We start from the raw sequence: 57,671 nt of genomic DNA on the forward strand, positions 1-57,671 counted from the left end.
CAAGATTGGTACAATAAGCAAAATAAGGGCGTATGGGGAATGCCTAGGCTCTCAGAGGCGATGAAGGACGTGATAAGCTGCGAAAAGCTGCGGGGACTGGCACACACAGATTGATCCGCAGATATCCGAATGGGGCAACCCGCTATATTGAAGATATAGCACACCGATAGGTGGGCAAACCCGCTGAACTGAAACATCTAAGTAGGCGGAGGAGAAGAAAACAAAAGTGATTCCGTAAGTAGTGGCGAGCGAACGCGGATTAGCCCAAACCAGTGCTGTTACGGCAGTGCTGGGGTTGTAGGACCACGACATTTTATGCATGCAGAACCGGAAGTTACTGGAAAGTGACGCCATAGAGGGTGATAGCCCCGTATGGGTAATAAATGTAATAGATAGTGGTATCCTGAGTAGGGCGGGGCACGTGAAACCCTGTCTGAATTTGGCGGGACCATCCGCTAAGGCTAAATACTCCTGAGAGACCGATAGTGAACCAGTACCGTGAGGGAAAGGTGAAAAGAACCGTGAATAACGGAGTGAAATAGATCCTGAAACCATACGCTTACAAGCGGTCGGAGCCCTTTCGTGGGGTGACGGCGTGCCTTTTGCATAATGAGCCTACGAGTTAACGCTGCTGGCAAGGATAAGTACTTCAGGTATGGATCCGCAGCGAAAGCGAGTCTGAATAGGGCGCTTTAGTCAGTAGTGTTAGACGCGAAACCGTGTGATCTACCCATGGGCAGGTTGAAGCTGTGGTAACACACAGTGGAGGACCGAACCGGTTGACGTTGAAAAGTCTTCGGATGACCTGTGGGTAGGGGTGAAAGGCCAATCAAACTCGGAAATAGCTCGTACTCCCCGAAATGCATTTAGGTGCAGCGTTAGTTATAAAGTTATACAGAGGTAGAGCTACTGATTGGATGCGGGGGCTTCACCGCCTACCAATTCCTGACAAACTCCGAATGCTGTATAATGTTCACTAACAGTGAGGGCTTGGGTGCTAAGGTCCAAGTCCGAGAGGGAAAGAACCCAGACCATCAGCTAAGGTCCCCAAATATATGCTAAGTTGAAAGAACGAGGTTTGTCTGCCCAGACAGCTAGGATGTTGGCTTGGAAGCAGCCATTCATTTAAAGAGTGCGTAACAGCTCACTAGTCGAGCGGACGAGCATGGATAATAATCGGGCATAAGCATATTACCGAAGCTATGGATTTGCAAGTAATTGCAAGTGGTAGGGGAGCATTCTAACAGGGTTGAAGGTTTTTCGTAAGGAGGGCTGGACTGGTTAGAAAAGAAAATGTAGGCATAAGTAACGATAATGCGGGCGAGAAACCCGCACACCGAAAAACTAAGGTTTCCACAGCTATGCTAATCAGCTGTGGGTTAGTCTGGTCCTAAGGCGAACCCGAAAGGGACAGTCGATGGCTAACGGGTTAATATTCCCGTACTACTAATTACTGTGATGGGGTGACGGAGTGATGAAAGCGCCGCGAACTGACGGAATAGTTCGTTGAAGTACCTAGCTATAGGTCCTGTAGTAAAATGCGCAGGAACTGGTGAAATACGATAGTACTCGGAGTCTTCGGACAAAGAGATAGTGCGCCTAAGGGCTTCCAAGAAAAACCTCTAAACTTCAGGTAATTAGTACCAGTACCGTAAACCGACACAGGTAGTTGAGGAGAGAATCCTAAGGTGCTCGAGAGATTCATGGCTAAGGAATTAGGCAAAATAGACCTGTAACTTCGGGAGAAAGGTCGCCCCCAGCAATGGGGGCCGCAGTGAAGAGGTCCAGGCGACTGTTTATCAAAAACACAGGGCTCTGCAAAATCGTAAGATGAAGTATAGGGCCTGACACCTGCCCGGTGCTGGAAGGTTAAGAGGAGATGTTATCTTCGGAGAAGCATTGAATTGAAGCCCCAGTAAACGGCGGCCGTAACTATAACGGTCCTAAGGTAGCGAAATTCCTTGTCGGGTAAGTTCCGACCTGCACGAATGGTGTAACGATCTGGACACTGTCTCAGCCATGAGCTCGGTGAAATTGTAGTAACGGTGAAGATGCCGTTTACCCGCAGTGGGACGAAAAGACCCTGTGCACCTTTACTATAGCTTAGTATTGACCTTGGATAAATGATGTGTAGGATAGGTTGGAGACTATGAAGCGGCGTCGCCAGGCGTTGTGGAGTCATTGTTGAAATACAACCCTTTGTTTATCTGAGGCCTAACCCCGCTATGCGGGGGACAGTGCTTGGTGGGTAGTTTGACTGGGGTGGTCGCCTCCAAAAGAGTAACGGAGGCTTCTAAAGGTTCCCTCAGTACGCTTGGTAACCGTGCGTAGAGTGCAATGGCATAAGGGAGCTTGACTGAGAGACATACAGGTCGATCAGGTACGAAAGTAGAGCATAGTGATCCGGTGGTTCCGCATGGAAGGGCCATCGCTCAAAGGATAAAAGGTACGCCGGGGATAACAGGCTGATCTCCCCCAAGAGCTCATATCGACGGGGGGGTTTGGCACCTCGATGTCGGCTCGTCACATCCTGGGGCTGGAGAAGGTCCCAAGGGTTGGGCTGTTCGCCCATTAAAGTGGCACGCGAGCTGGGTTCAGAACGTCGTGAGACAGTTCGGTCTCTATCTACTGCGGGCGTTAGAAATTTGAGTGGATCTGATTCTAGTACGAGAGGACCGAATTGGACTAACCTCTAGTGTATCTGTTGTCCCGCCAGGGGCACCGCAGAGTAGCTACGTTGGGAAGGGATAAGCGCTGAAAGCATATAAGCGCGAAACCCACCACAAGATGAGATTTCTTTTAAGGATCGTGGAAGATGACCACGTTGATAGGCTATAGATGTAAAGGCAGTAATGTCATAGTCGAGTAGTACTAATAATCCGTAAGCTTATGTACACCCTTTTCCCGGGCCGAAAGGCCCGGGAGGAAACTTTCTAAAACAAAAACTTACTTTTCTTTATCTCAGTATGTTAAAATATTGTTTAATTGATAATTAACAATTTATAATTGATAATTAATAATTAAAAGCTGTTCGCAGCGAATGACCTTAAGGTGGTTATTGCGGCGGGGCTCACCTCTTCCCATCCCGAACAGAGAAGTTAAGCCCGCCTGCGCAGATGGTACTGCAGTTTTGTGGGAGAGTATGTCGTCGCCTTTCTTTTAAGAATCCTCATCATTTACTTGATGAGGATTTTTTGCTTTTATTTATGTTTAGATTTTCTTTTTATTCCTTCTGATTTTGTGGTTTATAATCTATTAAACCGTTTTAAAATTTCTATTTCTTCATTTGTTTTCAGTCTGATAATAAATCTGTTTCCAATTTAATATTTGAGAAATGCATTTTTTTGAAGAGATATCAGAATATGCAACTGAAATTGAGTTAAAACATTCTTTTGAAGAAGAATCTGCTTGCAGATATTATTATTATTATTATTATTATTATTATTATCTAGATGTTGAAATCCAATGTCACATATATGGAATTTGTTTTTTGCAATGAATCTTCTAAGGATATTTTGATTCAGTTTATAAGCTAGTTTATTCTAAAAGGATAAAAAACGTAAGGTATTTGATTATCTTTTAAAGAAGGTACATTTCATATAACCAGGAAATTTGAAAAGGAACATATAAAAAGTATATTGCGGAACATTTCATTACAAGAAATAGAACAAAAGATTAATAATAAAATATAAAATTAGAAAAGGATATAACCACTAATCGATGCGTATAATTGATGAATTAGAGAATGCAGTGCAAAAGATGTGAAATAAAAAAAGGACAGTTTAAAACTGTCCTTTTTTACTGTTTTTCAAAATGAGTAATAAATTGAAATTATTATGTGATAGAAAAATTTAGTTTGTTATTCTACCAATTCAAAATCACCTTGATCAATATACTTAAGAATTGCTTTGTAGTTGCTTCCAACGACTTGTGCAGTATTATCTCCATTAGCTAAAGTAATTGGATTAACTTGAGAAACTGCGGTTGTAAATGTCATTGTATAAACAACTCCATTTACAGAATAATCTACTCTAAAAGGTCTGTTTATATCAACAAAATTAGTTTCGATTTTTATTCCATATTTTGTATTTGGACTGATACATTCATTTTCGGATATTTTTGAACCATCAGCATGTACCCTTAAAGGTTTTTAGATGACTATAAGAAAAATTTTATATTTAAGATTTTCAAGCCTTTAGTTCAAAATAATTGATTATTCTCTTAAACTTTTTTTAGTAAAATATTTATTTTTTTATAGTTTAGCAGCCCTAATAAGTCCCCATTCCAAAATGATTTTCTGCACAAAAAAAATTAAATTATTTTTTGTTTTATACGCCTTTGTTTTTTTTTCAAAATTACACGCTCAAAAACTATCATCAGCAGATGTAGAATCTATTACGGGAATAGAATCTATAATAATCAGCGAAAATAATTCAAAAAAAGACACCATAAAACTCAAAAATCGTTTGTCTTTTTTAAAGAAATCTTCCGGCAAAAAATCACAAATTTTATACTACGCCTTACTGGCAAATGGTTTTTCTTCATTCTTCGATAAAATTAACAGCAGAAGCGAGTATAATTATTTAAAATCAATTGAAGAATCTAAAAAGTTAAATGATCCGAGTCTTATGATTTGGACTCAGCTTAATTATTCAAAATATTTATATTTCTATTGCCAGATAGACAAGCTTATTCCCATTGTACTCAATACAATGGATAAATGTGATCAAACTGATCCGTCAGAAATGATTTTACCTGAAGAAACTTTTAAATTTTTTGGCTGGATAATGTCTACTGTTGAAGATAAGTCTGCAATTGGTTACTATAAAAAATCTATGCAGTATATGAAAACTCCTTCTTCAGAATCTGCTGGTGTTTTAAACGCAATTGGTAACTGTTATTTTAGAAACAAAGATTTAGCAAATGCCATGCATTATTTTAATAAATCTGAAACTATGGCTTTAAAAGTTGGCGACAGTATAAGATATGCAAAAATTTTAGGTGATAAAGCACTCATTTACGAAGAAAAAGGAAATCTAAAAGATGCTGTACATTTATTAAAACAAGATATTTTCTACTCTCAAAAATTTAAAATTGATAAGAATGAGATGTATGCTTCTATATTATTGGCTAAAATTCTTTTAAAACTAAAAGATACCGATAAGGTTGAAGAAATATTAGACAGAGCCGGAAATATTGCGAGTTCAAAATCTTACTACAGAAGCTCTTTAAAAGAAGTAATTGAATTAAAACTTAGTATTTTAAAGGGTAGAAATCCAGAAAAAGAGCTTTTGTTAAGACGCCAGCTTAAACAAATTGATGAATATCTTCTTAGTACAAACGGCAATACCGTACTGCAAAGATCGCATTGGCTTATTCAGAAAAAGAAATATGAAAATAATACTAATAAAATCCGGCTGGAATTAGAGCAGGGAGAAAAAATGAAGAAAATCTATATTCTAATTTTAATCTTAACGATTTCATTAAGTATTGTTTTGTACCATTCTTTAAATAAAAAATTAAAAGCAAAAAGAATAAAACTTGAAAATGACAGGCTGCTTTTTGAACAAAAGCTTAACGATGCCAGTTCAGATATAGATGCGTATACAGAATATCTTGAAAATAAAAATAAATAGATTTCTATTTTAGAAAATGAGCTTGAAGTAATTAAAATTACAACTTCCAGACATTTAAATGACGAGAAAAGAAAACTTCAGGAAATGTTAAGCACTCATTTAATGACAGATGAAAATTGGAATGCATTTAAACGAGAGTTTATAAACCAGCATACCGATTTTTATAATGCGATAATGGAAAATTTTCCTGAACTAAAAGAATCCAATCTTAAAATAATAATGCTTCAAAAATTAGACTTTAATAATTATGAAATGTCTAATTTATTGGGTGTTACAATCGATGCTGTCAAAAAAAGCAAACAGCGGTTAAAGAAAAAATTAGGGGATAAGTACGATCTGTTGTTTGAAATTATAGACTATAAATAGACTGCAGTTCATTGCAAATCTTATTTTAATGCACATAGTTTACGAGAAAAATCGTAACTTTTATTTTTAAAAAGATTCTTGATTTTAAATTTTTTATTTTATGATAACATCCATAAATCCCTATACATCTGAGAAAGTTTTCGAAATAAGAGAATTTAATGACGATGAAATTCAAAAAGCACTGGATAAAGCAGACAAACAGTACAAATCATGGAAAGAAACATCTTTTGCCCAGAGAGCAGCCTTGATAAAATCTGTTGGAGATGAACTGAGAAAAAATATAGAAAATTATGCAGCAGTCATTACCTTAGAGATGGGTAAACCAATATCTGAATCTGCTGCAGAAATTGAAAAATGTGCCAAGCTGTGTGATTATTATGCTGAAAATGCAGAAAAACATCTTGCAGATAAAGAAATTGAAACCGAAGCTTACAGGAGTTATGTTAAGTATGAACCAATTGGTGTTGTACTGGCAATTATGCCGTGGAATTATCCATTCTGGCAGGTCTTTCGTTTTGCGGTGCCGGGATTAATGGCAGGTAATACGGCAGTTCTAAAACATGCCAGTAATGTGATGAACAGTGCCCAGAATATTGAAGATATCTTTAAAAAGGCCGGATTTCCACAAGGGTGTTTTACAAATCTGCCTGTTTCAAGCGCAGTAGTAGAGAAAATTATAAAAAATCCTATAGTAAAAGCCGTTACCCTGACTGGAAGTGAAAAAGCAGGCAGATCTGTGGCTGCCGCTGCGGGAAGCGAAATCAAGAAAACAGTATTAGAACTGGGAGGAAGCAATGCCTTGATTGTATTTGCAGACTGCAACCTGAAGGAAACAGTAAAAAGCTGCGTTTTATCACGGTTCCAAAATGCGGGACAAAGCTGTATTGCCGGTAAACGACTTTTGGTAGAAGCTGGTATTGTCAATGAATTTACAGCGGCTTTTATAGAACAGGTAAAACAGCTTAAACAGGGAGATCCTATGGATAAGCAGACTTCGATCGCTACTATGGCAAGAGTTGATCTTGCAGAAGAACTCGAAGGGCAATTAAAAAAATCTGTTGAAATGGGAGCAAAAATACTTTTGGGAGGTAAAAGAGAGAACGCTTCTTTTGAACCGACAGTTTTAGATAACGTAACGCCCGACATGCCTTTATTTCAAGAAGAAACATTTGGTCCGGTTATCGGAATTACTACTTTTGATACAGATCAACAGGCTGTAGATCTTGCCAATGAAAGCTCTTTTGGGTTAGGATTATCTCTTTATACAGAAGATCTTGAGAAAGCTTATAAACTCATTCCAAAATTTGATGACGGGGCAGTATTTGTAAACGAGATTGTTAAAAGTGATCAAAGACTTCCGTTTGGAGGAACAAAAAACTCAGGATATGGACGTGAACTATCAGTTGATGGGATAAAGGAATTTGTAAACAAAAAAACGGTTTATATTAAAAAATATTGATTCATTGTTGCTCAGGCGGTATATGCAGGTTTAAGAAACAGACCAGAAATTCAGTAAAAAAATAATTACAGTTCTTTTATAATTTCCTCAATATTGCAGTGCAGGATATCAAGATTGTCAGCAGTTTCGGCAGTAAATTCTTTTTTGCGGGCCTGATCTTCGATAGAGGTGAGGGTCTGGCTTAAGTTCTCCAGCAGAAAAAGATGCAGCCATACCTGAAGCTGTTCTGCGGTTTGCAGTACTGATCTGAAATCTTTACGATAAACAGCCTGCTGTAATTCTTTTAGTTCTACAGGAGCCTTCTGGATAAACTGGGAGGTTACTTCTTTTTTCCACCCAGGTTTTATAAGGTCGGTTTTTTCAATTGCAGATAAATCTGCTTTAGAAGGAATCAAAGGACGGCGATCTTTTTTCAAAGCTTGTTTGATGGCTTCAAGAAGTTCATGCTGTTTAAAGGGTTTTGGCACATAACCGTCCATTCCGGCATTCAGACAACGATGATGCTCGTCAGCAAGAGAATGGGCTGTCATGGCTATAATAGGAATTTCATTTTTGAGCTCACTGCGAATGTAATGCGTAGTTTGATAACCGTCTCTTACAGGCATCTGAAGATCCATTAATACCAGATCATATTGGTTTTCTGAAAGAAGTTTTATACCCTGATCTCCATTTTCCGCAATATCAATCTCAAATCCAAACCCTTCAATAACGTTTTGTGCCAGTTTCTGATTTAAGCGGTTGTCTTCAAGAAGCAATATTTTAAGTCTGCCCAGATCGTTTACGGGAAGCAGTTTAGGATTTTCTTTTACATTGACTGGTTTTTTATATGTCGCTGTGAAAAAAAATTCCGATCCTGCGCCTTCACGGCTTTTAACTTGTATTTTCGAATCGTGCAGTTTTACCAGCTCTTTAACAATGCTCAGTCCCAGGCCAGTGCCTCCAAATTTTCTTGTAGTGTCTTCCTGACCCTGTGTAAATCGCTCAAATATAGATTCAAGATGTTCCTTTGGAATGCCTATTCCGGTATCTTTAACAGAAAACCGAATGGTATAAGAATCCTCTGTTTCTCCTTTATTTTTCACGGAAATGGTCACTTCACCTTCATTTGTAAATTTAAGAGCATTTCCTGCCAGATTTACCATTATCTGATTCAGTCTTCCCTGATCGCCTGTAATAACATCTGGAAGTTCGGCATCCAAAAACAAGTTAAATTCAACACCGTCGGCAGTTTTTACTTTTAGAAGATCGTAGACATGGCGGAGTGATTTTTTTAAATTAAAGGGCTGCTTTTCCAGAGAAAGTCCTCCAGATTCAATTTTAGACAAATCCAGTATATCATTTACTATGAGTAAAAGATTTTCCCCGGCTGTCTGAACATCCTGTATAAAAGCCTGCTGTTGTTTATCGAGCGGTGTTCCGGACAAAAGTTCAGTAAAACCAATAATAGCATTTAGAGGTGTCCTGATTTCATGGCTCATATTAGCCAAAAAAGATTCTTTTGCCAGTACAGCACTTTCGGCAATTTTTTTTTGTCTGAGAAGTTCGTTGTTTTTTATCCCAAGTTCAAGTGTTGTAATAACATGGCGTGCTACGATATGAAGCGCCCTTTTTTGATTTTCATTGAGTGAGCGCGGCTCGTGATCTGCAGCACATAAAACCCCGACTGCGTGACCATCTGGCGTAATAAGCGGCATTCCGGCATAAAACCGTATTTTTAAACCTCCTTTTACATCAGGATCATCTTTAAAACGTTCGTTGAGCAGTGTGTCTTGAATTTCTACCAGAGAAGAATCCATGATAGTGTAACGGCTGAAAGTAATTTCACGCGGCACTATGGAAAAGCCAAGACCAATTTCAGATTTGAACCACTGGCGGTTTTCGTCAATAAAAGCAATGTAGGCAATTGGTACACCACAGATATAGGATACCAGGGAAGTTGCATCATCAAATGCATATCCCGGAAGAGCTTCCAGCATATTACTGTAGCGCTTTAGAATATCCAGGCGTTCAGATTCATTATAAGGCATGGACAAAGGGATTTCTCATGACAGATAAATTAAGTCTTAAATTTACAAATATTCTATTTTTAATGGTTATATATTTATGCGGTATTTCTTATATAATTCACAGATAATACAATATGTAAAAATTTCTCAAAGTGCTTAAAAAACAGCAATTTTTCCTGTCTGCACTTTACCTGAACCCATAATTATTTTGTAGATATAAATTCCTGAGGCAGTATTTTTTAGAATAATGGTATTAGTTAAGGAAATGAGAGGTGAAGTAATCGTATTTTGTCCGCTGATGGTGTAGAGATAGAAAACAGCATTTTGTTCTTTTGGGGCTTCGATAAATAATTCTTCATTTTTGCCTATCAGCGTAGGATGGATAAAAAAGAAATCATTATCTCTATAATCAGCATCAAGAATTGAGGAGCTTATTACATTGTTATTTTCTAAAATCAAATTTATTTTATATTGATTTCTGCCCTTAGCAGGTTCAGTATCTAAAAAATAAAATGTTTTGGAATTGACATCACTTATTGTACTGATGATACTCTGAACATTATTAATTATTTTGACCAGCTCAATTCTTTTGATATTGTACAAGCTGAAAAGACCGACATCAATCTTTACTTTATCCTCATAAATTTCGGCAGAAGCCAGTTCAAAATAACAATTTGAATTTTGGGCATATTGTAGTGCTGACTCGCTTTTTATTCCTTCACTGTTGTCAAACACAGGAGTTACAGTGTAAATATTTCCATCTGTATAAGTATAATCTGCGGCTGTTATTTGTTCTTTAAATTCAAAACCATCACCTTTGAGCTGATAAATATTAAAAGCAGCAATATCGGCGGGCTTGTCCCAATTAATTTCAGTTGTGCCGTCACATACTAAGCTGGTGCGGATATTTAAATCATAAGAAATAATAAAGTCATCCGATATATAAGCAGTATCATTGATAGTCATTTTTAGTTTTGCTTTTGAAAATCTTTTTTCAGAAGGCGTATAGGTAAATTGTTCGGAATCCAGATTAATGCCGTCTGCAATAATTTCCCAGCTCTGTCCATTATCATAACTAATAGACAATTTTCCCGAGCTGCCCGAAAAAGAAGAATCCCATTTGAAAGGTGAAATCGTTTTACCATCATAAGGAAAATTATCATTTGCAGCGGGATAATTCCATTGAAATTGATTTTCAAGTTCATATTCATAAGCAATGCTGTATGATTGTGAAGTATTTGAAATATACGAACCCATGATATTGATCGTACAAGACCCCGATACAGGATTTTCGATAGTAACCTGTTCAATATTGTTAAGTTTGTCTTTTCCTCTCTGCGCTTGCTGCTCCGGAATATTAGGATTAAGAACCCAAGGCAGGAAAACAGAGTTGTCAGCCGTAATAACTTCAAGGTCTAAATCATTTATCAAACTTATATTACTGTTAATTGCAGCCGGCAGATCGTTCCAGACTAAGGTGATTTTTAAGTTTTTTGCATTTTCAGGAACATTAATCGTATGTGCGTTGGTTTGGGCAGAGGTTAGACTGCCGAATATAATTCTGTTCTCGGTGATGGTTTTCAGGCATTTATCAGCATTGACATTGCCATAACCATAAGTAAAATCCGGGCCTGTGCTGCCTAAATCTTTGGCGCTGTTAATCAAAATTGCTTTTGTTGCGGCATTGGTCAGAGCCTTGTTGTGTACGTTTTTATAATGTTGTTTCATCAGCGTGATAATTCCTGTAGCCAATGCGGTTGAATTTGAAGTTCCCTGTGTACTGAACGCTACTAATTCTGGTTTTATCCGACCGTCATACGCGGGACCTTTTGAAGAAAAAGGCATAATTACTTCGTTTTGGTCAACACAGCCCATTACAATACTATTTTTAGACTGCTTAAAATTACCAGTAATAGATTTATAACCTTCAAGACCAGTATTTCCAGATGAGAAACAATGCGTTAAATCTGTATTTAAAAATAATTGATCGTCATAAGCACTAGCGAGCGAGCCGTAAAAATTCTCAATTATTGTCCCGTAGGAATGATTTGCAGTCGTGGCACCTTGTAAAGTCTCGATTTCATCTGGATAAATATTCATAAAATCAGATGAGACGAGTCTTGCTTTTTGAGCGACACCTTTTCCTAATACAGAACTATTTCCTAAACCGCACACTATAGTAGCCATAGCAGTTGCATGGTTTGATACCACAGCAGATTGTGTTGTAGAAGCAATATGCTTGTTCAAAAGATCGACATCATTAACATCAAAAAAATCATCTTTAATTACTGCCGTTTGATCTTCACCTCTTAAAAGAGGAAAATCAGTATGGGCTTTATTGATATAATTAATACTAAAATTTTGATCGGTTATTTTAGATTCGGTTCTCGCTAAAAGCGATTCCTGCGAAATAGAAGAGACAATGCTCAGGGCAGCAACCTGATCCATAATTTTTTTAGAATCACTTTTTATCAATACAAGATGATCATTAAGTATTTTAATGTCTGTAATGTCGAGTGATTTCAAACCGAAAATTAAATTTTGAAGAGAATCAGCTGCTATTATATACGGTTTGTCTTCGTTGTGATTTGAAAAATTAGACGGTAGTTTCCATAAATTATTAACCGGGAGCATCTTTTGTAAAGACTTGCCAGATCTGGAACTTTGGGTTTCAACAATACAAAAAGTACTGTCGAGTTTTTTTACAATTTTATAATGGTTGAGGTGTGCATTTTCTAAAGACGTAAAATAATATTTTTCAAATTTTATTTCATTTTCCTTTTTCATGTATTGTTTCCATTTATCAGAGCTTTGCGAGAGACTGATTGTGGTGATCATAAAAATGAAAAAAGTAATTGTAGTCTTCATTTACTGTAGATGTTAAGGTGTCTGCAGGTTTTAGTACCTCTTAATTATGATCAGGCAAGGGATAATCGTTTTTGTTTGAAATATGCTGCAGATAAATCAAAGTTATTAAAATATTTGTACAAATTTTATTATTTTTTTCTTGCCTTACCTTTCAAATTTATTGAAATACGATTTTCTTAGAAGGGTGTAATTAGATTTTTGAATAGGATTAATAACTGTAAAATGAGTTTTTAGCCTCCCACAGAACAAAAACAAAAAAATAAAAACTTCTATGCGCTTAATACATTGATTTGCATTACTCTAGTAAATAAAAGGGCTGACACCATTATTAAGGCAATTAAGGTTAAATATCTGATTTGTAATATTATAACAAAAAGTGTTAATTTTGTTATATTTTATTTTTATAAGTATTTTAAGATTAAAATATATATAAATTTGATAATAAATATTACAATATTTTGTAAAAGAACCCCTGTCTATCAATTTATTTAACAAACTAAAGAAATTATTATGAAAAAAATTAAATCAATCCTGATTCTGTCATTTACAGCATTAGTACTATTGTCTTGTAACAAAGAAGATGAGACCGTATCATCTGGTCAAGAGTCTTTAAAAGTAACACCAGAGGTGTTGGAAAAACTTAAATCACTTTCTTTGAACACCTCAGATGTGCAGGTGATCCAAAATACTAGTTTAGAAGGTGCTGTTGAAGATGCGTTCCTTGTAGAAGGGGATATTATCATCACACAGGCACAATTAAACAAAATGGATCTTCACGGAGGTATTACAACAGAACAATACCGTACTACTAATTTAGTATCTGCTCCAAGAACGATTAAAGTTGTTGGTTTATCAGGAACTGGTACAACAGCCCTGACTACCAATATGCGTAACGGACTGCAGGCTGCTATAAACAGATACAATAATTTAGGATTATCTATAAACTTTACTTTGACTTTTAGTTCAAGTACTTCAGGCGCAAACATTGTAGTGCGGAGACAAACCGGATCTGCCGGCGGAGTAGCTGGTTTCCCTTCTGGAGGAAATCCATATAATTCAGTTACCTTATATTCAGGATTAGATTCTTATTCAACAAATGTAAACGCACACGTTGCGGCACATGAAATAGGACATTGTATTGGTCTGCGTCATACAGACTGGTTCAGCCGTCAAAGCTGCGGGCAGAATTCAAATGAAGGAACTGCTGGTGTAGGAGCAATTCTTATTCCGGGAACACCTTCTGGATATGATGCTACTTCTTACATGAGAGCGTGTTTTGGTTCAAACGAAACCGGTGCTTTCAATGCTAATGATATTACAGCATTAAACTATTTATATTAAAAACTAAACTATAGGGGTATCTTGCAAAATAGAAGAGGCTGTTTCATAATTTATGAAACAGCCTTTTTTATTAGATATATTTTAACTCGTTTATCCAGCTTTTGAATAGAAAAAATTAGGTATAAATACGTTGTGGTGTATTTAGCTAAAAATAATATATTTGAATTGTAAGTTGTTGTAAATCAATAATTATTGAGTGACGTAAATGTTAGCTAGAAATAAATAATCTGGAGGATCAGTCCAGTGAAAAAATTCCAGAAATTCAAATACTAAAAATTAATTTAAGCTATGAAAACAGATCTAGAATTAATTAAAAAAGAAATAGGAGCAGAAAAACTGGGAACAAATCTGTTATCAGTTTCAGAACGGCTGGATAAACTGTCAGATAAAAGATTTTCAGATGTAATTTCTAAAGATGAAAATGGACGTATCCTGCAATGGATCAATTTTGTACAGGAAGGAGGCGGAACACTTGGTATTTCATTAGTGGGTTACGCTTTTGTGTTAGAATATGTCGGCATACGATTTCTTAGAATTGCAGGAACCAGCGCAGGAGCCATTAACACCTTATTTCTTGCAGCAATGGGTAATAAAGATGAACCTAAATCAGCCGAGTTATATGATATGATGATGGATAATAAACGGTTTTCTCTTAAAAGTTTTGTTGATGCCAAATTGGGAATTGTAAAAAAAATAATTTTTTCTTTCACCAGCGGTTCGAATTTTTTGAAAAATTTAGCTTGGTTTTATGGAATTATCGCGCTGCTCGCTTTAATTATTCTGCCGATTTTTATGGCGATTGGATTTTCCCTAAAAATTGCATATTTCGTTTTTTTAGCGGTTTTTGTGTTTATCACCGTAAGAGTAATAATATTGTTATATAGATTTCACAAATACAATTACGGCATTAATCCCGGTAAAAGTTTTGAGGAATTTTTAAAGAAGGAATTAGAAATTTTCGGAATCAAAAATCTAAAAGATTTAAAATCTAAATCAGAAGGTGATTTTATACTAAATGATAAAATCTTCATGAGTACAAAAGGGGGCAGAGTGGAGTCACTGGATAATCTTTCCAGTCTTAAAAATACGGTATCAGATAAAAAATGGTATTCGGACATCTACGATGAGGTGCTTAAAAAAACAGATCATAATAAGTTTTTTGAACCTAATGATTCAAATTTTAATCAAAACCCACCTAATTTATATCTTATCAGGGAAGAAGACTCTCAGGATTACAATGCTTTAACCAATAAAGAGAAAGCACATCAGAAAGAAAGTATTGATAAAATTGGTTTTGACTATTCTTTTGTGACAACAGATATTGCCAATCAATGCAAAATTGTACTGCCTAAAGACGAAAAACTGTACAAGTTTGATCCTGAGGGCAGCCCCGCTGTATTTGTAAGAGCTTCTATGGCAATACCTGTGTTTTTTGAACCGAAAAAAATTGCCGTAAATAATACCAGTGACTGGCTGAAAACAAAAGGATTTATTAATCTCTCGACCGAGAGTATTTTTATTGACGGAGGTTCACTTTCTAATTTCCCTATCAATTTATTTCATAACAGCCATATAACAGAGGCCAGGGTGCCCATTTTTGGAGCGCGCATACAAGATGAGAAGCCTGTTGAAAATAAAAAGCTGCGCCTTACCTTTGCAAGTTACGCTTTCAGTATTCTCAATACACTGCGAAATAACGAAGATTCGTCATTTTTGGCAATTAATCCGTTTTATAAAAAATTCAGCATTGCCGAAATAAACACGTATGATACAAAAATAAGCTGGCTGAATTTTGCACTGACTAAAAATGAAAAAAGAAAATTATTCTTAGCAGGTGTAGAAGCAGCATTAGTTTTTTTGGAACAGTTTAACTGGGAAGTGTATAAAGAGGAACGAAAAAAAACATTGTAACCCTGTATTTTTCCAATTTCATTGGTTCCCGTAAAAAACATTTTGTTGAGGTTTTCGAGGAATTGCGACATAGATTTACAAGTAATATATAGAAAAGCATTTTAGAAGCTGCAAATTATAATTTGAGACAAATATCTAAATTCTGTTTTCTATATCTGCTGAATGTAATTATGGCTTAAATTGTAATTAAAATACCGTTTAGAGGCAGTTAAAAAAATGCAGTATTTTGAAATTTGCAGCTGTAAACATCGGGCTGGTTGTGAAATTCTTGGCTGAGATTTTTTACATTTTTATATATCCTTGTAAAGAGAAAGCTTTTTAGCTTTCTCTTTTTTTGTTTACAAAGCAATCTCGAAATCAGCTTATTTTAAAAAAAAATTAGAATAATTTATTCATTTTTTAAATTTATATCGTAATATTGCAATATAAAAATATTACAATGGGAGCAACAAAAACAGATCACTTTACAGAAAGTCAAAACGAACTGGCAGTTTTGTCCAAAGCTTTAGGGCATCCTGCCCGTATTGCTATAATGGAATATTTATTAAAAGTAGATGCCTGCATTTGCGGTGATATTGTAAATGAGCTTCCGCTTTCACAGCCTACAGTATCCCAGCATCTTAAAGAATTGAAAAATGCCGGACTTATTAAAGGCAGTATTGAAGGAAATTCTATTTGTTATTGTATTAACGAACCGGGTTTAGAAAAAATAAAAAGCTTTTTTGAGCATATTTCGGCTCATCTGGCTAAGAAAAGAAACGAATGTTGTTAACTAAAAATAAAGTGTTATGAAACTATCAGAAATTAAAGAGATACTAAAAACTGTCGAAACAGTAAATTTTGAACTGCCAAACGGAAATTTTGTTCCAGAATATTTTCATGTAACCGAAGTAGGTTTAATTACCAAAAACTTTATTGACTGCGGTGGTACGGTAAGAAAAGAAACAGTGGTAAATTTTCAGCTTTGGAATGCCAACGATTATGAGCACAGACTGAAACCGCAAAAACTGATTCACATTATCGAACTTTCTCAAAATGTTTTAGGCATTGAAGATCATGAAATAGAAGTTGAATATCAGGATACTACTATAGGTAAATACGATTTAGATTTTAACGGTAAAAATTTTATTTTATTAAACAAGCAGACGGCTTGTCTGGCTCAGGAACAATGCGGTATTCCTTCTGAGAAACCCAAAATAAAATTGACACAGCTTCATACAGATAATTCAAATTCATGTACGCCGGGCGGTGGATGCTGTTAATTTTTTTTAATAAACAATTACAACCATAAAATATGTTATTTCCAGAGATAGAAAAAACAGTTGAGTCGTTTGATTTTAATAAGATTTCAGACGATCGTAAAGCTGTATTACAGCCTTTAATAGAGTATATTCAAAATAAAGTAAATAACAAGGAGCGGATTAACCTTAACTTTATTTGTACGCATAATTCCAGAAGAAGCCATTTATCGCAGATATGGGCGCAGGCGGGAGCAGCGTATTATAAAATAAAACAGGTTTATTGTTACTCTGGAGGAACAGAAGTTACAGCTATGCATCCAATGATTGCTGCAGCTTTTAGAGCGTCTGGTTTTAGAATTACAGCATTATCAGAAGGTGAAAATCCTGTTTATACAGTAAAATATGCACCAAATAGACAGCCCGTTATTGGCTTTTCTAAATTGTATGATGCTGATTTTAATCCCACAAGTGAATTTGCTGCCATTATGACTTGTTCTCAGGCTGATGGAGGCTGTCCGTTTATTGCCGGTGCAGAAAAGAGAATTCCAATTACGTTTGAAGATCCTAAAATTTCAGACAATACACCGCAGCAAAAAGAAATGTACCAGCAGTGCAGTCAACAAATAGGGACTGAAATGTTGTATGTGTTTTCTAAAATACAATCATAAAAAATGTCTCTAAATAATTGTGCACCGGCAGCAGGAAGGAAAAAATTAGGTTTTCTGGACAGGTTTTTAACACTGTGGATTTTTCTGGCTATGGTTCTTGGAGTGGCTGCAGGTTATTTTATATCATCGAGCAGTACTTTTATTAATTCCTTTTCCAGTGGTACAACTAATATACCGCTTGCAATTGGACTAATATTAATGATGTATCCGCCATTAGCAAAAGTAAAATATGAGAAAATAGGAGAAGTTTTTAAAAATACCAAGATCTTATTTGCCTCTTTATTTTTAAATTGGATTGCTGGTCCGGTTTTAATGTTTTTTCTGGCGCTTCTTTTCTTAAATGGTTATCCCGAATATATGACGGGAGTAATTATGATTGGTTTAGCACGCTGTATTGCTATGGTGATAGTTTGGAATGATCTTGCAGAAGGAAACCGGGAATACGCAGCTGGACTTATTGCACTCAACAGTATTTTTCAGGTTTTACTGTATAGCATTTATGCTTATGTTTTTATCACCGTTTTACCGCCTTATTTCGGTTTTAAAGGTTCTGATGTTAATATTACCATTATTGAGATTACAAAAAGCGTCGGGATTTATTTAGGAATTCCGTTTGCATTAGGGATCATCAGCCGTTATGTTTTAACAGCTTTAAAAGGAGCTCAATGGTTTGAAACTAAATTTATACCTTTTATTTCGCCTGTTACTTTAATAGCCTTACTTTTTACTATTATCATTATGTTTAGTCTTAAAGGCCGGCTTATTATCCAAATACCGCTTGATGTTTTACGCATTGCTGTGCCTCTTATAATTTATTTTACAATAATGTTTATAATGAGTTTTTTTACTGGCAAATATTTTGGAGCCGATTACTCTAAAGCTGCATCTGTAGCTTTTACGGCTGCAGGAAACAATTTCGAACTGGCTATTGCAGTTGCTATTAGTGTTTTTGGAATCAACAGTGGAGAAGCATTTGCAGGTGTGATTGGTCCTTTGGTAGAAGTTCCCGCACTTATTGCGTTGGTAAATGCAGCTTTGTGGTTCAAAAAGAAATATTATGCAAAATGAAAAAAATTACTATTTCGAGGAAACTTTAAACAGCAGAACTTTGCTAAGTTTAATTACCTTCTCATAAATACCCTAAATTGATATTTTAAAAACGTTTAGAGGCAGGAATTTAAAAAAACAGCCTGTAATTTTGTACTATTAATAAAAGCTGACATAGTTTGTTTTTGGAAATCCTAAAATATTTCAGTTTTATTAGCCTTAATAATTCGCATCTTTTAAAAGAGAAAGAGAGAACGCAAGTTCTCTCTTTTTTTGTAATAGATTATATAATAGATTGTTATAAAACGTTTTCTTCTTCTTTTTTTAATGAAAAAAACACATTTTTTTGTTAATGTATTGAAAAACAGTATATTTGCTTGTTGTTTGTTATACATATTGTTGATTTTAGCTAAATACAATACATTCAATTTAATTAAAATCTCTTGTATAAGCCTTTTAATACTATGATTTCTTTTAGTATTGAAGCCTTTATTTGCAAGTATTTACCTGCCCCATTCTTCAGGGTAATTATTCTATGCGCCTTTATTTTATAATTTATCAATTTGTTGAATTTTTTCTACAAGCCGTTTGGTATTAGTCACAGCGTTTGTTTTTAGTGTACAGTTATTCGTGTTCAAAATTTTTAAAAGTTTTTGAATTTCGACAACCTGTTCAGCATTCTTCTTTATAATTATAAAAGAAAACTACAAACTGCCGGCTAATCTTTATTACTATCCAGAGTACAAATTACGATCGTGAGCAGCCATTTCCAGCGTATTAGACTACACAGTGTGCTGATAATGAAACTGTGACTGAGACTGCGACTGTAAACTTGAAATTTCATATTGCATCTAAGAAATGTCTTAAACTGTTACTTTAAAAACGTTTACAAGCATCTTTTACAAAAGGATAGAAAGAACTTTGCGGCCTAATAAGATTTGTTAAATTATTAAATAATCCAAGTGATTAGAAGGAATGTATACAGCTTAATAAGTCAATTAGTTGTCTTTTGGCTGTGATTTTTTTTAATTAAAAAAACGATTTATGAAAACAAAAATTACATCAATTTTGTTCTTATTGTTGTTGTCTGTGATAGGAGGATCGGTATTTGCACAAGTGCAGATCAATGCTCCGTTATCTTACCAGCCTTCAAATCTGGAGCAGGGAGGTGCTCCTGGGACTTATAAGGTAGACATTATAAACAATACAGGTGCGGCTCTCAGCGGGGCAACTTTTTCTTTAATACTGCCTGCCGGAATGGAGTATGTTGCAGGTACTGGATAATAAAGGAGTGTTTTTAAAGATGTTTAAAAGAAAATTTAAAAGCGATTTTGAATTTTCTGAAGATTCATTTTTGTTAGATAACGATAATGAGTCCAGCGATTTTGATCGTTCAATATTTGTTGTATATGATAAAGCTGAATTACTAGATTTTTTAAGATTAGAAAGAAAAGGAACAAATGTTATGCTTTTTTTGTTTGATAAACAATTATTTAGCAGTTTGTCTTTTTTTAAAGAAATAGAAAATTTGGTTTTAATAGACGGCTCAAAAAGCAGGACAGAAATTTTTAAAGATTTAGCCTTGTATTTTAAAAGTAAATCTGAATTTATTCCAAAAATATCAGGTATAAAATTTTTGAAGTCTTATGCAGATCAAGTGCAGTCTGATACTCTTCAAAAAGCTTTGTTTTTTATAATGTAGGATATTTTGTTGTTAGTGTTTTGATAAAAAAAGGCGGTCCATATTATATGTCCGCCTTTTTTGTTGTTATTTTAATTTATAAATTTCTGATCCGGCCAATAAAAAACAGCCTAAACCATAATCTTCAAAATCAGGAATTTTGTCGTAAGACAAAGGTTGTCCGTCTTTTGGCTCTTTACCGGTCGACTGCAGGTAACCTAAAAATCCGTTTGTGTGCAGACTTTCTGTTGTAATAGCATTCCATGCTTTTTGAATAACAGTTAAATAGGTTTCTTTTTTCAAAATCCCGCTGTTTATTCCGTACGCCATTCCATAAATAAATAAAGCAGTTCCTGATGTTTCTTTTTCACCAAAATTTGATGGATCGTGTAAGCTTACATTCCAAAAACCATCAGCTCTTTGAATGGGAACCAGCGCCGCAGCCATTGCTTTTAAATCTTTTACATACTGTTCTCTATGGGGTGCATTTTCAGGAATAATAGTTAAAACCTTTGCCAGAGCGGCAATAACCCATCCGTTACCGCGGCTCCAATAACAGTTTTTGCCGTTAGGTTCTTTATACGGGGGATCAAAATCCGCATCACGCCACCATAAGCCTTCTTTAGGATTGTATAAACCATTATCGCCGTGTTTGTTTCGTGAAAACATATACATGTCGTACATTTTTTCGAAATAACGATTGTTTTTCTCTAACACTCCCATTTTGGCAAAAACAGGCATTCCCATTTGTATGGCATCAATCCATGACCAGTCATTTAGCTGAGGTGTGTTGAGAAGCATGTTTATATTTGCCTTTGTGTTTTTAAGTTTTTTAGCATCAGGTTCTAAATTGTACAAATCAATATAGGTCTGAGCTGCACAGTAATTATCAGCATTTCGGGTTACGTTGCCGCCGTTAAATCCCCATTTGTGGAATTCAGCCCAGGCATAAGCATAATCATAATATGCTTCTTTTGGAAAAATTTCATGCAGTGCCATTAATCCTTCGTAATAAACCCCGCGCGTCCAGATATTACTGGGACGTTCTTTATTGGTAATAATTGTTTTTCCTGTGTCGGGCCATTTTTGCATAAAATAATCATTAGCAAGCATCATTTGCTTTAAAACCAATTTTTTATCAAATGGTTCTTGTGCAGAAAGGCTCGAAGTATAAAAAATGGAGACGGCTAAAAGTGAAATTAATTTTTTCATTTGTGGTTATTTGGCAGTTAGTTTTCTTGTTTTAGAGCGGTCAGGGTTACAGGTCCTAAAAGTCCGGACGGCATTGGATTCCATTTTGTGGCATCAAACTTTTTATAATCTTTGTCGACCATATTTATTTCATAAAAAATTTTCCATTCCTGACCTTTTAATTCCATATCACGTATTCGGTTTGCCGGAAGATTGGTTACCTGAATTTTTAAAACATTTTTTCCGGGTTTCAATTTTTGAATGTTCAGTTTATACGGAACTGACCATGCAGTACCAATAAATTCCTCATTCAGCCAGACTTTAGCACTTTCGCGTACATCGCCAAGATTGAGACTCCAATTTTCTATTTTAGGGTTTGGATTCTCAAATTGAAGCGTATAAACTGCTGATCCCGAAAAAGCTTCAGCATCCGGACTTAATTTTGTCCATGATTCTAAATTGGAAACTACAGCGTCATCAGGTAATTTTGGACCGCCTCTGACAAACGATAATTTCCAGTTTCCTTTTAGTGCTATGGGTTCAGAAGCGCTTTCAAAATAGTTCCATTTTTTTTGTGAAGCTGTATTTTCAGTCTTTAAAAAATAAGATTGTCCTGGTTCAATTTTGATTTTTACATAAGTGATTTTATCTTTTTTATTGACAATGGCATTTCCAAATTCACGTGTTAGCGGATCAAGAATAATAACTTCTTTGTTTTCAACTTGAAGCGGAATAAAATCGTTTATTGTTTTAGCAGTATGATTGACTAAATAATAGATTTTTTCACCGTCACTATCTCTTCTGATGAATTTTAAACCTGTATTTACTAAACTTTCAGGCTGAATTTTAGCATCTTCTAAACTTGTAAAAATATTTGAAACGGCTTGTATTTTATTTTCAGCTAAAAGATTTTTTAAGTTTTGTTCTTGCTTTTTATAATCTTTAAATCCCGGAACCGATTCTGGAAGTCCTTCAAATAGGATAGAGGCTCCTGCTTTTTTTAATTCGATAAGTTTTTGCAGGGTTTCAACAGGCATTTTTTTGCAGGACGGAATTACCAATGATTTAAAATTTCCTCCAGGCAGTACAATATTTCCATTGACAACTTTGGCTTCGGAAATGAAATTATCAGATATAAAATCAACACTGTAGCCTTTTTTCATGAGACTTTTTGTGGTATCGTAAAATGAAGTTCCATAAAGCCAGTCAAATAAAGAATGTATTTTGAACTGATAAAACAAAGTACCTTTTTCATATTTATCCCAAGCATCAAAAATGGGCCAGTAAAGCAGGATTTCGTTGTCTGGTTTTCCCTGCTGTAACAGCGACTGACAGTTTGAAATATAAGAGAACAAAGCCGGCGCATCTTCCCAAATGGTATTATTAGAATTGAAATTTACTGAAGCATAAAACTGCCATCCCGGCCATACAGCACGGTTTGGCGAATAAGTTGAACCATGCAGAAAAATATGATTAACACCATTGAGCATTAAATCTTCAGCTTCAGGTTTACACTGAGACAAAGCAGTTTTAAAATGTTCTCGAAGCCATGTAAAAGTCTCGGATGAAACCAGATTTTTTCCTGAAATATGCGCGGCCGAAGAAGAAAATTTCAGCATTACAGCATCAGCATCTCCTTCGCGGATGTCTTCTTTATCACGTCTGAAACCCGGAATGTCAAAAGGCATTGAACCAAAAGTTTCGCATTCCGGAATATCGGCAGAAGCATATAAATCGATTAAATTTCCGGGAGATCCATGCGCCTGCAGTTTGGTTTTGAAATTTTTAGAATGCGCCCAGTTCGTCCAGGATTTATCAAATTTATTCAATAACAAATCAGAAATAGTCTGGCGATAATCACTTCTTATTCGGTTTCCAATTTCATTATCAGTTTCATTCAGCAGAACAGGAAGTTGTTTTTTTAAATCATAACCGCGTAATTTTTGAAATTCTTCAAAGAAACTCGGTGTAAAATCAGTACCGTAGACTTCAAAGCTATCATTAAAAACAGCTCTTATTTTTCCTTCTCTGCCTTTCAAAGCCTCATTAAAAGGAACAACATAAGCTTTTAAAGCTTCTTCAGAATAATGATCTAAAGTATAGCCTTTTCCGCCTGGAGCGGCTCTTTTTACCTGTTGTCCGGTTTTACCGCTAAAAACAGCATAAATTGTATAATCAGCCTTTTTTGCTTTCCAGTTTAATTTATTTGGTTCGAGTTTGTTAGGAAGTTTAATGTTTGAGCCTTCGAGTCCTTTGTCTTTTACATTAACCTTTTTGTTTTGAAGCTCATTGGTCAGGTTAACAAACGAACCGTCACTTCCGTATGCCACAACATATAAAAGTGATGCCGGTGTTTTTTCTTTACTGCTGTCTAGAGTGATATTTCGATCAAAAGTTTCGTTTTTCTTAACTGTATATTTTTCTACAATTAGTTTGGTTGCGGCATGAGGCAGGGTTACGTGTGATCCTCCGTACGGCCATCCGGTTCCTAAAACCATATCAACCTGCATATTTAAGCTGTCAGAAACGTGAATTGTATAGTCAAGCATTTCCATCCACTTTGGAGATAAATAATCAATAAAATTGTTCTCTTCTCCTTTAACACCATAGATTGGCGTAATTTCTACACCGCCAATTCCGGCTTTATGAAAATCAATCAGACTTCTTTTTAAGTTAGGTTTATCCACCGCACTTCCCATCCACCACCAACGTGCCCACGGTTGATTTATGTTACTAGATTCCGGCCAGGGCGAAACTAATTTTTCCTGCGAAAAGGCATGAAAAAAACTAAAAAGCAGCATTGTATAAAGGCAGGTTTTTAAGGATAGTTTCATTATATAATTTTTGGTTTTGACTGGTTAAAAAATAAATCTTTTCTTATTTTTTTGTGTTGAATACGATTATAGAAATTTTGTCTCAATAAAGTAAAAGTATTATCAGTGTATCGAAAAGCTATCCTGTAGCGTCCTGTTTTTGAAAAATATTTCAAAAAATAAAATCATCAGATAATTACATGTATAAATTAGTATTTGATATTTTTTTATGTAAATAAATATGAAATGTAAAAAAATAATTTACTAAAATTTTTAAAAATATATTTTTCAAATTCGCAATGAATTAGCAGTTGTAAATCAAGCAGTTGTGCGTGTTTTCTGTTAAAGTAAACTTAAATAATTTTATAAGATATTGAAATCTAACAGGATACTACAGGATACTGCGAAAAGTGCTTCTAAATAAATTTGGTTTGAACTAATTAACTAACCAAATTGAACTTTTATGAAAAACAAGCTTAATCTTTTGCTGATTATGGCCCTGTTTGTACTAGCGTACTCATCAGGCTATGCGCAAGAAAAAACGGTGACAGGAACCGTTACCGATCCAGCCAAATTATCAATACCTGGGGTTAACGTAATTGTCAAGGGAACCAACAGGTCGACCAGTACAGATTTTGACGGAAAATATACAATTTCGGCCGCTCCGGGAGAAACATTAGTTTTTTCGTTTGTGGGATTTGTAAAGCAGGAAATAAAAATTGGCGCTGCACCGAGTTACAATATTTCAATGGAAGCCGAAAGTGCCAACCTGAGTGAAGTTGTAGTAATTGGTTACGGTACTCAAAAGAAAAAACTTACCTCTGGAGCAATTTCAGGAATTAAGACCGAATCTTTCACGGAACGTCCGATTTCGAGAATCGATCAGGGATTAATTGGTCAGGTAGCCGGAGTTCGTGTAAAACAGACTACAGGTTTACCGGGACAGCCTTTTAGTATCGAAATCAGGGGAGCAGGTTCTATTACAGCAGGAAACGAGCCTTTGTACGTAATTGACGGATTTCCAATTTATACTGAAGGATCAAACAGTAACGGAGGATTTTCAAACGGAAGTCCGCTTGATAATATGAACCCGAATGATGTGGCTTCGATTGAAGTTTTAAAAGATGCTTCGGCAGCTGCTATTTACGGTTCGAGAGCTTCAAATGGAGTAGTAATTATTACAACCAAAAAAGGGAAAAAAGGAAAACCGAAATTTACTTTTAATACCTACGGAGGGGTTAACAAAGAAGTTAACCGAGTAGACATGCTTACCGCTGAAGGATGGATTAGCCGTGCTAAAACGATGATTGATTCACAATGGGTAGGATCTGGAATTGCCGGAGCATCTGCCAGCCAGACTACGGCAGAAAGAATTGCAGCTTATAACGCTGTAAACCCAACAGCTCCGCTTACAACAGCCAATTCGAGATATTACACCTATCTGCATGATGACAGATGGGATATGCCGGGACATCCTGGATTAGATTACATCGACTGGCAGGATAAAGTATTCCGTACGGGAGAATTCAGCAACTATCAATTAACCGCTTCGGGAGCTACAGATGCAGTAAATTATTATGTTTCTGCCAACTATCAAAAAAATACCGGATATATTGTGGGAACAGATTATTCTCTTTTCTCTGCAAGAGCCAATATAGATATTAAGCTTTCTGAAAACTTTAAAATGGGAATCAATCTGGCACCTTCGTATTCGATTAAAAACGATCCGGGTGTTGAAGGAAAAGACAATACACTCTTTAAAGCACTAACAGCAACTCCGGTTTTTGAAAGTGCAGCAAATGCAGCTGGAGAAAAATATACAACACGTTATGCCTGGGGTTCGAGTACAACCAACATGCTGAATGCTCTGGCAAGAACAGGAAGAAACTCTATGTACAGAAACCTGATTTCTGGATATGCCAGTTATCAGTTTGCTAAAAGTTTTACGCTGAAAAGCACCATCAACTTTGATAATTCAGACAACGTAAACGAAAGTTACACGCCAAATGATGTAATTGCAAGTATCAGAGGAGCCTATAATACGTACAGAAGACAGAATATCGTAAACGAAAATACACTGACTTATGATAAAACTTTTGGAAATCATAGCTTTAACCTGCTTTTAGGAGAGTCATTTAATGCGTATGAAATTACAAAATCGACTATGTCTTCGGGAGCGCTTTACAACAGTTCAAGTATCGAAACTCTGCCTGCCGGATCTATTGGTTCTACAACTGCAGAAAAAAATACATTGTTATCTTATTTTTCTCGTATTCAGTACAATTTCAAAGAAAAATATATTTTGGCAGCGAGTATTAGACGTGACGGTTCTTCTAAATTTGGAACCGACAGAAGATGGGGAACTTTTTCGTCTCTTTCTTTAGGATGGAGAGTAAAACAAGAAGCATTTTTACAAAATGTTGACTGGTTAACTGAACTTAAATTAAGAGCGAGCACTGGTATAAATGGAAGTAACAATATTGGAAGTTATGCGCAGTATGCTACTCTTGGAACTTACAATTACTCAATTGGCGGTGCAGTAGCCATAGGTCAGGGAGCCGCTTCTATACCAAACCCTTCATTACACTGGGAAGAATCAAAAAGTATAGATTTTGGTCTTGATTTCGGAATCATCAAAAACAGACTTACGGGAACTTTCGAGTTATATAGAAAAAACAACAGCGAACTGCTTTTAAGAGTTCCGGTTCCGGGAGATTCTGGTTTTCAAACGTATTTAACCAACATTGGAGAGGTACAAAATCAGGGATGGGAATTTGAGTTAAACTCTTTAAACGTGAAAACGCCGAGTTTTGAATGGAGAACTTCTGCCAATATCAGCCATAACGAAAATAAAGTTTTGGCATTAGGTCCTGATCAGTCAAAAATTGAAATAAGCAATGCTTATGACGGAGGTGTTCCGTTTGTGAAACTGGAAGTTGGAAAACCAATGTATACCATCTTTGGTTTACAGCAGAATGGTGTAATCACTCAGGCAGATATTGATGCAGGAGGTACAACGATTGGAGGAAATAAACTGGTTCTTGGAGATCCTAGATATGTAGATCAGAACGGAGATAAAAAAATCAATTCAGAAGACCGTGTTGATTTAGGAAATCCAACACCAAAATATACTTGGGGAATTACCAACAATTTTAAATACAAAGATTTTGATTTGAGTGTTTTGGTACAAGGACAAAACGGAGGAACAGTTTACGGATTAACAGGACGTGCAATTGACCGTACCGGAATGGGATCTGTAGAAAATTCTTTAAATGTTGATCCGGCAGTGAGAGGAAACTGGAGAACTTCTTTTGGTTATCAGGCAAACTCAGACTGGTTGTACAAATCTGATTATGTAAGTGTTAGAAGCATTTCAATTGGATACAATTTAAGACAGGCTCTTAAAGGAATTTCAAGAATTGATAACGCAAGATTATATGTAACGGGCGAAAACTGGTTCTATTGGAACAAATACAAAGTAGGTTTCAACCCAGAAGCCGTAAATACTTCAGCAAGTTCAAACAGCGATTTTTCGGTACCGGTAGATTACGGAGGAGCGCCTTTGGCAAAATCTTTAGTGATCGGGCTTAACATTAATTTTAATTAAAAGAAAATGAAAAAATATATCTTCATAGCGGCAGGTGCTCTACTATTATTTGCACAGTCATCTTGTACAGACGAGCTGACACAGCTGCCTTTGTCTCAGGGAACAATTGAGAATTTTTATGCAACTCCCGGCGATTTTGTTCAGGCCAGAAATGCAACCTATTCAATAGCTTTTCACGGAACAAGCGTATATGGTTATGCAAACCGATTAATGAATTTAAGCGAAACCAGATCAGATAATTTGATGGCCACTACACAAGCATCAAGAGACTGGGAAGGAATTAACAGTTTTTATACTTCTATTAGTTCTAACACTTATGTGAAAGAAGCGTATTTAACGAATTACAATGCCATTTACAAAGCCAATCAGTTATTAGAAAAAATAGCCGAAAAAGGAGATGCCATTTTTACAAATCCGGCAGATAAAACTGCAATGGCTGCAGAGGCCCGTTTTCTTAGAGCATTTTGTTATTTTGATTTAGTAAGATGGTTTGGCCGAGTGCCTTTAATAGACAAAACAGTAACGGCTCAGGAAGCATCAAAAATACCAAGAAGTGCTGTTGTCGATATTTATAAACTAATTATCTCAGATTTAGAACTGGCTATTCCGGATCTTGCTCCGTCTTATGATACTGCCAATTTTGGACGAGTTACTAAATATGGTGCAAAAGCTATTTTAGGTTTGGTTTACATGACACGTTCAAGCCCGACTTACGGAATTGACGGAGCAATGCTGGGCTTAAACGAATGGGACAAAGCCTACAAAGAATTAAACGATATTAAATTAAGCGGTTTATATGCCTTTGGAACAGATTACGATCCAATTTTTAAAACCGAAGGAAATGCTAATAAAGAAAATGTATTGGTAATTCCGTACACACAAAATATTTCAACTCCGGTAGGAGGTAACTTTATGGTAGAATTAGGATATGAACCTTATTTTGCTTCTTTAAATTTATCGGCACAAGGAGCTTTAGAAGCAAGACCAATTTCAAACGGATTCATGAATATGTTTACCGCATCAGATAAAAGAAAAATTTTCGGAATCGCGACAAGTTATACCGTAGCTTCAGGAACTTACAAAGGCAGTTATACACTTCCGGTTTTCAAAAAATATATCGATGCAGCAAGATATGGAAACGGTCGTGAAGACTGGGGAGTTGATTTTATGATTACTCGTTACACAGATGTATTAATGCTTATGGCCGAATGTACGCTGCATGGCGGAGGAGGTTCTCAGGCAGAAGTTGACGATATTGTAAACAAAGTAAGAACCAGAGCCGGACTTACTGCAAACGCTTCAAATATTACACTTGACCAATTATTTGACGAAAGAAGAAAAGAATTCTTTGCAGAAGGAACAAGATGGTTTGATTTAATAAGATCTGGAAAAGCGGTAACCATTATGAACGCCTGGAAAGCGGCCGAAGATACTGAAAACAAAATCAGAACTATTGATAATAATTCATTGTTATATCCAATTCCGTTATCAGAAATTTTAGCGGTTCCTGGACTTTACGATCAAAATCTTGGTTACGATTAATAAATTTTGCCCCACTTTTATTTTTTGTTTTTTTTTGAAAGAAGCTGTCTTTTCTGACAGCTTTTTTTTCATTTTTGTATTACAGAAAACAGGAAAGCACAGGATGCATAACTGGTGTAACTATTTTAAATTTAAAATGTACTTAAAAATCAATGCCAATGATTAACTCAAAAAAATTACTGTTTCTTTTTTTAGTTTTAAGTGTAAAATTCTCTGTAACAGCACAAGTAAAACTGCCGGCTTTAGTTGGTGATAATATGGTTTTACAGCAGAATGCCAAAGTTAATTTATGGGGATGGGCTTCTCCAAACGAAAAAATCACTCTTAATTTAGGGTGGGCAAATAATCCAGTTGAGGTAACAGCCGATGCAGAAGGAAACTGGAAAACAGCCGTTTCTACACCAAACGGAAGCGACAAAGCCTTTGATATCACAATTAATGCTTCTAATAAAATTGTACTAAAAAATATTCTGATAGGTGAAGTCTGGCTTTGTTCCGGGCAATCAAATATGTTTTTCCCTGTTGGAAGAGAAGAAGGAACCTGGAAAACCGGAGTTAAAAATTACGAAGAAGAAGTAAAAAACGCTTCATTCTCTAATATCAGATTATTTACTGTAGCGCTTAATGCTTCACCAAAACCGCTTGAAGATGTTACAGGAAACTGGAAAATATGTTCGCCTGAAAACATCAAAACATTTTCGGCTGTTGCTTATTTTTTCGGAAGAGATTTATACCAAAAACTAAATGTACCAATTGGGTTAATTTCGACTTCATGGGGAGGAACAAAAGCCGAAGCATGGACAGCTCAAAATATTTTAGAAGACGAAACCGCGTTTCTGCCTATTCTTCAGGAAGATGCTAAAAATGAAAAAATACATCAGGAAAAACTCGAAGCCTACTATCTGGCTTTAACCAATGAAAGAATTGCAAGTGCTGCCAACGCTCCAAAAGGACAGTTGAAAAAGCCTAAAAAAGAACCCAACAAAACTTCGTATGTTTTATACAATGCCATGTTACACCCAATTGTAAACTACACCATAAAAGGTGCAATCTGGTATCAGGGCGAAAGCAACTCCGGAAAAGCTTATTTGTACAGAAGTTTGTTTCCGGCAATGGTAAAGAGCTGGAGAGACGAATGGAAGCAGGGCGATTTCCCGTTTTATTATGTACAAATTACACCGCACAAAGGACAAAATGCCGAAATACGCGAAGCACAGTTAATGTCATTAAAAACAATTCCAAACAGCGGTATGGCCGTAACAACCGATGTTGGCGACGCGCAGAACATTCACCCAATCGATAAAAAGACAGTAGGTTACAGACTCGCCTTGATTGCGAGAGCGAAAACCTATGGCGAAAACAAACTCGTTTATTCAGGACCGATTTTCAATCACATGAAAATAAAGAAACAAAAAGCACAATTGTTTTTTGATTACGCCGATTCCGGATTAAAGAAAACAGGTGATGTTTTAAAAGAATTTGAAATTGCCGGAGAAGATCAGATTTTTTATCCCGCCGATGCTAAAATTGACGGAAAAACTGTTGTCGTTTCTTCTTCAAAAGTAAAAGAACCAGCAGCTGTTCGTTTTGCATGGAAAGCCGTTCCCGAACCCAATTTATTCAATAATGACAATTTACCGGCTTCTCCTTTTAGAACAGACGACTGGGTAATAGTTGAAAAGAAGTAAAGCTTATTTTTTAAACACATAGAAACATAGTTTGCAGAAGCTTCGGAGCTATGTGTAAAAACTAGTTTTTAAAGAGCTTTTTTAGAGAATTAAAAATCTATGTTTCTATGTGTTTAAAACAAAAAAACAAAATCAAAGATCAAATGAATAGAAGACAATTTATAATAGGAAATTCTTTGGCTGTTATGGGATTATGTCTTCCATTTTCGGCGAAAGCCCTTACTATTTTAGACGATCCCAGACTTTCAGATTTTGAGAAAAAACTCCGTCCAGTTGGGCGGGCTTTAGAATTTGAAGAGTATTATGTTTGGTGCAACAGCCCGATTGAAGGTCCGGACGGAAAAATTCACGTCTTTTTTTCGAGATGGAAAAAATCAAAAAGCATGAGCGGCTGGATAAACGGTTCAGAAATTGCCCATGCCGTTGCCGACAAACCAGAAGGTCCTTATGAATATGTCAGCACTATTTTAGCGCCAAGAGGCGAAGGTTATTGGGATGCCACAACCTGCCATAATCCAAGTATTCATTTTGTAGACGGAAAATATGCGCTTTTTTTCATGGGAAATTCCAATGGAAAAATGGATACCAAACGCATCGGCTTAGCCGTTTCAGATTCACTTTACGGCCCGTGGAAACGACCAGATCAACCATTGCTGCTTCCGGGAGAAACAGGTTCTTGGGACGATCTGCTGACCACAAATCCTTCTTTTTTAAAACATCCAAACGGAGAATACTGGCTTTATTATAAATCATTGGATACAGAAAATTATGTGCATCCAAAATTTCCCGTAAAAGGAAACCGAAAATACGGACTGGCAGTTTCTAAATCACTCAAAGGACCTTATATAAAATCATCGGAAAATCCCGTAATTGATTTTTCAAAACTCGGCGATAATAAACAATGCGAAGATGCTTTTGTATGGTACGAAAACAAGAAATTTAAAATGCTGGCACGGGATATGGGAGTTTTTGGAATGGATTACGGACTTTATATGGATTCTGATGACGGAATTCACTGGAATAACCCGCAGATTTCCTATCAGCCCTTAGATAAATATATCAAACAGCCCGATGCGCCAAAACATTTAAACCGCTACGGACGTGCCGAACGCCCGCAGTTATTGTTTCAAAACGGAAAAGCGACCTATATGTTCACCGCTTCACAAGGCGGAAAATACGAAACTGCTTCGGCCTTTATTTTTAAGATAATTTAAAAGTGAAAAAATGGAAGACACAATTAGAAATGCTTTTACGATGAAAGTAAAATCAGGTTTTGAAACCGAATATAAAATCAGACACGATCAAATCTGGCCTGAACTCACGGCACTGCTTTCAGAAAGCGGGATTTGTGATTATTCTATTTTTCTAGATGAAGAAACCGGAATTCTATTTGGTGTTCAAAAATTAAGCACAGGTTTTGACCGTTCACAGCTTTCCAGTCATCCGCTTATGCGGAAATGGTGGAATCACATGTCTGATATAATGGAAACAAATCCAGATAATTCACCCAAAACAAACTCCCTAAAAGAGGTTTTTCATTTAGATTAAATGATTAAATTGTTTTTCAATAAAAAAGTAATAAAATAATGAAAGGTACAATCAAACTTTATGCCCCAATTGCATTTTCAATGTTAGTTTTTGCAAACGCTAATGCGCAGAAAAAAACGGGAAATACAATTGTCTTAAAAAACACTTCCAGCTTAGAACTGCCTCAAAAAGCAGTTGCTATAAAAAGAAAACAGCTTTCTTCACAAAATGATTCAGGAAAATATCCAATTTTAATTTATAAAAACGATACAATTCCGGCTCAGGTAAATGATTTAGACGGCGATGGAAAATGGGACGAATTGTTTCTGGTAACTGATTTTGCTCCAAAAGAAGAAAAGAAAGCCGTTTTGAGCTGGTCAGATATTGATCCGAAATTCACGATAAGAACAAGTGCCAGATTTGGAAAAAGAGAGGGGAAGAATCTGCCGGTTCATCCCGATACTCAAGAAGTTTTATTAGCAAATCAGGTTCTTAAAAAACTCGGTTACCAAAAATACCAAACCGACGGACCAACTTGGGAAAATGATAAAGTAGGTTTCAGGCATTATCTGGACGGAAGAAACTGTAAAGACGTTTTTGGTAAAAAAACACCCGGAATTACACCAGAAGATGTAGGGATAAACATCAAAGGAGAAGTTGAAGACAATTATCACGTAATGCTCGACTGGGGCAGGGACATTTTTCCGGTAGGAAGCTCATCAGGATTAGGAGGTTTTGCTTTATTAACGAGCGACAATAAATTACACCGGTTAGGAATTCTTGCCAACGATACTGTAAATAATATTGAGAAAACGACTTTTAAAATTGTAAGCGAAGGCCCTGAAAATTCAGTTTTAAATTATAAATACGAAAATTGGGAAGCCTCAGGAAATAAATATCAGGCAGAAGAAACCGCTTCAATCTGGCCGGGAATGTACGGTTATAAAAATACCGTTTCTGTAAACGGTTTAAAAGACAATGATATTGTTTTAATTACCCTTTCTAACATTAACAACCAAAATCCGCTGCAGGTAATCGATTCAGGAGATTTTGTATGCCTTATTCAGCATGATAAATTAACCTACGAACGCCAGTGGATTTTAGGAACAGCCATACTATTTCCAAAAGATCTTTATAAAGGATATATAGAAGCACCCAAAAAAGGACAGCTGACAGATTCGTATTTAATAAAAACTTCTGCTAAAAACAACCAGCAGATAAGTTATTACCCAATAGCCGGCTGGGAACTAAGCGCAGACAAAGGCTTTAAGGATTCGGCTTATTTTACCAGTTATGTAACAACTCTTGCCAAACAATTATCTGCAAAAGTAAAAGTTGAGGTAAAATAATGAGATAACACAAATGCAATACCTTGTCAAAGCTTGAAACTTTGACAAAGTTCAATAACCACAAAATTAACAACTAACCCAATGAAAACCATCTTAAAAATTATATTCTGTGTTATTGCCTTTGCTCAAACGGCAATTTCGCAGAATTACACTAATGACACATTTCCTGACGGAAGTCCGATCTCGAATTGGTTTAAAGAATATTCGAAAATTCAGCTGAAAGATTTAGGAAAAAAATACACCATAACCGATTTTGGAGTAAGTAAAGACAGTACTAAAATCCAGACCACTGCCATACAAAAAGTAATTGATAAAGCTTCGGCAAATGGAGGAGGAGTAATCGTGATTCCAAAAGGTGTTTTTTTAAGCGGCGCCTTATTCTTTAAACCCAAAACAGCTTTGTATGTATCAGAAGGAGGCGTTTTAAAAGGATCAGATAATATTGCCGATTTCCCTATTATGCCATCAAGGATGGAAGGACAGAACCTGGATTATTTTCCTGCACTTGTAAATGCCTATAATGTTGATAATTTCTCGATTTCAGGAAAAGGGACAATAAACGGAAATGGAAAAAAATACTGGGAAGCCTTTTGGGAACGACGCAAAGAAAACCCAAAATGCACTAATCTAGAAGTTTCAAGGCCAAGATTAGTTTTTGTGTGGAATTCCAATAACGTACAGTTTCAGGATGTAAAACTGATCAATTCCGGTTTCTGGACCAATCACTTTTATAAATGCAATAATGTGAAACTGCTTGATTTGTATATTTTTTCGCCGCACATCGAAATTAAAGCACCAAGTACAGATGCTATAGATATTGATATCTGCAATAACTTTTTGGTAAAAGGCTGTTATATGTCCGTTAACGACGATGCCATTGCCTTAAAAGGAGGAAAAGGCCCTTATGCCGATCAGGATAAAAACAACGGCCCTAACTCGAATATTATTATAGAAGACTGCAATTTCGGATTCTGTCATTCAGCCTTAACAAATGGAAGTGAATCGATCCATAACCGAAATGTAATTATGAGAAACTGCAAGATAGACGGAGCTTCGAGAATGTTATGGCTTAAAATGCGTCCCGATACACCGCAGCGATACGAATACATACGAGTAGAAGATATAAAAGGGCAGGCCAAAACTGGTCTGGCGATTTTTGCCTGGAAACAGTTTTTTGATTTAAAAGGCCGTCCTGATATTCCGTTATCTTACGGAGATAATGTAACGCTGAAAAATATCAATCTAAAATGTGATACATTTTACGGAGTCGAAAACGATCCGAATGTTCGTTTAACCAATTTTACATTTGAAAATTTAAATATCGAAACCGTAAAAACGAATATTGATAAAAGCGTAATAAAAGGTGTTGAATTTAAGAATGTCTACGTGAATAAGCAGTTAATCGAGTAATTTTTCCGCACATTCTCAATTCGGTATACAGGATTTTAAGCCAAAATCTTATGTTTTTTAACACTTTTAAAAGTTTAGTAAAAAATATTTTATGCCTCAATGTAAAGCCTTCAGTAATGGTTGTGATTTTAATTTTGTTAGTAAATGTCTGATTAATAGTTTATTGTAAAAGGAAAATTTTCAAAAATTTGAAGCGTAAACTTTTAGTTAAATTTAGACTTAAAAAACAATGATAATTTTAACAGCAAATATGTTGTAACTCTCAGGCAAGTTTCTATTTTTGCGCCTTAATTTAATAATTATAAGCATGAAAGATCTATTAGTAAAAATCAACGCCGAAATTGAAACATTCAAAGCAGAAGCTGAATCTTTAACTGAAAAAGGTATCAAAGCTGCAGGACCAAGAGCACGTAAAGCTACTTTAGAAATCGAAAAACTTTTGAAAGAGTTCAGAAAAGTTTCTATCGAAGAATCAAAAAAATAATACAACTAAACCTCGTCCCTCGACGAGGTTTTTTTATGGGTTTAAGTGGAATTAGAATTTTGTTTTAATTTCCATTACTTAACCGCAAAGCACGCCAGATTTTTTCAGATATAGTTAAATAACGCAAAGTTCATAATTAATAATTGACAATTTATAATTAACAATTAACAATTCATAATTCATAATTCTTCTTAATACATTCCGCTGCAGTTAAAGCATTCAAATCAGCACCTTCAATGCCTGTATGCGTATGATCTTTTGGGAAAAATACTTTTACCTTTTCTTTTCCCAAAGCCTCATATTTTTGAGCCACAGCCTCGCTTAAGTCAATATAAAACACGTTTTCTTTCTCAGCAATTTCTTTAGACCATTTAATATAAGTATCCGTTCTGCGCTCTACTTTATCGTTTGGCCATTCGTTTCTTGGCGTTAAACTCAAAACAATCGGAATCGCACCTTTTGCTTTAGCTTCGCGAATAAACTTCGTCATGTACCAGCCAAAAGTATGAACGATTTCTTTTGAACCATCAGGACGAATCACTTCCTGCGTTTCATCGCCAATTCCTTTTAAAGAACCTCTGAATTTTTCCTTGTCAACCGCGCCGGCATCATTATGCCCAAATTGAATCAAAACTAAATTTCCCGGCTGTAACTGATTTTTGACTTCATCCCAAAGACCTTCATAATCAAACGTTCTGCTGCTTCGGCCGCCTTTTGCTTTATTAATTACTTCAATTCGGGTAGTATCGCAGTATTTAGGAAACACAACGCCCCAGCCCACAGCATCCGGATTTCCATTATCGGCCATAGTAGAATCGCCAATTAAAAAGACTTTGTTTTTAACTGGCAGCACAATTTTTGGATTTTTTAAAATGTAGTTTTTTAATGAATTTTTACTGTTTTTCAATTCCTCAATAATTATTGAAGCAGACAAAACAGCGCCTTTTGAAGAAGTATGCGTATGGTCTTTTTTATAAAAATAAGTACCCGTAACCTTTTCTTCACCTGATTTTTCCATTTCAAGCGCCATTTTCTCATTCAAATTGATGAACGTAACTTTCTCTTTTTCGGCAATTTGTTTCGCCCATAAACCGTATGAAGCATCATTGCGGGGCACTTTTCCATCTTTCCAGTCATTTCTCGGAATTGGCGAACACACAATCGGAATCGCGCCTTTTGATTTTGCTTCGCGAATTACTTTCTGAATATACCAGCCGTAACTGTGTACGATTTCGTGTTTTTTGGTGAGAATGTTATCAATTTCCTGAGTTTCGTTTCCAATCCCTTTTATAGTGCCGCGAGCACGCAGACTGTCATTTATAGGTCCGTCATCATTATGTCCAAACTGAATTAAAACATAATCCCCTTTTTTTAGTTTATTTAAAACCGCATTCCATAAACCTTTATCCTGAAAAGTTCTGCTGCTGGTACCGCCCAAAGCATGATTTTCTACATTAATTTTGGTTGTATCCAAAAACTGCCCAATAAAATCTCCCCAGCCCCAAAGTCCGCCAGCGCCGTTGCCTTTTCCGTTTTTTACGGTAGAATCACCAATCATAAAAAGAGTGGGTTTGTTGTATTGTTTTGGTGTAAAATTGAAGAATAATACAGCCAGAAATAAAAAGAAAAGTATTTTAAGTGATTTCATGTTTTTTTTTAATTGTGAATTGTGAGTTGTGAATTGTGAGTTGTGGAATGATTTTATTTAACCGCAAGGTTCGCAAAGTTTTTTTAAACTATTTTTGAAATAGCGCAAAGCACGCAAGACTTTGCGAACCTTGCGTAAATCTTTGCGAACCTTGCGGTTAAATGATATTGTGTTTTTTCAACCTAAAGCAAAATTTAGTTTCTAAAATCAAACCATAAATCCATTTTTATTCCGTCGTCGCCTTTTTTAATTCGGATGTTTGTGGGCTGGCTTTGCGGACCTTGCTGTTCCAAAGGTTTAAAATCTCTCATAGCCGGAATTTCATACATAAACGAAATATCGCCTTCGGGAAAATCAGGCTGGGGAGAACTTCCAGGAAAACCATTTTTAGGTAAATCAGGTGTAAATAATCTCAAAAATAAATTATCAGATTCGCTGAAAACCTTAAACGATGAGGTTCCGGCTTTTAAACTGGCACCCAATAAATTCGCGTGATACCCTTTAAACTCAGGATAGATCAGGTTTTCAAAACTTTCTCCCGTAATCGTATTGTTGTATTCCTTCTCCCAAAATCCGTATGTGGTTCCTTTAATTCTGTTTTTCCAAACTCTGTACGGACCTCTTCCAAACCATTTAATTCCTGTAACTTCTTGCTCAGGAAAACGAAACGTAATACCAAAAGCATTGATTTTATCCTCAAAAAAAGCACCGTCAAAACCTTCACCTCCAGAAGCATTTTTTAAAGCCAATAACTCCATTTTAAATCTCCCGTCAGCTTCCATAATCCATTTTATAGAAGATAATCCGCCTGAATAATTTACAATACAGATTGCTTTTTCAGCTTCCTGAGAAATCTGAATATCTTTTAATTTGGCTTTCATGCCAATTGGGCGAGGACCATTCGTAAGCGGAATTACAGCCATTTTATTGCTTATTTTTTGAATTTCTCCCGTGAAAGTATTTAGAATTACCGTAACATCATTTCCTTTTAAAGTGATTTCAGAATCGGTTTTAGTTACCGAAGCTTTTGCTTTTGTATTTTGAACCGCCAGAAATTTAGAAACATAAAAACCCGCTTTATGAATAGGCCAGGTCCAGGTATAAATTTCTTTATTAAATTGGTCAAAAGCCGTAATCGATAAAATATCACCTTCAAAGAAATTTTGCGGTACATCAAATTTTATTTTTCGGGTTTCTCCCGGATCAATACTCGGAATTTCAATTTTTCCACGGCTTATTTCCTGAGCTGTTTTATTAGAATACAAAACATCATTTTCAGATTTTAAAACTTTGAATTCCATTTTACAGGAATTTAAATTACTGAACAAATAATCATTGGTAATCAAAAAAGAACCATCAAAGGAATCTGTAATTTGTTTGGGCTGAAACTGAATTGGTGCCCAAATTTCTTTAACCGAAAAATAACTGCCTTCTTTTTCACGATGAGGTCCAAGAATTCCGTCGGCTGCTAAAGAACCTTTAGAGTCAAATTTTTGTTCGCCTTTCCAGTCCGAACGTTTTACCGCTTCGTCGAGCATTGCCCACATAAAACCTCCGGCAAAAAGCGGACTTTCTTTGTACCGATTCCAGAAATCTTCCAGCGCCGCGCCGTGTCCGTTATCATACGTTCCGTGCATAAATTCGGTTGGAAAAAACACGTTTTCACCAGAATTGAAACGATGCATTCCCGTTAAATAAGTAGGATAATGATGTGTGTCCCAGCCGTTAAAATCGGCCCACGGATGAATGACAATCCTTTTCTGCGGATCATTTTCGGCAAAAACTTTGTCGACTTCATTATTCCAGCCGCCTTCATTTCCGTTATCCCAAATAATAACTGATGGATGATTGACATCGCGTGCGACCATTTCTTTAACCAGTTTAGTTCCGGTTTCGGTATCATACGAATTCTGCCAGCCCGCCAATTCGTTTAAAACAAAAAGACCGAGCGAATCACAGACTTGCAGAAAATGATCGTCAGGCGGATAATGCCCGCGAACGGCATTCATATTCATGTCTTTAATTAATTGAACGTCCAGCTCGCTGATACGTTTGCTCGTGCTTCGTCCGCCTTCCGGCCAAAACGAATGACGATTAATACCTTTCATAATAATTTTGGTACCGTTTACATAAATGCCGTCTTTCTTTTTAAACTCTAAAGTTCTAAAACCAATTTTGGTGTCATATTCATGAAGTACAGCTCCATTTTGTTTTAAAACCAGTTTTAAATTGTACAAGTTTGGCGTTTCTGGATTCCACGGTTTGATGTTTTCCCATTTCGCAGTTATTGTTTTTTTTGTATTTTTCGCTTTAAGCGGAAAAGTAAAAGCAGGGAAATTTTCTCCATTTTTACCTGAAAGTGAAACCTCTAAAAGCGTATTTTTTGGAATTTGCTGCAGATTTAAATCAACCGTAATTGATCCGTCCATTTTTGGATTTACCGCAATATTTTCGATATGTGTTTTTGGAGAAACTTCTAGCCAAACGGGACGATAAATACCGCCAAAAAGCCACCAGTCTGCTCTTCTTTCAGCATTATTTACTGATTTATTAGCAGAATGTTTCCAAACATGAACCTCCAAAGTATTTTTAGAACCAAATTTTAAAAGTGATGAAATATCATATTTAAACTCGTAAAAACCTCCCTGATGTATGGGTCCAGCAGTTTTCCCGTTAATTTTTACTTCTGTATCCGTCATTGCTCCGCCAAAAGCAATTAGAATAGTTTTGTTTTTATAATCAAGCGGTATTTCAAAATCATATTTATATAAGCCTTCTTCCTTGCTGGGCTCTTTCTGGTTTAATTCTTTGTACCAGCGTCCGTACGTATATTCGCCAAAACCTTCCAGTTCCCATTGCGAAGGCACATTTATTTTAGACCATACATTACTATTGTTTCCATCTGTACAATAAAAATCCCATTGAACAGGATGCTCAAAATCTTTTCCTGAAAGGTAAATTTTATCTGTTTTTTGTGCTTTTATATTCGGAATAATAAAAAAACAATGTAAGAGAAAAAATAAAGTTCTGATTGGTTTTTTTGAAAGCATAGAGTGGATTCGGACTTTAAAACAGGTTAGTATTTCGTGGTTTAAAAACTTCTTTTCTGCATTTGTTTTTTATTAAAATTCAGGCTCAAAAAGAAATTGTATTTTCAAATCTACTTGATCCATTTTTATATTGTATCCTGTACTATGATGTTAAAAAATATTAGATAATTCTAAAAATTAATACATTTTTTAAATTTCTAAAATCAGGTAGGTACAGGATACTATCCCACAAAAAAACAAAGAAATTGCATCTGTATTATTGAATTGATAAAATAATCAGGTATTAATTTTATTATTCAAATTTAAATAATTGTCAATTTTTTGAATTTTATGGGAATTAAAAAACGAACTATTTGCACTTTAGCGGGCTTATTTCTGACTTCGACTATGATCGTTTTTGGTCAGGAAAAAACACCCATTCGTAAAATACATTATGCACCCAAAGGCAATAGTTTTGTTTTAAAAAACGGAACCCGAAAATTTAACCGCGCCCTTTACGGTTCAAATACCGGATTTAGAGTTGAAACCGGAGATTTACCGGAATTTGCCATGTATATGCCCGGAATGGGAGGCAATTTTAAACTAGGATTGTCAAACGGAAAAGAAAGTAAATGGATTACCGAAGCGGCAAAAATTGATACACGCTATGTTTTGGGAACGATGCAATATACCATTGAAGATCCTATTTTAGAAGGAAGTAAATTGTTTATTGATGTTGTGGCATTAAAAGAAAGCGAAGGTTTTATTGTAAAAGTGTATGGTCAAAAAATATCTAAAAACATCAATTTAATCTGGGCTTTTGGCGGAGCAACAGGTAAAAAGTTCAGTCGTGACGGTGATATTGGCGCAGATCCGGAATCGGTTTTTTATTTACAGCCCAATTACTGCCTCAATAATAAATATACGCTTAAAAAAGAATCTTTCCTTTTGGATTATGGTTCTGAAAGCAACAAACAAAAAACAGGAAATAATAAAAGTCTGAGCGGTTTCTTTCCAAATTCTGATGTTCGTTTAGCTGATGCCAATATTCAGAATAAACCTTTAGAGCTTTTTAATTCTAAGGCGGAAACACTGCCTTTAATAAGCGGGAAAATAAGTTCAGTTTCAGAAAAAGGCAATTACTGGTTGTTTGTTCCTGAGGTTTCAAAAGTCAATTACACACAAAAAACGATTGCCGGACTTTATGAAAAATCGGTTACGGCAACACATCTTTTAGCCAATAGAATAAAGGTAAAAACGCCTGATACTTATATTAACACGCTGGGTTCTGCACTTGCTATTGCTTCTGACGGAATTTGGGAAAGTCCGGCCTATCTTCACGGTGCCATTGCGTGGCGAATGTATTTAAATGCATGGCGAGGTGCTTATACGGCAGATCCATTGGGCTGGCACGACAGAGCCAAAACGCATTTTACAAGTTACAGCAATTCGCAGGTAACCTCGCCGGAAAGCGGTCCTGTTGTTTTTGATGAAGAAAAAAATCTGGCTCGACAAAAAGAAGAAATAGGAACGTCAATGTTCAGCAGCGGTTACATAAGCCGAAGTCCAAATAAGAACAATGTGGCGCATCATTATGATATGAATCTGGTTTTTTTCGATCAAATGTTCCGCCATTTTAAATGGACGGGCGATACGGCTTTCTTAAAAGAAATGTGGCCGACAATTGAACGACATTTAAAATGGGAAAAGCGAAATTTTGATCCGGATAATGACGGACTTTATGATGCTTATGCTTCTATCTGGGCAAGCGATGCTTTGCAATACAGTGGCGGCGGTGTAATTCATTCCTCAGCTTATAATTATTATGCGAATAAAATGGCGGCTGAACTGGCAAAAAAAATAAACATTGATGCCGTGCCTTTTGAAAAAGAAGCAGACAAAATTTTAAAAGCCGCAAACAACCAGCTTTGGATTCCGAAAAAAGGCATTTTTGCTGAATACAAAGATGCTTTAGGAAATAGAATACTGCACGATACACCGGGAGTGTGGAGTATTTATCATACTATCGATTCAGAATTATCGAATCCGTTTGAGAGTTATCAAATGCTCGATTATGTGAGCAATCAGATTCCGCATATTCCAATTAATGCAGAAGGATTAGACAAAAAAGACTTGTACGTTATCAGTACGACTAATTGGCAGCCTTATACGTGGTCGACCAATAATGTGGCGCTGGCGGAGCAATTGCATACTTCGCTGGCGTTCTGGCAGGGCGGACAATTTGAAAAAGCCTATACAATGTGGGAAAGTGCTTTGATCGAAAGTATGTATTTGGGCGCTTCTCCGGGCGGTTTCGAACAGTTACTATTTCAGGATGCGATGCGTGGCGAATTGTACCGCGATTTTGCTGACCCAATTGGCATGGCTTCACGAACTTTAGTTGAAGGACTTTTCGGGATTCAGCCCGATGCTTTAAATGAAATTTTAACTATAAAACCCGGTTTTCCAGAAAAATGGAATGAGGCTTCATTAGAAATTCCGGATGTTTCAATTGATTTTAAAAGAGAAAATAAAAAAGATACCTATATAATAAAGAATCAGTTTTCGGCTAAAATGAATTTAAAATTGGTTTTGAATGCCAATTTTGAAGCTGTTGAGAATATTTTGGTAAACGGAAAATCAGTATCATGGAAATCGGTTTCAGAAAACATCGGAAAAGCAAAAATAAGTATTGAGGTTCCGTATAGTTCCAATTATGATATTCAGATTACATGGAAAGGAGATTCTTTAGAAGAAATCGTATCAAAAGAAAATTATGCTTTTAATGAAGCTTTAGAAATCAATACCTCAAAAGCCAAAATAATATCTGTTTATGATCCGCAGCAGGTTTTGAGTGCTGTTTCAAAAACAGATGATTCGCTTAAAGCAAAAGTGAATTCGGCGGGAAGTAAAGTCTTTTTTATAGAAGTAAAACAAGGAGAATTCTCTTGGTGGCAGCCAATTCATTTCAATGCAAAAGCAGAAAAACAATCAAATGAAACGGTTACAGATTGGAATAAACCTTTGGATAAATCCGCACGGTTAGAGACGATTTCTCTTGCTCCGTTTTTTAATGCAAAAGTTACCGATATTTTTAATTATGAATATTTGTCGCCAAGACCTAAAACTGTAACCTTACAATTACCAAAACAAGGAATTGGAAATTGGTGTTATCCAAATGTTTCGGTTCAAATTGATGATAAAGGGCTGCGTGAAAAAGCAAAACAAACAGGGCAGATTGTAACTCCAAACGGAATCCCGTTTCAAACGCCTTCTGATCAAAATCAGAAAAATATAATCTTTACGTCTATGTGGGATAATTTTCCTGAAAGTATTAATATCCCTTTAAACGGAAAAGCTTCACGAGCTTATTTTATGCTGGCCGGAACTACAAATCCTATGCAGAGCCGAATTGTAAACGGAGAAATCAAAATAGAATATACAGACGGAACTTCTGAAATTCTCCCCTTAAAAAATCCGGAAAACTGGTGGCCGATTGAACAGGATTATTTTACAGACGGGCTTGCCTTTACAACCGATGCTCCAAAACCGCCAAGGGTTTATTTTAAAACAGGAGAAATTTCGAGAGATTTTAAGGATTTTAAAACCATAAAAGGATTTAGTAATAATGGAGTTGATGGCGGAGCAGGAACGATTTTAGAACTGCCTTTGGATAAAAATAAAACATTGAAAAACCTGACTCTGAAAACTATTGCAAATGATGTTGTGATTGGTTTGATGAGTGTGACTTTAATAAGATGATTGTAGGTAAAGGGACAAAGTAACAAAGGGGCAAAGGGGCAAAGGGACAAGCTTTGTGTAGATAAGGCTTTGCGAACTTTGCGATTTATAAACCATTGTTAAGTAAAAAACTTGCGTGCTTTGCGGTTAAAAAAACATTTCAAGAAACCTGAAACTTTAAAAACTATCAAAACAAAATAACCACATGAAAAACTATCAACTCATAACCGTATTCTTATTTTCGGTTTCGCTTTTTGCACAGAAAATCGATCGAAAGGCTTTGGTAACAAGGCATAACGTTCAACTTTCGGCTATTGATACTCTGGCTTCTTTAACGGTAGGGAACGGCGCTTTTGCTTTTACGGTTGATGCAACCGGACTGCAGACTTTTCCGAAAGAATATCAAAACGGAATTCCGCTTGGAACACAGTCGGAATGGGGCTGGGACAGTTATAAAAACACGAATAATTATAAGTTTTCTGAAACCTTAAGAGATTACAAACAATACGGAAGAGACATTTCATACACGGTTCAGATAAAAGAACCCAAACGAAAAGTAGAAGCTGTAAACTGGTTCAGACAGAATCCGCATTTATTGCAGCTTGGAAATTTAGGTTTTGAGATTACAAAGAAAGACGGAAGTCCGGCAAAACCTTCAGATGTAAAAGCGATTTCGCAAAAGTTAAATGTCTGGACAGGAGAAATCGAAAGTTATTTTGAAATTGAAGGAACTCCGGTAACCGTTTTAACTGCTTCACATCAGGAAAAAGACGAGATAGGCGTAAAAGTAAAATCGGATTTATTACAGCAGAAACGTTTAAAAATAAGTCTTCGAATTCCGTTTCCAACCGGAGACTGGGCCGATATGGGAACAAAATGGGAAGGCAAACAGGATTATAAAAGCACTCTGACTGAAAAATCAAAAACAGAAGCGGTTGTAACTCACGTTATGGATAGTATTTCATACAACGTTCATTTTAACTGGAAAGGAAACGCACAGATTAAACAAACATCAGATCATTATTTTGTTGTTGAAGCATCGAATACCAATACATTAGAGTTGAGTGCTCTTTTTGCTTTGGCAGAGAAAAAATCGGTTAAAAATTCTTCTTTTGCAGACATTCAAAACAGCAGTATAAAAGGATGGGAAAAATTCTGGAACAGCGGTGCAGCGGTTGATTTTTCGGGAAGTACAGATCCTCGCGCAAATGAACTGGAACGCAGAATTATTTTATCACAATATCTTACGAAACTGCAGTGTACGGGAAAAGTACCGCCTCAGGAAACAGGTTTAACGTATAACAGCTGGTATGGAAAACCGCATTTAGAAATGCACTGGTGGCACGGCGTTCATTTTGCGCTTTGGAACCGTCCTGAATTATTAGAAAAAAGTCTTCCGTGGTATCAAAAGGTTTTTGATAAAGCTAAAAATATTGCCAAAAGACAAGGTTTTGAAGGTGCAAGATGGCAGAAAATGGTTGATGCAGACGGAAACGAAAGTCCATCGTCTGTAGGTTCATTTTTAATTTGGCAGCAGCCGCATTTTATCACGTATGCTGAATTAATGTACAGAGCAAAACCAACAAATTCGACCTTAAATTTATACAGCGAACGTGTTTTTGCAACAGCCGATTTTATGGCTTCGTTTGCGAATTATGATTCTAAAACAGATCGTTATGTTTTAGGTCCTGGTGTAATTCCGGCTCAGGAACGTTTTAAAGCAATGGAAACTTTTAATCCAACGTATGAATTGGCATATTGGAACTGGGCTTTGAAAACAGCAATCGAATGGAAGAAAAAACTAAACCAAAAAGTACCCGAAAAATGGGAAACGGTTTTGGCCAAATTATCAAAACTTCCAGTTGCTGATAATTTGTATCTGGCAACAGAAAGCGCGACAGATTCCTATACCAATCCTGAATTTAAAACAGATCATCCATCGGTTTTAGGAACGTTTGGAATGCTTCCTGAAACGTCTCTTTTGGATAAAAAAATCATGAAAAATACTTTTGATTTGGTTTGGAAAACGTGGTCCTGGGATAAAACCTGGGGCTGGGATTTCCCCATGACAGCGATGTCGGCAGCACGATTGAATATGCCAGACAAAGCAGTTGATGCTCTTTTTATGAAGGTAACGACAAATACGTATTTAAAAAACGGGCATAATTATCAGGCAGAACGATTAACACTTTATCTTCCGGGTAACGGCGGAATTCTGACGGCAGTTGCCATGATGTGCGCCGGCTGGGACGGATCTGAAGGTGAAAATCCGGGCTTTCCAAAAGATGGAACATGGAAAATTAAAAGCGAAGGGTTTAAGAAGATGTTTTAGTTTTTTTAGGTTCTAAGTTTCTAAGGTGCTGAGAGACTAAGTTTTTTTATAGCTAAGGTGCAGAGCAGCCAAACTTTTTATTAAAAAAACTTTGCGTCTTAGCGGCTTTGCGAGATTAATAAAATCTGTGCAAAACAACTAACCACAATTCAATATAAATTCTATGAAAAAATATATTCTCTTTTTATTGCTTTTGGTGAGTTTGAAAGCTTTGAGCCAAAGACAAATGGAAAACTTAGACCGAGGTATCATCGCCATAAAAGATAAAGGACAGTTTTTTATCAGCTGGCGGGTTTTAGGAACCGATCCTGATGATCTTGCTTTTAATCTGTATCGAAAAAGCGGTACTCAAAAAGCAGTTTTATTAAATGAAAAACCCATTACAGGCGCAGCTAATTTTATTGATGCCAAAGCCAATGCCAAAGAAGAAAATACCTGGTTTGTAAAAACGGTTTTAAAAGGAAAAGAATCTGAAGCTTCAGGAAGTTTTACAATTCCGGCGAATGCCTCAGATAAACAATATTTATCTATTAAATTAAAAGAAATTGAAGGCTATACGGCAAATGATGTTTCTGTTGGCGATTTAAACGGAGACGGAAAATATGAATTAATAGTTCACATGACTGGAAGAGGACATGATAATTCTCAAACCGGAATTACAGATCCGCCTATATTTCAGGCGTATACTTTAGAAGGAACGTTTTTATGGCAGATCAATCTTGGAAAAAACATCCGCGAAGGCGCACATTATACGCAGTTTATGGTGTATGATTTAGACGGTGACGGTTTTGCTGAACTGGTCTGTAAAACTGCCGACGGAACAACGGACAGTGAAGGAAATGTGGTTGGAGACGCTTCAAAAGACTGGGTTGACCGCGATCCTGATTCTAAAACGTATGGCAAGATTTTAAAAGGCCCGGAATATCTTTCGGTTTTTGACGGAAGAACAGGAAAATTGATTACTACTATAGATTATATTCCGCAGCGAGGCGATTTAGCAGGCTGGGGCGGAAGAGGAGGAAGCGGAGGAAACGATACGAAAGGAAACCGAATGGATCGCTTTCTTGCCTGTATTGCGTATCTCGACGGCGTTCATCCCAGTGTTGTAATGTGCCGTGGTTATTACGGCAGAACAGTTTTGGCAGCCTGGGATTTTAAAAATAAAAAACTGACTTCAAAATGGGTTTTCGACAGTAAAGATGCTGAAAATCCCTATTCGGGAATGGGAAATCATAATTTGACGGTTACCGATGTTGACAATGATGGAAAAGATGAAATAATCTATGGATCGATGTGTGTTGATGACAACGGACAAGGTTTGTACACAACGGGTTTCAGGCACGGAGACGCAATTCATGTTTCTGATCTTGATCTTGATATTCCGGGTCTGGAAGTTTTTGGCATTCATGAAATCGAAAACGGTACAACGGGGCCGGGTGTAACTCTGTTTTCTGCCAAAGACGGAAAAGTACTGTTTACAGGTTCTCTTAATGAAGATGTAGGCCGGGGTGTTGCAGATAATATTGATGCGACCCGAAAAGGAGCGCAGTGCTGGTGGTCTGGCTCGCCTTATCTGCATGATATGAAAGGGAATAACATTGGTAAAGCACCAAGTTCGACTAATTTTTTAATTTATTGGGATGGCGATACTTCGAGAGAATTTTTAAATTCTAACTATATTGACAAATACAATTCAGGAAGATTGTTTACGGCAGAAGGAGCAGTTTCTAATAACGGAACAAAATCAACTCCGGCACTTTCTGCAGATATTCTGGGAGATTGGCGGGAAGAATTAATTTTAAGATCGGAAGACAATAAAGAACTTAGGATTTATTCTACGATAATTCCAACCCAGGTAAAACAGTACACTTTAATGCACGATCCTCAATATCGATTAAGTATTGCCTGGCAGAATGTTGGTTATAACCAGCCGCCGCATACCAGTTTTTATATGGGAGCAGCTATGGATCCGGCTCCAAAACCTAATATAGTTTTAGTGCCGCCAAAAAAATAACTGTAAATAGTACCTTTTTAGGAAAAAATACTTCTTTAGAGATGCCAGAAAGCTGTTTTTGGCATCTCTTTTTATTATGCTCACATAGTAAAATCTGTAAAAAAAATGTGAATTTTATTTTTTTGGAATTAAAAAACTGTTAAATCTGATGTAAACTTAATGAAATGCATTATTATCTGGAATAAATAAAAATAATTTGGTATAGTTTAACACAACCTATAAATTTGCCTTATTCAAAATAAATCTAAATAAAATGAAGGTAAAAATATTACTTCCGTTGTTAAGCTTTTGCTTAATGCTGCTTACAAGTGTAACTTCGTTCGCACAAACGGCTACCATTAAAGGTATGATTTCATTATCGACTAATGAAGCTGCAGATAATGTTTCAGTAACTCTAAAAGGAACACGTGTTGGAACTACAACTGATGCGCAGGGAAATTACGAAATAAAAAATGTTAAGCCTGGAACTTATACTATAAGAGTTTCGGCAGTAGGATTTTCATCAAAAGAAAAAAGCATTACCGTTAGTTCAGCTAATGAAATTGTAGAAAATTTTACATTAATTACTACATCAGAAAACCTTACTGAAGTATTTGTAAAAGGAAATGCAAACAAATACACAAAATCAGAAAGTGAATACGTATCAAGAATGCAGGTTAAAAACCTTGAAAACTCACAAGTTTACAACGTAGTTACTAAAGAGTTAATGAAAGACCAATTGGTAACCAATCAAGACGAAGCGTTGAAAAATGTTCCGGGTTTATACCAATTATGGGGAGCTACTAACCGTGCAGGTGATGGAGGTTCTTGGTATTCATTACGTGGATTTACAACTCAAAGTTTAGTAAGAAATGGTATTGCAGGAAAAGTAAACAGTAATTCTGATGCTGCTAACCTTGAAAGAATTGAGGTTATCAAAGGACCTTCTGCTACATTATTTGGAAACGTACTTTCTTCTTACGGAGGTTTAATTAACCGTGTAACTAAAAAACCGTATGAAACTTTTGGGGGAGAGATTGCTTATCAGGCAGGAAGCTACGGATTTAACCGTGTTTCTGCTGACATCAATACACCATTAAACGATGATAATACAGCATTATTTAGATTAAACACTTCTTATAACAATACGAATACTTTTCAGGATTATGGTTCTTCAAGAAGTTTCTTTGTGGCGCCATCATTCTCTTATAAAGTAAACGATAAATTGACTTTATCTCTTGATGCAGAAATTGGTGACCAAAATAATTCAGGTATGCCTTTAATCTATCTTCCGTTTGGAGTATCAATTGCTGACATAGGATTTAACAATGCAAAAGATCTTAAAATGGATTTCAAAAGATCATTTTGGGGAGACGAATTCATAACAAATACAAAAACATTCAACGTTTTTGCTCAGGCAAATTATAAAATTTCTGATGAGTGGACTTCTCAGTCTGTATTCAGCAGTACATCTAACAGAGCTTCTGGACCACAGACTTGGTTCTATCTTTTACCAAACGAAAGTTTATCTAGAAATGCATGGAATGCTAACGGAAAAGACAATGCAATTGAATTCCAGCAGAACTTTAATGGTGACTTTTTACTTTTCGGAAGCATGAGAAACCGTTTCTTAGTTGGTGGTGATTTATTCCATTCAACAAGCAGATTAGGATACAGACTTCTTCCAGGTGAAGATTTTGATAAAATAAGTTATACAGGAGCAGCACCAACTTATAATAACTTTAATCCAACGGCTGTAAATGCTCAATTTGTAAACGGATTTGATTATAAAACAAACAGCGCGCTTTCAACCTATAGTGCTTATGTTGCAGATGCTATTAACATTACAGAAAGTTTAATTGTTTCTGCAGCGGTACGTTTTGATCATTATGATAACCAAGGAACTACAGATGATACTACAGGTCAAAAAGCAGGTGATTTTTCACAAAATGCATTTTCTCCAAAATTTGGTGTAGTGTATCAAGTAATAAAAGATCAGGTTTCTGTTTTTGGTAACTACCAAAATAGTTTTACAAATATTGGATACATCAATGCAAATGTTGGAGGTGCTCTTCAAATGCAAAAATTTGATCCGGAAAGAGCAAACCAGTTTGAAGGAGGTATTAAAGTAAATGCTTTCCAAAACAAAGTAAGCGCTACGCTTAGCTACTACGATATTAAAGTAAAAGATATTGTGACTGCAGATCCAAGTTTACCAAACGCAAGTGTACAAAACGGAACTCAATACAGTAAAGGTTTTGAATTAGAAGTTACAGCAAACCCAATTCCAGGATTAAACCTTCTTGTGGGTTACTCAAACAACGATTCTAAATTAAACGGATTAAGACCAGTAACTGCAGGACCAGAAAACTTAATTAACTACTGGATCAGCTATAATTTACAAAATGCTGCATTCAAAGGTTTAGGTTTAGGATTTGGAGGTAACTACGGAGACGCTACGTATATCTACAACAGCGGAACTGAAACTTTCGAACTTCCATCTTACGCTGTAATTAACGCTGCTTTGTACTACGATCAGCCTAAATACAGAGTTTCATTAAAAGTAAACAACCTTACAGACGAATTGTACTTTAACGGTTATACAACAATCAACGTTCAGGCGCCTCGTACTTTTATGGGAAGCGTAACGTATAAATTCTAATAGGATTTAAGATTAAGAAATAAAAAAAGCCCGAACAAGTCAATGTTCGGGCTTTTTTATTATAAAAGGTCAGCACTTAAAGCCTTAGCACCTTAGCAGCATAGCATCTCAGCACCTTTTAAAAAAACTATATCCATTTCAGCTTTACAGCAAGTGTACAAGCTTCTGCCGTATTGTTTACTTTCATTTTTTCGAGAATATTCTGCCTGTGCCGGCTGACGGTATTTTTACTTATGAATAGAAGAGAAGCAATCTCTTTACTCTGTTTACCCTTTTGAAGCATTTTTAGAATCTCCTTTTCTCTTGAAGAAAGAAAAGAAAAATTTCCGGCTTCATTTTGCTGCATAACGTTTCCGTTTGCGGTATTTATAATTTTTCCTTCGTAATGAAAAGCCTGCGAAAAATCGAAATTGTAAAGACATAAAGCCAGTTCGATATCTTCATGTTCATTCGAGAAATAAAACATCTTGTGCAGTAAAGATTTATTGGTCGTATTGTCTTTGAATCTTAATCTGCTTATCACGCAAAAATCCCTTCTTTCATAAATTGGAACTGTTTTAATGAACTGAAAAAACTGAAGTTCCAGAAGATATTTTTGCAGAACATCTTCATTATTCAATTTATCAAAAAGTTCTTCTTCCCAAATGCTTTCTAATTCCTGCATTTGATTTTTTTTGAAAATGTTTAGTTCATCTGCAATTTTTCCAGAATATACATAACTTTTATTATGATACAGATCGCTCAGAACAGCAATTCCGTTTTCTAATTCGGCAAAATTTTGTGCAGTTTTCTGGCAGATTTTTAATTGCGTGATAGTTTTTAAATCGGCAGAATTATTCTGATGCAGTAACTTTTTATTCAGATCATTTTTTATGTTTTTCATCAAAAATGGTTATTTATAAGTATTGTCTTAAGGTTGTATGGAAAATATATTTGTATGATTTTTTGGATTGAAATATAATAATTAAAATGGGATTTAAATTGATTTTAAGATTCTTAGTTTTTTTATTTGACTTATTATCAAGCTGTTTTATGTAAATTGCTGTTTGAAAAGTTTTATAAAGAAATTATAAGGTTACGCACAGTAAATAGTAAACAGCAATATAATAAAACTGAATATGAAACACTTTTTCTTACTTATTTTTTTTGCAGGCATTTTTGGTGTTCACTCACAAAATGCAGCTTTGATTAAAAGGCTTGACGGAAGCACTATTTCCCAGGACAGCTTAACATCGGCCATTAAAAATCTTATGAACAAAGCCGATGTAAAAGGACTTGCCATTACGGTTTTCAATTCTAAAAAACCGGTTTATATAAATACTTTCGGCTTTAGCGATGTCGAAAATAATAAAAAATTAGATCTGCATACTAATTTATACGGAGCTTCTTTGAGTAAAGCGGTATTTGCTGTTGTAGTAATGAAACTGGTTGACGAAGGTGTAATTAGTTTAGACAAACCTTTGCAAAGTTATCTTCCCAAACCAATTTACGAGTATGAGCCGAAAGTATGGCACGAAGATTTTAAAGAATTAAAAGATTATCCCGAATACACTAAAATTACGGCCAGAATGTGCTTGGACCACACAACCGGACTCCCTAACTGGCGCTGGTTTGAATCTGACGAAAAATTGCGCATCAAGTTTGAACCGGGAAGCCGTTACAGTTATTCAGGAGAGGGATTGACGTATCTTCAGGTAGTTTTAGAAAAAATAACCAAAAAACCTTTAGAAGAACTTGCTCAGGAAAGAGTGTTTAAACCTTTGGGAATGACAGCTTCCAGTTACAAATGGCAGGAAAAATTTGAGAAAGATTATGCATACGGATACGATGAAGAAGGAAAAAAACAGGAAAAAGACAAAGACAACGCACCAAGAGGAGCAGGAACACTGGAAACAACAATTGAAGATTATAGTAAATTTTTAACTGCTATCCTGAACAAAAAAATACTAAGTTCAAAATCATACAAAGAATTGTTTAGTCCGCAGATTCGTATTCATTCTAAAAACCAATTTGGACCCGGCGCCTTAGAAGACGGCAACTGGTATGACAACCTGGAGCTTTCATACGGTTTAGGCTGGGGACTGGTAAAATCGCCTTACGGACCGGGAGCATTTAAAGAAGGGCAGGGTTCAGGATTTCAGAATTATAGTATTGTATTTCCGGATAAAGGAATTGGAATGCTTATAATGTCAAACAGTTACAGCACAGGAAAAATAATTAAATACCTGTTAGAAACAGGAATTCAGGATAAATACACACCATGGGAATGGGATCAGTATATTCCTTATGATAAAGTGATTAAATAAGAGCTTTTAAAAAAGTAAAAAGCCTGAAATTTTAAATATTTCAGGCTTTTTTATGCATATATATTATTTTACAATTTCCGGCAATGGCATTTTCCATGTGCCATTTATTACTTTGTCATTTGGACCGTAAATTCGAATAACAAAATTAAAGTTTTCATTTTTAGGAGTCGGAAGCCAGTTGCTCTCTTTATCTTTTCCCGGTGAAGAAGCCTGCAGGTAAATAATTAAATCTCCGTTTGACTCATATTTTAAGCCTTTTGATTTGTTGCCTATCGAATATCTCGAAATTGGATTTCGAACCAATAAACGTTTAGGAAGATTATACATGGTTATGCTCCAAAAATATTTAGCCTCAGGAAGCTGGTTTTTACTGAATTTTAAAATATAATTTTTATTTCCGGCTAAAGGCTGGTTATCTTTATCAACAGCGCTTCCGGTATAAACAGCTTCTTCTTTCGTGTTTCCGTAAATTCCGGCTGCAGCGGCAATGGCACGGTTCATATAATTGTTTTCCAGAGCTTTTCTTGTACCAAACAGATTTCCGAAATCTCTAAGATTAGTAACTCCGGATTCTATTTCTTTTTTGGCTTCGATAATTCCTTTTTCGATAGCTTTTATAGTCTCAGGAGAATATTTTGAACTGTCAAAACGTTTGCCCGGAACAATCCCAATTTTAGCAAAACGTTCCCGAAGTTTCGTTTCACTGCTGTCTACGTTTGCATATTGTAATAATGCGTTTAAAACATTGATAAACTCAGGCGTACTGTAATCATCTTCTTTCCAGACAGGAAGCGGTAAATCATACTTTTTAACCTGTGGGACCGGCTGTTTTGTATATTCATGAAGCGGCATTAATTTATACTGCTCTTGTATTTTTTTTAGATTTGACACATCCTCTGGAGAATGAAGCTGTGTACGGCCGACAAGAAAAATTAAGTTGGTTTCAGATTTTAATACTTTATTAATGCCTTTTGGAGTTTCACCTTTCCAGTCAGGACCAGCGATAAGATATTTTCCCGGATTATTTCCTGACACGCGCGACCCAAGATATTCAAAATTAAAGGTATAAAGATCTACAAACTGCATAACATAATATCTGTTTTCCTCAACTTTTGGAAGCTCAATTACAACTGGTTCATCAGAAACATTTAATGACGCCATCGAATAAGGGGTATCATTATTTATCGTAACAACCAATGTGTCAGATGGTGTAGCACTCATAGCAATGTTTTTGAATTTATTAAAACCAACAAATTCTCCGGATTGTTTATTGAGGGCAGTAGCATAAATCATTTTATAATTGTAAAAAACAGGATAACCGTAAATCCATGCTTCTTTTGCAATGGCTGTTACAGAATCGGGTGAAACAGAGTTATCTGCCGTATTTGTTTTATCTAAAGGAGTTTCTTTTTTGCAGGCCGTAGTGATTAAAAATACGATTACTGCCAGGAAAATGATTTTTTTCATAATTCAATGGATTAATTGTACAAAAGAATTGTCTGGTATTTTTAAAGGGCTTAAAATTAACTTTTTAAGAAAAAACTTATGCTTTACAAAGAGCAAATATGGTTGCAAATTATAATATGAAACCATTTCATAAACAACATAAAAAAAGGCTTTAGCCAAAACGGTAAAGTTTGACTAAAGCCTTTTATTTGACTTTAATATAATCGACAAAAAAACGCAGTGCCTTAGTATCTTAGAACCTTAGCACCTTAGTATATTAGCATTTCAGTACCTCAAATAGAATTTCTATCAATAAAATTAAATGGTACTTTAAAATGTCCTTTTTCTTTATTCAAAATAAGCCTTGCTGCAGTTTCTCCCATTATATTAAAATCAGTAGACATAACCGTTATGCCCAGTAATTCTTTTAAAGGTGTATCGTTATAAGAGATAACGCCGATATCTTTTCCTAAAACAAACTCTTCATCGCGAATCTGTTTCATTAAATTCACCAGATCAGATTCTTCAATGGTAATAAACAGATCTCCTTTTTTTAGAATCATATCGTCGTAAACTTCACTTAAAATCTCAAAATTGATTTCGTGTTCAACACAGAATTTCCTGAATCCGTGGAGGATTCTTCTCGGATATGGATAAACTGCTTTATCCGGATAAACTAAAATAAGACGTTTGTATTTGGCTATTTTTTCTAAACCTTCTTTTAATGCATTATAAATGTCGTTTTCAAAATCCTGATAGATTTTAATAACATCATCTCCCGTTCCCAGTTTTATATTATCCAGAATTACCAGCTTTTCCTGCGGAATTCTTTTAATCGCGTCTACAACTTCATCTGTAAAACTTAAATGTTTCAGTTCATCGGTTTTAAAATGGGTTGTAATAACATAATAATCATAAGCGCCTTCAAACTTGTCGAGAATATTTAAAAAGAGCGTTTCATCACAATGATAAATTTGAAGATCGACATGCGCATTAGCTCCTAAAGTGTTAATAAAAGCACTGTAGGTTTTCATTTTATACGAGCTCAGTTTATTGGTCAAAAACAAAATATTGACTTTAGACTCCAGTTTTGTTCTCGTAATATAATATCCTTTTCCTCTAATTGAAGAAATGATTTTTCGTTCTTTTAAAATATTATAAGCTTTTTCAACCGTATCACGAGACATATAAAACTCCTCGCTGAAACTGTTTATAGAGGGAATTTTTTGATTTATTTTTAAATTTCCGTTAGCAATATTCTGCAAAATCGAGTCTACAATCTGTTTGTATTTTGGAACCCTCGAATCTTCGTCTATTTTAATTAATTTAATCATGCTTGTATGTTGCAAATTGGATTCATGAGAAAACATGCAGCCAATTTTTTTAATTGTATTTTTTAAAAAAGCAAACTTGAAAAAACGCTTTATGTGTTGATTTTGCTACTTTCCTTACAAAAAATACAAATTAAATAAAGGCTTACTTTATTTTCAGGCACTTAGGTTAATTTAATATTAAATTATCGGAAATATAATTACGAAATCGATTGCTAAAATAGGGTTTTTTAATTTATTTTTCCAATATAAACCAATCGTTCTTTGCAATTAGTGCGCATTTTTAACATAAAATACACAAATCATAAAGGATAGTACAGGACAGTTTTAATTTTTACATTATATTATTTTACAAAACCAAACTAACTATCACAATTAACCAAAAACAAATTATTGAATGGAATCATTATTAGGAATCATTTTTCATTCTATCGGAGGATTTTCTTCAGGTAGTTTTTATATGCCTTTTAAAAAAGTTAAAGATTGGGCTTGGGAAAGTTACTGGCTTGTGGGCGGTTTCTTTTCTTGGTTAATTGTACCGCCGATTGCGGCTTATTTAACGATTCCAAATTTTACAGAAATTATCATTGCCGCTTCGCCTGCAATTAAATCCTTTACTTTTTTAATGGGATTAATTTGGGGAATTGGCGGACTTACTTATGGTCTTGGCGTTCGGTACTTAGGAATGTCTTTAGGAAATTCAATTACATTAGGATTTTGTTCTGCATTTGGAGCTTTAGTTCCTTCAATTTATTATGATATTGTTCCAACAGAAGGAAAAATTTCATTTACACACATGCTTTCTACTCCTGGCGGACAGCTGGTTTTATTTGGAGTTGTAGTATATCTTATAGGTATTGCTATTTCTGGAAAAGCTGGAATGCTGAAAGAAAAGGATTTTGCAACAGGTCATGAAGATAAGGACAAAGACTTCAATTTGGTAAAAGGTTTAATTGTAGCTGTAATTTCAGGAATTTTAAGTTCATTTTTTAATTACGGAATCGAAGCCGGAAAACCAATGGCAGAACATGCTATAGTAAATGGTGCAAATCCGTTATTCCAAAACAACGTAACCTATGTTGTACTGCTTTGGGGAGGATTAACAACCAATTTTATCTGGTGTCTTTATTTAAACTTTAAAAATAAAACAATTAAAAACTATACCGATAAATCTACTCCAATTACTAAAAACGTTTTGTTTTCTGCACTTGCCGGAACCATGTGGTTTTTACAGTTTTTCTTTTACGGAATGGGAGAGAGCAAACTAGGAAATGGTGCCAGTTCATGGATTCTGCATATGGCAACCATCATTTTAACAGCAAACTTTTGGGGTTTTTATTTAAAAGAA

The 57,671-nt window shown here is 35.6% G+C and carries 35 protein-coding genes and 2 rRNA genes (1 of these 37 running past the window's edge); 27 read left to right on the plus strand and 10 right to left on the minus strand.

Going from position 1 to position 57,671, the window contains the following annotated elements:
• Positions 1–11: 11 nt before the first annotated feature.
• Positions 12–2,895, plus strand: a 23S ribosomal RNA gene (locus tag ACTJIW_RS13865).
• A gap of 152 nt (positions 2,896–3,047) precedes the next feature.
• Positions 3,048–3,157: ribosomal RNA gene (rrf, locus tag ACTJIW_RS13870) — 5S ribosomal RNA — on the plus strand.
• Positions 3,158–3,859: 702 nt separating this feature from the next.
• Here rrf and ACTJIW_RS13875 read toward each other — a convergent pair.
• The gene (locus tag ACTJIW_RS13875; RefSeq protein ID WP_440716858.1) at positions 3,860–3,997 is read right to left on the minus strand and encodes a hypothetical protein; all 138 of its coding nucleotides are present in this window, start codon (positions 3,995–3,997) and stop codon (positions 3,860–3,862) included.
• Positions 3,998–4,289: 292 nt separating this feature from the next.
• Between ACTJIW_RS13875 and ACTJIW_RS13880 the strand changes: the two genes are divergently transcribed.
• From ACTJIW_RS13880 to ACTJIW_RS13890, 3 genes are all read left to right on the plus strand, one after another.
• Positions 4,290–5,636 carry a tetratricopeptide repeat protein gene (locus tag ACTJIW_RS13880; RefSeq protein ID WP_440716859.1) on the plus strand — a complete coding sequence of 449 codons (1,347 nt, stop codon included), beginning with the start codon at positions 4,290–4,292 and terminating at the stop codon, positions 5,634–5,636.
• An 84-nt stretch (positions 5,637–5,720) separates the two neighbouring features.
• Complete coding sequence (locus tag ACTJIW_RS13885) at positions 5,721–6,002, plus strand: hypothetical protein (RefSeq protein WP_440716860.1); 282 nt, start codon at positions 5,721–5,723, stop codon at positions 6,000–6,002.
• A 100-nt stretch (positions 6,003–6,102) separates the two neighbouring features.
• Positions 6,103–7,461 (plus strand): NAD-dependent succinate-semialdehyde dehydrogenase, encoded by a 1,359-nt coding sequence (locus ACTJIW_RS13890; protein WP_440716861.1) that lies wholly within the window; start codon positions 6,103–6,105, stop codon positions 7,459–7,461.
• A 65-nt stretch (positions 7,462–7,526) separates the two neighbouring features.
• Here ACTJIW_RS13890 and ACTJIW_RS13895 read toward each other — a convergent pair whose 3' ends face one another.
• Together ACTJIW_RS13895 and ACTJIW_RS13900 are read right to left on the minus strand one after the other, a co-directional pair.
• The gene (locus ACTJIW_RS13895) at positions 7,527–9,488 is read right to left on the minus strand and encodes an ATP-binding protein (RefSeq protein ID WP_440716862.1); all 1,962 of its coding nucleotides are present in this window, start codon (positions 9,486–9,488) and stop codon (positions 7,527–7,529) included.
• 135 nt (positions 9,489–9,623) lie between these two features.
• Positions 9,624–12,335 (minus strand): S8 family peptidase, encoded by a 2,712-nt coding sequence (locus ACTJIW_RS13900; RefSeq protein ID WP_440716863.1) that lies wholly within the window; start codon positions 12,333–12,335, stop codon positions 9,624–9,626.
• A 510-nt stretch (positions 12,336–12,845) separates the two neighbouring features.
• Between ACTJIW_RS13900 and ACTJIW_RS13905 the strand changes: the two genes are divergently transcribed.
• The 8 genes from ACTJIW_RS13905 to ACTJIW_RS13940 all read left to right on the plus strand — a co-directional run bounded on the left by ACTJIW_RS13905 (position 12,846) and on the right by ACTJIW_RS13940 (position 20,245).
• Positions 12,846–13,676 (plus strand): M57 family metalloprotease, encoded by an 831-nt coding sequence (locus tag ACTJIW_RS13905; RefSeq protein WP_012026215.1) that lies wholly within the window; start codon positions 12,846–12,848, stop codon positions 13,674–13,676.
• 288 nt (positions 13,677–13,964) lie between these two features.
• A complete protein-coding gene (locus tag ACTJIW_RS13910; protein WP_440716864.1) occupies positions 13,965–15,587 on the plus strand; it encodes a patatin-like phospholipase family protein in 1,623 nt (540 codons plus the stop codon).
• A gap of 439 nt (positions 15,588–16,026) precedes the next feature.
• On the plus strand, positions 16,027–16,359 hold the full coding sequence (locus ACTJIW_RS13915) for an ArsR/SmtB family transcription factor (RefSeq protein WP_440716865.1): 333 nt from the start codon (positions 16,027–16,029) through the stop codon (positions 16,357–16,359).
• A gap of 16 nt (positions 16,360–16,375) precedes the next feature.
• Entirely contained in the window at positions 16,376–16,849 is a 474-nt protein-coding gene (locus tag ACTJIW_RS13920; RefSeq protein ID WP_440716866.1) for a DUF6428 family protein, read from the plus strand.
• A 32-nt stretch (positions 16,850–16,881) separates the two neighbouring features.
• Entirely contained in the window at positions 16,882–17,496 is a 615-nt protein-coding gene (locus ACTJIW_RS13925) for an arsenate-mycothiol transferase ArsC (protein WP_440716867.1), read from the plus strand.
• Positions 17,497–17,499: 3 nt separating this feature from the next.
• Entirely contained in the window at positions 17,500–18,564 is a 1,065-nt protein-coding gene (gene arsB / locus ACTJIW_RS13930; protein ID WP_440716868.1) for an ACR3 family arsenite efflux transporter, read from the plus strand.
• Positions 18,565–19,587: 1,023 nt separating this feature from the next.
• A complete protein-coding gene (locus ACTJIW_RS13935; RefSeq protein WP_440716869.1) occupies positions 19,588–19,827 on the plus strand; it encodes a hypothetical protein in 240 nt (79 codons plus the stop codon).
• Positions 19,828–19,897: 70 nt separating this feature from the next.
• Complete coding sequence (locus tag ACTJIW_RS13940; protein ID WP_440718457.1) at positions 19,898–20,245, plus strand: hypothetical protein; 348 nt, start codon at positions 19,898–19,900, stop codon at positions 20,243–20,245.
• Between the two features lie 66 nt (positions 20,246–20,311).
• On the opposite strand, the gene ACTJIW_RS13945 is transcribed toward ACTJIW_RS13940, so the two are convergent.
• Positions 20,312–21,436, minus strand: coding sequence for a glycoside hydrolase family 88/105 protein (locus tag ACTJIW_RS13945; RefSeq protein WP_440716871.1), 1,125 nt, complete (start codon positions 21,434–21,436; stop codon positions 20,312–20,314).
• 17 nt (positions 21,437–21,453) lie between these two features.
• Positions 21,454–24,249: a glycosyl hydrolase gene (locus tag ACTJIW_RS13950; protein ID WP_440716872.1), complete on the minus strand. Its 2,796-nt coding sequence runs from the start codon at positions 24,247–24,249 to the stop codon at positions 21,454–21,456.
• Positions 24,250–24,691: 442 nt separating this feature from the next.
• Here ACTJIW_RS13950 and ACTJIW_RS13955 point away from each other — a divergent pair, with 442 nt between their 5' ends.
• The 8 genes from ACTJIW_RS13955 (at position 24,692) to ACTJIW_RS13990 (ending at position 35,835) form a co-directional block, all read left to right on the plus strand.
• Positions 24,692–27,835 carry a SusC/RagA family TonB-linked outer membrane protein gene (locus tag ACTJIW_RS13955; protein ID WP_149206806.1) on the plus strand — a complete coding sequence of 1,048 codons (3,144 nt, stop codon included), beginning with the start codon at positions 24,692–24,694 and terminating at the stop codon, positions 27,833–27,835.
• 6 nt (positions 27,836–27,841) lie between these two features.
• Entirely contained in the window at positions 27,842–29,377 is a 1,536-nt protein-coding gene (locus ACTJIW_RS13960) for a RagB/SusD family nutrient uptake outer membrane protein (RefSeq protein ID WP_149206807.1), read from the plus strand.
• Between the two features lie 158 nt (positions 29,378–29,535).
• On the plus strand, positions 29,536–31,065 hold the full coding sequence (locus ACTJIW_RS13965) for a sialate O-acetylesterase (protein WP_440716873.1): 1,530 nt from the start codon (positions 29,536–29,538) through the stop codon (positions 31,063–31,065).
• A gap of 143 nt (positions 31,066–31,208) precedes the next feature.
• Positions 31,209–32,279, plus strand: a complete 1,071-nt coding sequence (locus tag ACTJIW_RS13970) for a glycoside hydrolase family protein (protein ID WP_440716874.1) — start codon at positions 31,209–31,211, stop codon at positions 32,277–32,279.
• 10 nt (positions 32,280–32,289) lie between these two features.
• On the plus strand, positions 32,290–32,613 hold the full coding sequence (gene rhaM, locus ACTJIW_RS13975) for an L-rhamnose mutarotase (RefSeq protein ID WP_274250543.1): 324 nt from the start codon (positions 32,290–32,292) through the stop codon (positions 32,611–32,613).
• 38 nt (positions 32,614–32,651) lie between these two features.
• Positions 32,652–33,941, plus strand: coding sequence for a DUF4861 domain-containing protein (locus tag ACTJIW_RS13980; protein WP_440716875.1), 1,290 nt, complete (start codon positions 32,652–32,654; stop codon positions 33,939–33,941).
• Positions 33,942–34,022: 81 nt separating this feature from the next.
• Positions 34,023–35,351 carry a rhamnogalacturonidase gene (locus ACTJIW_RS13985; protein WP_440716876.1) on the plus strand — a complete coding sequence of 443 codons (1,329 nt, stop codon included), beginning with the start codon at positions 34,023–34,025 and terminating at the stop codon, positions 35,349–35,351.
• A 307-nt stretch (positions 35,352–35,658) separates the two neighbouring features.
• On the plus strand, positions 35,659–35,835 hold the full coding sequence (locus ACTJIW_RS13990) for a histone H1 (RefSeq protein WP_012026201.1): 177 nt from the start codon (positions 35,659–35,661) through the stop codon (positions 35,833–35,835).
• Between the two features lie 172 nt (positions 35,836–36,007).
• Here ACTJIW_RS13990 and ACTJIW_RS13995 read toward each other — a convergent pair whose 3' ends face one another.
• Together ACTJIW_RS13995 and ACTJIW_RS14000 are read right to left on the minus strand one after the other, a co-directional pair.
• Positions 36,008–37,483, minus strand: a complete 1,476-nt coding sequence (locus ACTJIW_RS13995) for a rhamnogalacturonan acetylesterase (RefSeq protein ID WP_440716877.1) — start codon at positions 37,481–37,483, stop codon at positions 36,008–36,010.
• A 194-nt stretch (positions 37,484–37,677) separates the two neighbouring features.
• Positions 37,678–40,533, minus strand: coding sequence for a glycoside hydrolase family 2 TIM barrel-domain containing protein (locus tag ACTJIW_RS14000; RefSeq protein WP_440716878.1), 2,856 nt, complete (start codon positions 40,531–40,533; stop codon positions 37,678–37,680).
• A 330-nt stretch (positions 40,534–40,863) separates the two neighbouring features.
• On the opposite strand from ACTJIW_RS14000, the gene ACTJIW_RS14005 reads away from it, so the two are divergent.
• From ACTJIW_RS14005 to ACTJIW_RS14020, 4 genes are all read left to right on the plus strand, one after another.
• Positions 40,864–44,274: a DUF4450 domain-containing protein gene (locus ACTJIW_RS14005; RefSeq protein WP_440716879.1), complete on the plus strand. Its 3,411-nt coding sequence runs from the start codon at positions 40,864–40,866 to the stop codon at positions 44,272–44,274.
• Positions 44,275–44,458: 184 nt separating this feature from the next.
• Positions 44,459–46,585 (plus strand): hypothetical protein, encoded by a 2,127-nt coding sequence (locus tag ACTJIW_RS14010; protein ID WP_440716880.1) that lies wholly within the window; start codon positions 44,459–44,461, stop codon positions 46,583–46,585.
• A gap of 163 nt (positions 46,586–46,748) precedes the next feature.
• Positions 46,749–48,599, plus strand: a complete 1,851-nt coding sequence (locus ACTJIW_RS14015; RefSeq protein ID WP_440716881.1) for a rhamnogalacturonan lyase — start codon at positions 46,749–46,751, stop codon at positions 48,597–48,599.
• A gap of 253 nt (positions 48,600–48,852) precedes the next feature.
• The gene (locus ACTJIW_RS14020) at positions 48,853–51,240 is read left to right on the plus strand and encodes a TonB-dependent siderophore receptor (RefSeq protein WP_440716882.1); all 2,388 of its coding nucleotides are present in this window, start codon (positions 48,853–48,855) and stop codon (positions 51,238–51,240) included.
• A gap of 127 nt (positions 51,241–51,367) precedes the next feature.
• Here ACTJIW_RS14020 and ACTJIW_RS14025 read toward each other — a convergent pair whose 3' ends face one another.
• Entirely contained in the window at positions 51,368–52,123 is a 756-nt protein-coding gene (locus ACTJIW_RS14025) for a response regulator transcription factor (RefSeq protein ID WP_440716883.1), read from the minus strand.
• Between the two features lie 235 nt (positions 52,124–52,358).
• Between ACTJIW_RS14025 and ACTJIW_RS14030 the strand changes: the two genes are divergently transcribed.
• Complete coding sequence (locus ACTJIW_RS14030) at positions 52,359–53,546, plus strand: serine hydrolase domain-containing protein (protein ID WP_440716884.1); 1,188 nt, start codon at positions 52,359–52,361, stop codon at positions 53,544–53,546.
• 63 nt (positions 53,547–53,609) lie between these two features.
• Here the strand turns inward: ACTJIW_RS14030 and ACTJIW_RS14035 are convergent, their stop codons facing one another.
• Entirely contained in the window at positions 53,610–55,013 is a 1,404-nt protein-coding gene (locus ACTJIW_RS14035; RefSeq protein WP_440716885.1) for a DUF1254 domain-containing protein, read from the minus strand.
• Positions 55,014–55,285: 272 nt separating this feature from the next.
• Complete coding sequence (locus tag ACTJIW_RS14040) at positions 55,286–56,326, minus strand: GntR family transcriptional regulator (RefSeq protein ID WP_012026191.1); 1,041 nt, start codon at positions 56,324–56,326, stop codon at positions 55,286–55,288.
• 394 nt (positions 56,327–56,720) lie between these two features.
• On the opposite strand from ACTJIW_RS14040, the gene rhaT reads away from it, so the two are divergent.
• Positions 56,721–57,671: the 5' portion of an L-rhamnose/proton symporter RhaT gene (gene rhaT, locus ACTJIW_RS14045; protein ID WP_274250531.1), read on the plus strand. 99 nt of this gene lie beyond the right edge of the window; 951 of the gene's 1,050 nt are visible here — the first part of the coding sequence; it begins with the start codon at positions 56,721–56,723; its stop codon lies off the right edge, out of view.

Source organism: Flavobacterium sp. 22659 (genome assembly GCF_052044235.1).
Classification (GTDB): Bacteria; Bacteroidota; Bacteroidia; order Flavobacteriales; family Flavobacteriaceae; genus Flavobacterium; species Flavobacterium johnsoniae.

Coding starts and splice junctions, on each gene's coding strand:
- ACTJIW_RS13875 (WP_440716858.1), bottom strand. CDS start 3,997: ATGACATTTACAACCGCAGTTTCTCAAGTTAATCCAATTACTTTAGCT.
- ACTJIW_RS13880 (WP_440716859.1), top strand. CDS start 4,290: ATGATTTTCTGCACAAAAAAAATTAAATTATTTTTTGTTTTATACGCC.
- ACTJIW_RS13885 (WP_440716860.1), top strand. CDS start 5,721: ATGTTAAGCACTCATTTAATGACAGATGAAAATTGGAATGCATTTAAA.
- ACTJIW_RS13890 (WP_440716861.1), top strand. CDS start 6,103: ATGATAACATCCATAAATCCCTATACATCTGAGAAAGTTTTCGAAATA.
- ACTJIW_RS13895 (WP_440716862.1), bottom strand. CDS start 9,488: ATGCCTTATAATGAATCTGAACGCCTGGATATTCTAAAGCGCTACAGT.
- ACTJIW_RS13900 (WP_440716863.1), bottom strand. CDS start 12,335: ATGAAGACTACAATTACTTTTTTCATTTTTATGATCACCACAATCAGT.
- ACTJIW_RS13905 (WP_012026215.1), top strand. CDS start 12,846: ATGAAAAAAATTAAATCAATCCTGATTCTGTCATTTACAGCATTAGTA.
- ACTJIW_RS13910 (WP_440716864.1), top strand. CDS start 13,965: ATGAAAACAGATCTAGAATTAATTAAAAAAGAAATAGGAGCAGAAAAA.
- ACTJIW_RS13915 (WP_440716865.1), top strand. CDS start 16,027: ATGGGAGCAACAAAAACAGATCACTTTACAGAAAGTCAAAACGAACTG.
- ACTJIW_RS13920 (WP_440716866.1), top strand. CDS start 16,376: ATGAAACTATCAGAAATTAAAGAGATACTAAAAACTGTCGAAACAGTA.
- ACTJIW_RS13925 (WP_440716867.1), top strand. CDS start 16,882: ATGTTATTTCCAGAGATAGAAAAAACAGTTGAGTCGTTTGATTTTAAT.
- arsB (WP_440716868.1), top strand. CDS start 17,500: ATGTCTCTAAATAATTGTGCACCGGCAGCAGGAAGGAAAAAATTAGGT.
- ACTJIW_RS13935 (WP_440716869.1), top strand. CDS start 19,588: ATGAAAACAAAAATTACATCAATTTTGTTCTTATTGTTGTTGTCTGTG.
- ACTJIW_RS13945 (WP_440716871.1), bottom strand. CDS start 21,436: ATGAAAAAATTAATTTCACTTTTAGCCGTCTCCATTTTTTATACTTCG.
- ACTJIW_RS13950 (WP_440716872.1), bottom strand. CDS start 24,249: ATGAAACTATCCTTAAAAACCTGCCTTTATACAATGCTGCTTTTTAGT.
- ACTJIW_RS13955 (WP_149206806.1), top strand. CDS start 24,692: ATGAAAAACAAGCTTAATCTTTTGCTGATTATGGCCCTGTTTGTACTA.
- ACTJIW_RS13960 (WP_149206807.1), top strand. CDS start 27,842: ATGAAAAAATATATCTTCATAGCGGCAGGTGCTCTACTATTATTTGCA.
- ACTJIW_RS13965 (WP_440716873.1), top strand. CDS start 29,536: ATGATTAACTCAAAAAAATTACTGTTTCTTTTTTTAGTTTTAAGTGTA.
- ACTJIW_RS13970 (WP_440716874.1), top strand. CDS start 31,209: ATGAATAGAAGACAATTTATAATAGGAAATTCTTTGGCTGTTATGGGA.
- rhaM (WP_274250543.1), top strand. CDS start 32,290: ATGGAAGACACAATTAGAAATGCTTTTACGATGAAAGTAAAATCAGGT.
- ACTJIW_RS13980 (WP_440716875.1), top strand. CDS start 32,652: ATGAAAGGTACAATCAAACTTTATGCCCCAATTGCATTTTCAATGTTA.
- ACTJIW_RS13985 (WP_440716876.1), top strand. CDS start 34,023: ATGAAAACCATCTTAAAAATTATATTCTGTGTTATTGCCTTTGCTCAA.
- ACTJIW_RS13990 (WP_012026201.1), top strand. CDS start 35,659: ATGAAAGATCTATTAGTAAAAATCAACGCCGAAATTGAAACATTCAAA.
- ACTJIW_RS13995 (WP_440716877.1), bottom strand. CDS start 37,483: ATGAAATCACTTAAAATACTTTTCTTTTTATTTCTGGCTGTATTATTC.
- ACTJIW_RS14000 (WP_440716878.1), bottom strand. CDS start 40,533: ATGCTTTCAAAAAAACCAATCAGAACTTTATTTTTTCTCTTACATTGT.
- ACTJIW_RS14005 (WP_440716879.1), top strand. CDS start 40,864: ATGGGAATTAAAAAACGAACTATTTGCACTTTAGCGGGCTTATTTCTG.
- ACTJIW_RS14010 (WP_440716880.1), top strand. CDS start 44,459: ATGAAAAACTATCAACTCATAACCGTATTCTTATTTTCGGTTTCGCTT.
- ACTJIW_RS14015 (WP_440716881.1), top strand. CDS start 46,749: ATGAAAAAATATATTCTCTTTTTATTGCTTTTGGTGAGTTTGAAAGCT.
- ACTJIW_RS14020 (WP_440716882.1), top strand. CDS start 48,853: ATGAAGGTAAAAATATTACTTCCGTTGTTAAGCTTTTGCTTAATGCTG.
- ACTJIW_RS14025 (WP_440716883.1), bottom strand. CDS start 52,123: ATGAAAAACATAAAAAATGATCTGAATAAAAAGTTACTGCATCAGAAT.
- ACTJIW_RS14030 (WP_440716884.1), top strand. CDS start 52,359: ATGAAACACTTTTTCTTACTTATTTTTTTTGCAGGCATTTTTGGTGTT.
- ACTJIW_RS14035 (WP_440716885.1), bottom strand. CDS start 55,013: ATGAAAAAAATCATTTTCCTGGCAGTAATCGTATTTTTAATCACTACG.
- ACTJIW_RS14040 (WP_012026191.1), bottom strand. CDS start 56,326: ATGATTAAATTAATTAAAATAGACGAAGATTCGAGGGTTCCAAAATAC.